Raw genomic sequence first — 48,668 nt, 5'->3', positions numbered from 1 at the left:
TAGCGCCCCGCCGCTGCGGTGACACCCATCTAGGCGGCGACAGACAAAGCGTCAAACGGTTTTTGCAGAAAAGTTGCGGGCGACGCGAAAAAAGTGTCCAGACCGCTCCTGAGAGGCTGAGGGGACACGCGTTTACCCGAAGGTAGCTCTGCGTGAGGCAGACGTGCCTCATGTCGCTTGCCTCATCTGCCCCAACACACAGTCGCACGCCGCTGGTGCGTCAGATTCGTAGCGCGGTGGTGTGGCGCTCGGGCAGCCAGATCCTGTCGCAATTGGTGCAATGGACCGCGACCTTTCTGGTCATCCGCATCCTCTCGCCGAGCGACTATGGCCTGTTCGCGATGAGTGCGGTGGTGCTCGCCTTCACCAACATGCTCGACGGCTATGGTCTGGCGAGCGCGCTGATTCGCCAGCCCGAGGTGACGCCGCGCGACGTCCGGCAGCTGTTCGGGTTGCTGCTACTGCTCAACGGGACGCTGGCGGTTGTGCAGGTGATCGTCGCACCGCTGCTCGCGGCTTATTACCGTCAGCCGATCGTTGCCGACATGCTGCGCGTGCAATCGCTGCTGTACCTGACCACGCCGTTCATCGCGCTGCCCTCGGCGCTGCTCAGCCGCCAGCTCGATTTCAGTCGTCAGGCGAAGGTCAATATCGTCGCCTCGCTGATGTCGGCGTCGACCGCGCTGATCGGTGCCTTGTCAGGGTGGGGCGTGTGGACGTTGGTCGCGGCACCCGGTGCGCTGTACCTGACGCGGGCGGTGGGCCTGACCTGGGCAGCGCGCGCATTGGTGTGGCCATTGTTCCGGTTCGATGGCGCGGGCCAGTTGATGCGCTTCGGCGGGTTGATGGCGCTCGGCCAGCTCTTCTGGTTCCTGCAGAGCCAGAGCGACGTGTTCATCGCCGGGCGCACGCTGTCGCCGCACCTGCTCGGCATCTACACCACCAGCCTGTTCCTCGCGCAGATTTTTGTGTCGAAATTCGTGCCGCCGCTCAACGAGGTCGCATTCAGCGCCTACGCCCGTATCCAGCACGACCACGCGGCGCGCGCCACCGCGTTCCTGAAGGCGGTGCAATTGGTAATGCTCGCCGCACTCCCTTTCTACGTCGGGCTTGCCACCACTGCCGAGCCGCTGGTCCACGCCGTGTTGGGAGAGAAATGGGGTGAGGTCGTGGCCGTCGTCCGCCTGCTCGCCTTCGCGATGCCGGTCATGACGCTGCAGGTGCTCTACTCGCCGGCGTGCGACGCGGTCGGGCGTCCCGACGTTGGCGTGGTCAACGGGGCGATCGGTGCCGGCTTGCTGACGGTCGCCTTCCTGATCGGGGTTCGCGGCGGGGTAACGGGACTCGCGACCGCGTGGGTCGTCGCCTATCCGCTCTACCTCACAATCGGGGGCCGCCGCGCGATGCCGGTCATCGGCGTGACATGGGGCTCAGTCGCCCGCGCCATCGCGCCCGCAGCCTTATGCGCCGGCGCCATGGCACTGGTGGTGCTCGGGCTCGATCGCCTGTTGCCCCCGCTGGGCGCAGTGCCGCGACTCGTGTTCCTCGTAGCGGCGGGCGCGGTCAGCTACGTCGGGCTGTTGCTCGCGCTGGCGCGCGGCACCATGCGCGAAGTGGTGGCGCTGATCCGCGCCTGAGCCCGCCACGCCTGCCCAAGCACGTTACGCCTGCTGGATATAGTCGCGCATCGCGCGCGCTTCCGCCTCGATCCGATCGATGCGGTATTTGACGAGGTCGCCGATCGAGACGATCCCGACCACCGCACCTGCCTCCACAACCGGCAGGTGGCGGATGCGTCGCCTGGTCATCAGCGACAGCGCGCCGAGCACCGAATCCTCGCCGCCGACAGTGACCGCAGGCGTCGTCATCTCCGCCGAGACCGGATGATCCAGCGCCGCCGCGCCGTGTTCGCGCAAGCAGCGGATGACGTCGCGCTCGGAAAAGACCCCCGCGGCCATGCCGCTGTCGTCGAGCACCGGCACTGCGCCGATCCGCCGTTCGGCGAGCAGCGCAACAGCGTCGGCTACGGTTCGTTCGGGGGAGATGGACACAAGGTCGGCGCCCTTGTCGCCGAGGATCGTCGCGATGGTCATCGCCTTCTCTCCTTTATGGTCTCGCGCCTATAGACTGGCGATCGGCACCATTTCACGTTCGCGCGCCTGTTGCAAAGCGTTGCCGCGCCGCGCTTGATCCAGGAAAGGAAGCATTGTGCAAGGCTTGGACGATCCCGCGCAGGCTCGACATGCGTGGCGGCGCTTTCGTTGCATCCTGGGCGTGATGACCGTTGTCGGCATCGTTGCCGCGCTCATTGCGGTGTGGCTGGTCGGGCGAGCCTATGGCGCGCTCGGTTGGATCGCGACGCTGGCGACGTTCGGCGGCGTGGTCGGGTCGATCGCGATGGCGGGGGCGCTGATGGGACTCGCGTTCATGAGTTCGGGCACCGGCCACGACGAGGCCGCCGACGCGGCCGGGCTGGATACGAGAACGGGCCGAGCGCCCCGCAAGGACGTCGGCCCGTGATCATCGCAGTCCAAGCGGCGCGGCAGAACCGCGCGCTCGGCTAGTTCCGGTTACTCGGCAGGCGTCGCTTCACCGCTGGCGGCGCGCACGATACGGCGACGACGCGGCTTGGGCGCTTCGGCAGCGGCATCGTCCGTGGCGGAGGTCGGCGCATTGCTCTCCTCACCTGCCGCTGACTCGTTGCGCAAAGGCACGAGGCCGAGCGCGGGCGGCAACCGATCGGCGCCGAGCGCCTCGACGGGCGCAGCCTCCGCTGCATCCTCGCGCGGCTTGCGCGTGCGGGTGCGGCGGCGCGGTGCCTCCTCCACCTGCGCGTCGCTCACCGGCGGCACGTCCTGCGCGAGTGCGGCGTTCAACGCGGGCACGTCGGCTAGGTCGGACGGCGGCGTGTCGACGTCGTTGGCGACGGGAGCCTGGGTCGGGCGCTGTAAACGACGCTCGTCGTCGCGCGCCTCGACCGGACGGCGGTCACGCTCGAAACGGGGACGCTCCTCGCGCGGCTGGCGCTGCTGACGATCCTCGCGGCCCTCACGCGGGCGATCGTCGCGGTCGTAGCGGGGACGCTCGTCGCGGTCGCTGCGCTGACGATCGTCGCGGGCGGATCGCTCGCCCTGCTGCCGCTCGCCGTACTGGCGGTCGCCATATTGACGGTCGCCCTGTTGACGATCGCTCTGTTGCCGCTCTGCCTGTTGGCGATCGTTCTGCTGCTGACGGTCGCTTTCCTGGGCGCGCTGCACCTCGTCGGCGCGGACCGGCTCGCCCTCGTCACCGAAGTCGTCGAACGGATCGAACTGGTCGAAATCGTCGCGCTGCTGACGGCGCTGCTGTCCCTGATCCTCGTTGCGACCGCGCTGGTCGGCGAGCACGCGGAAATAATGGTCGGCGAACTGCAGGTAATATTCGGTGTTGACCCGGTCGCCCGACATCTGCGCGTCGCGCGCCATGTTCTTGTACTTCTCGAGCAACTGCGCGGCGTTGCCACGTGCGCGGCTGTCGATCCGGTTGCCGCTGTCGCGCTGCCCCTGGCCACCGCCGCCGGGACGCTGCGGCCCATTGCCACGACCGCGACGGCGGCCTTGCTGACGATTGTTGATCAAAAGTGTGTCCTCGTCCTCGAACCTAAAACGGCACTGCTCCCGAACGGCACCGACCTCGGTGCACGGGCGATCATTCCCAAGGACGGCTGCGCACGGGCGAACCGGACCTGCCATGGCCACCGGACTGCAGCGGCTGATGACGAAGGGAGGGCTCAACGCCCCATAACAACGACGCGGTAAACAGCGCTGTCTGTGCGGGCCCCTACGGGCGCTCTAGCGGTTCGCCGCTCGTTCTCAAAGCGAAATATGAGCGCGCGGTCACCCACATTCAAGGCGTGACCACAAGGCAACGGTCGAGCCCCGCCAGGTCGCGGCGCACCGCGACGCCGAGCCCGGCCGCGCGGAACAACGCCGCCGCGCGCTCGCCCTGCGCCGATCCGATCTCGATACAGGCGACGCCACCGGGCGCGATCTGCGCCGGCAGCAAGGGGGCGAGCCGGCGATAATCGTCGAGCCCGTCGGCGCCCGCGAACAGCGCCGACGCCGGCTCCCAATCGCGCACCTCCGCGGGCAAGGCCGCGTCCGCCTCGATATAAGGGGGGTTGCACAGCACGAGGTCGAACGCCGCGCCGGTGCCGTGCCAGCCGCCCGCGATCACCTGCGCGCGGTCCGCCATGCCGAGCCGTTCGGCATTGACGCGCGCGATCGTGAGTGCCGCCGCCGAGGCATCGACGCCGACCCCGCTCGCCTTGGGCCATTGATCAAGCGCGGCGAGCAGCAGCGCGCCCGAGCCGGTGCCGAGGTCGAGCACGCGGCGCGGTCCCGACGAGCCGGCGAAATGCGCCACCGCCGCTTCGATCAGCGTCTCGCTGTCGGCGCGCGGCACCAGAACGCCGGGCGCGACATGCAGGTCGATCGTCCAGAAGGCGCGCGTGCCGGTGAGATAGGCGACGGGTTCGTGCGCGGCGCGGCGCTCGACGAGCGCGTCGAACGCGGCCGGCACCGACCAGTCGTTGAGCGACAGCAACAGCCGCTCGCGCGTGATGCAGAGCGCGTGGGCGAGCAGCAGCTCGGCGTCGAGCCGCGGGGTGGCGGAGAAGGTGAAGCGCTGTGCCGCGGCGGCCAGTGCGGCGCGGGGGGTAGAGGGAGGCATCAAGCTAGTAAGGGGCGCCGCGGCAAAGCCGCGCCGTCGAACAGGAGCGGTGCTCCTGCCGGCCGTGCTTGGTCGAGTCCTGCTGCGGCATGCAGCAGGCCGACCTACGCATCCAGACTGGCCAACCGCTCCGCCTCATCTTCCGCGATCAGCGCGCCGACCAGTTCGCCGAGTTCACCCTGCAGGATTTCGGGCAGGCGGTGCAGCGTCAGGTTGATGCGGTGGTCGGTTACGCGGCCCTGCGGGAAATTGTAGGTGCGGATGCGCTCGGAGCGGTCGCCCGAGCCGACCATCGCACGGCGGGTGCCCGATCGCTCCGCCGCCAGCCGCTCGCGCTCGGCCTCGTACAGGCGGGTGCGCAGGACCTTGAGCGCCTTGGCCTTGTTCTTGTGCTGCGACTTCTCGTCCTGCTGGATCACGACTAGCCCGGTCGGCAGATGCGTGATGCGGACTGCGGAATCGGTCGTGTTGACCGACTGCCCGCCCGGCCCCGAGGAACGATAGACGTCGATCCGCAGGTCCTTCGCCTCGTCGATCTGAACGTCGACCTCCTCCGCCTCGGGCAGCACCGCCACTGTCGCCGCGGAGGTGTGGATGCGCCCGCCGCTCTCGGTCACGGGTACGCGCTGGACGCGGTGTACGCCGCTCTCGAACTTCAGCTTCGCGAACACCCCCGATCCGGTGATCGACGCGACGACCTCCTTGAACCCGCCCGCGTCGCTGTCCGACGCCGAGATCAGCTCGACGCGCCAGCCCTGCTCCTCGGCAAAGCGCTGGTACATGCGGAACAGGTCGCCCGCGAACAGCGCCGCCTCGTCGCCGCCGGTCCCGGCGCGCACCTCGAGCATCGCCGAGCGTTGATCGGCGGCATCGCGCGGCAAGAGCGCGAGCGCGAGGCGGCGGTCGGCCTCGGCGAGTGCGGCCTTGTTCTCGCGCAGTTCCTCCTCGGCCATCGCGCGCAGCTCGGCGTCGGCGTCGTCGGTCATGTACTGGAGGCTCTCCGCCTCGGCGCGCAGCCGGCGCACCTCGCCCGCCGCCTGCGCGACCGGCTCGAGCTCGGCATATTCCTTCGATACCGCGACGAAGCGGTCGCCGTCGAGGTTGCCCGTCGCCATCAATGCGGAAAGCTCGTCGCGCCGCGCCTCGATCTGACGAATGCGGTCGGGGGAGATGGTGGTCATGGGAGCCATGGTTCGATGACGGCATCAAACTGCGAACCAACTGGCTTACTGAGGTGTGATGACAACGGGAACGCTTGACCAAGCACATGTACGACACGGGCTATCTGGTCATTGCCACCCTCGTGCTCGTGGTTTGCGCGAATTGAGAGCCCCACATTAGCTTGTTGAGTCGTGCCAGGCCGAGGCGCTGTCACGATCAGCCTGCTCGCCGACAAGCTTTTACTTGCAAGTTCAAATCGACGTTTGGTGTTGCCTCTAAACGCCATTTCGGCGGACAATCCTCCTACACGAAGCACTTTCATCAGGCGTAGCGCTACTCGCTCGGCTTCGACACCTTCCGGTATGATTGTCACATCTGGAACCGAAGTCGCTCCTCCCTCCAGCAGCATCGCCAGCCGCTCGATCCCCGCGGCCCAGCCCACGCCGGCCGTAGTAGGCCCGCCCAGGCTTTCGACCAAACCGTCGTAGCGCCCACCCGCGAGCACGGTGCCCTGCGCGCCCAGCCGATCGGTGACGAACTCGAACGCGGTGTGGCGATAGTAATCGAGCCCGCGCACCAGCCGTGCATTGCGCGTCCACGCGACGCCGGCGGCGTCGAGCCCGGCGGTCACCGCGTCGAAGAACGCGCGCGCCTCAGGCGTCAGATAGGCGTCGATGTCGGGCGCGCTGTCGGCGATCGGACGATCGCGCGGGTCCTTCGAATCAAGGATGCGCAGCGGGTTCTTGTCGAGCCGCGCCAGGCTGTCCTCCGACAGCTCGGCCCGGTGCACCTCGAAATGCGCCACCAGCGCGGCGCGCCACGCGTCGCGCGTCTCCGCGTCGCCCAGCGTGTTCAACTGCAGCGTCACGCCGTCAGCGATGCCGAGTTCGTGGAGCAGTTGGTCGGCGAGGCACAAGAGTTCGACGTCGGCCGCCGGCTCGGGTGCACCAAGGATCTCGGCGTCGATCTGGTGGAACTGGCGATAGCGACCCTTCTGCGGGCGCTCGTAGCGGAACACCGCGCCGCTCGTGACGAGCTTCAGCGGCGCATATTGCTGCCACCCGCCGGTGATGTAAGCGCGCGCGATCCCGGCGGTGAACTCGGGGCGCAGCGTCAGGCTGTCGTTGCCGCGATCGGGAAAGGTGTACATTTCCTTCGACACGACGTCGGTTGTCTCGCCGATCGAGCGTGCGAACACCTGCGTGTCCTCGAACACCGGCACCTCGACGCGCTCGAAACAATAGAGCCGGCGGACACGGTCGAAGGTCGATTGCACGTGCGCGAAGCGGCGCTCGTCGTCGCGAAAGATGTCCTGCGTGCCGCGCACGCGATTGGGGGTCTGGATACGGGCCATAGAAGCGCGCGTATCTAGGCGAGCCGCCGCGCTCGCGCTAGCGCTTGCTCGATGAACGATACGGCGGGCCGGTGGGCCGGGATCAAGCGGATGCTGGGACAGAACGTGGCGCCGCCGCGTTTCGTGCTGTTCGTGGTCGTGTGCCTCGCCGGCGCGGGCCTGTTGTGGCCGGCCGTGGGCAAGGGCCGCGCGGTGATGGGCGGGTTCGATCTCGGCGCGCTGGCGTTCCTGTTGTCGCTCGCCTCGCTGTTCCGCAAATCCTCGGCGGCGGCGATGCGGCAGGCGACGCGTGCCAACGACGCCAACCGCGCGCTGCTGCTGGCGATCACTGCGGGAACCACCTTCGTCATTCTGGTCGCGGTCAACGGCGAGTTGAAGGGCAAGAACGACGCCTTGGCGATCGCCCTGGTCATCGTGACGCTCGCGCTCGCCTGGCTGTTCTCGAACATGGTCTACGCGCTCCACTACGCGCACCTGTTCTACGGCGAGGACAACGACGGCGCAGGGGACGCGGGCGGGCTCGACTTTCCCGGCACGAAGGAGCCCGATTATTGGGATTTCCTGTATTTCAGCTACACGCTCGGCATGACGTTCCAGACCTCGGACGTGACGCTGTTGAGCGGGCGGATGCGGCGGGTGGCGCTGGGGCAATGCCTGGCGGCGTTCGTGTTCAACCTCGGCATCCTCGCCTTCACCATCAACACGATCGGCGGTGCAGGAGGCTAGACGCGGGCGGTCTGCGAACGGTAAGCCCCTCTGACATAGACGATAACATCATCCAGGGGACCGCGCCGCGCATGATCCGTTCTTTCCTGACCGCCACCTTGCTCGCCACCAGCGCGCTCGCCGCCCTGCCCGCTGCCGCGCAGGTGCCCCCGGGCAATTCCGCGCCGCAGCCGGTGCCGATCGTCGACACGGTCCCCGAGGCAAAGGACGTGCGCTTCCCCGGCACGCTCCAGGTCAACGTCGACGCGACTGACACGCAGCGCGGCATCTTCCGCGTGACTGAGACGATCCCCGTTCCCGCAGCCGGGCACATGGTGCTGTTGTTCCCGAAATGGTTGCCGGGCGCGCACAGCCCGCGTGGTGAGATCGAGAAGCTCGCCGGGCTGGTCATCAAGGGCAACGGACAGGTGATCCCGTGGACGCGCGACACCGTCGACGTGTTCGCTTTCCATGTCGACGTACCCGCGGGCGTGACCGCGCTGGAGGCATCGTTCCAGTTCATCTCCGCGACCAAGGGCGACCAGGGCCGGATCGTCGCGACGCCGACGATGATCAGCATGGAGCCGAACTCGGTCAGCCTGTACCCGGCCGGCTATTTCACCCGGCAGATCCCGGTGCAGATGACGGTGAAATATCCCGATGGCTGGACCGCCGCGGGTGCGCTCAAGGCGCAGGTGACGGGTTCGACCTACGCCTACGAGCCGACCAATTACGAGGTGCTGGTCGACTCGCCGATGCTGGCGGGCAAGTACGGCCGCGTCGTGCCGCTGTCGTCGCGCGTCAACCTGAACCTGTTCGCCGACGATCCCGCCGAGCTCGCCGCCACCCCGGCGCAGATCGACGCGCACAAGCGACTGGTCGAGCAGGCGGTGAAGACCTTCGGCGCGCAGCATTACGACCGTTACGAGTTCCTGCTGTCGATCACCGATCAACTGGGCGGCATCGGGCTGGAGCATCACCGTTCGAGCGAGAACGGCGCGACGCCGGGTTACTTCACGAAGTGGGACGACGGCCCCGGCCGCCGCAACCTGCTGCCGCACGAGTTCACCCATTCGTGGGACGGCAAGTTCCGCCGCGGCGCGGACCTGTGGACGCCCGATTTCCGCATGCCGATGCGCGACTCGCTGTTGTGGGTGTATGAAGGGCAGACGCAATTCTGGGGCTATATCCTCCAGGCGCGCTCGGGCATGGTCAGCAAGCAGGACACGCTCGACCAGCTCGCGGCGATCGCGGCGAGCTACGATTCACAGCGCGCGCGCGACTGGCGCGACCTGCTCGACACCACCAACGATCCCATCATCTCGGCGCGCCGACCCAAGGGTTGGACGAGCTGGCAGCGGTCGGAGGATTATTACAACGAAGGGCTGCTCGTCTGGATGGAGGTCGATTCGCGGCTGCGCGAGCTGTCGGGCGGCAAGAAGTCGATCGACGACTTCGCGCGTGCCTTCTTCGGGGTGCGCGACGGCGATTGGGGTGAGCTGACCTACACGTTCGAGGACGTGGCGGCGACGCTCAACAAGATACAGCCGTATGACTGGGCGACGCTGCTGCGCCAGCGGCTGACCGAGCACGCGCCCGGCGCGCCGATCTCCGGGTTCGAGCGCAACGGCTATCGCCTGACCTACGCCGATACGCCGACGCCGTCGTTCAAGAGCGGTGAGTCGTCGCGCAAGATCACCGACCTGACCTATTCGGGCGGGATGATCGTCAGCGAGACCGAGAGCAAGGGCGCGATCACCGGCGTGAGTTGGGGCTCGCCCGCCTTCAACGCCGGGCTGACGATCGGCAGCACGATCGTGTCGGTCAACGGCCAGCCTTACTCCGGCGACGCGCTGAAGAAGGCGATCCGCGCCGCGCAGACTACCACCGGTCAGGCGGGCGGCACGCCGGTGCAGTTGATCGTCCGGCAGCAGGACGCGTACCGCACGGTTGCGCTCGACTGGCATGGGGGCTTGCGCTACCCGCGCCTCGAGAAAATCGGCAAGGGCGATTCCGGGCTCGACCGCCTGCTCGCACCGCGCTGAGCCACGGGGCGTGATCCAAGTAACAAGGGAATTCGATGCGTATTGATCTTATCCCGGTCGGCAAGAGCCCGCCCGACGACCTGAATGTCATCATCGAGGTGCCGACCGGCGGCGAGCCGGTGAAGTACGAGTTCGACAAGGCGTCGGGCGCGCTGTTCGTCGATCGCATCCTGCACACGCCGATGCGCTACCCGGCCAACTACGGTTTCGTGCCGCACACGCTGTCGCCCGACGGCGATCCGCTCGACGCATTGGTTGTCGCGCGCTCGCCGTTCATCCCGGGCTGCGTCGTGCGTGCGCGCCCGATCGCGGTGCTCAATCTGGAAGACGAGGCCGGCGGCGACGAGAAGCTGGTGTGCGTGCCGGTCGATTCGACCTTCCCGTACTACACCAAAGTCGACGGTCGCGAGGATCTGCCCGAGATCGTGTTCGAGCAGATCGAGCACTTCTTCACCCACTACAAGGACCTGGAAAAGAAGAAGTGGGTGCGCGTCGGCACCTGGGGTGACCGCGACGAGGCACGTCGGATCACGCTGGAAGCGATCGAGCGTTACGACGCGGCCAAGGCGCAGGGCGAAGAGCCGCACGACCACGACGTTCCGGGTCGCGACTGAGTAATCATCGGCGCGGTTGCTTTCGGGCGCCGCGCAGACCGGCGTCGACGCCGAGGAGCGCGCATCTGGCGAGCTCCTCGGCGTCGTCGTATGTGGCGTCGGGGGCGCGGCGATCGTTCATCGTCGCTGATTTGCCGTCCTGGTCGTAGCCGAAGCGCTCACAGCCTGCTGCGTCCCAAGCGGGGTCGCTGACCGCATCGCTCTTGAACCACAGCCCTCCGTCTCGGTCGATCAAGGCGAAGATCACCGCGTCGAGGTAGAGCGTCCACCCGCCCATCATGCGGCGATGCGAGACGTGGCCGTGCGGCGCCAGCGCCTCGGCGACCCAGGCAAGCGTTGCTTCTCCGCTCACGCACCTGCCCCGGCCGTCAGTTTCAGCCCGGCGATGCAGGCGACAACGCCCAGGATCAGCAGCAATCGCGGCAGGCTGGCGGGTTCGCCGAACCAGATGATGCCGACGATCACGGTGCCGAGCGCACCAATCCCGCCCCATACCGCATAGGCGGTTCCCATCGCGATGCTGCGCGAGGCGACTTCGAGCAAGGTCATCGAGCATCCGACGCTGACGAGGAAGCCGAGCGTCCAGGGTATGTTGCGGAAGTTGTCGACGTGGCGCAGGCAGGTGGTGAAGCCGATCTCGAACAAGCCACCGACGATCAGCAGCACCCACGCCATCAGCCGAGACCCGCCAGCGTGACGAGCGCGTCGCCGGTCACGCGCTGGATCGTCCATTCCTCCATCGGCACCGCCCCGATCTTGCGATAGAAGTCGATCGCCGGCGTGTTCCAGTCGAGCACCGACCATTCGAACCGTCCGCAGCCACGGTCGAGCGCGAGGCGCGCGAGATGGGCGAGCAAGGCACGCCCCGCCCCCTGCCCGCGCGCGTCCGGCGTGACGTACAGATCCTCGAGATAGAGCCCGCGGCGCCCGGTCCAGGTCGAGAAATTGTGGAAGAACAGCGCGAAGCCGATCGCTTCGCCAGCCTCCTGGGCGATCACCGCCTCGGCAGCGGGATGTTCGCCGAACAGCGCGAGCGCGAGGCTCGCCTCGGTCGCCTCGACCGCATCGGGTTCGCGTTCATAGGCGGCGAGTTCGCGGATGAAGCGCAGGATCGTCGCGACGTCGGCGTGGGTGGCGGGTCGGATGTCGGTCATGCCGCCTGCTCTACCGCGGATTGTGCAATATCGCGACGGCGCGCGGCGTAGAGGCACGCCCCCACGATGATCGCGGCACCGGCGAGCGTGGTCGGCTGCACCCGCTCGCCGAAGACGAGCCAGCCGAGTGCGGCGGCATAGACGAACGAGGTATATTCGGTGGTGGCGAGATAGCCCGTCTCGCCGTGCGCATAGGCCCATGCGAGCAGGAACAAGGACGAGGTACCGAGCGCGGCGGCGATCGCGATCTTCCACCATTCGGCGGCGGGCGGCAGATGCGCGAGCCACGGCGCGGCGCAGGCGAGGATCGCGGTGACGATCGCGGATTGGAGGAAGGCGATCTCGGCTGGGCGGGCAGCTTGGCTTTGCAGGCGCGCGACGACCAAGTTGACCGCGTAGAGCACGGCCGAGGCGAGGATCGCGACCGCGCCCTCGAACGCGCCCGGCCCTATCGCGGCGCTTCGCTGTCCGGCGAGGATCACGCCGACACCGAGGATCGCGACGAACGAGGCGATGACAACGCGGCGGCCCACACGCTCCTTCAAGAACAATGCGCCGAGCAGCAGCGCGAGCAGCGGGGCGATGTAGGCGAGCGAGATCGCCTGTGCCATCGGCACGCGCGCCAGCCCCCAGAAGAACAGCAACGCCATGACCGCAGTGATCCCGCCGCGAAGTCCGTGAAGGCGGAGCGCGCGCGCGGTCGGGCGTGGTCGGCCGGCCGCGATCCACGCAGCCCCGCCGAACAGCGTCGACAGACCGGTGCGCCAGACCATCGCATTGTAGACGCCCAAGCCCAGCACCAGCGACTTCATGAACGCGTCCATGATCGAGAACAGCCCGATCCCGGCCGCGGCAACCGCGAAGGCGAGCGCGGGCGAGAGGTGGCGCCCGCTCATGCCATGTCCCGATATGGGACGAAGTGGAGGAAGTGGAGGTTCAAACGCGTTTTTGCGGCACGCCTCCACTTCGCCTGTCGGGTGGGGTTGCGCGGGAGTGGGAGCGAAGGAGCGGACACGCGGCGGCTATGGCCGATCGCGCGCGGGTAGGACAGCGCGGTTGGACCGCTCACCTCGTCACCCCGGACCTGCTCCGGGGTTCCACTTCGCTGTTCGCGGGTGAGAAGAAGCAGGATTCCAGCCTACGGCCGGGATGACGGAGGTACGCCTGCTCAGTGCGGCGCGAGGCCGAGTTCGACGCCGGTCTTGTCGTGGAGCGCGAAGCGGTCGACCAAATCGGCGCTGGCGCGGTCGTAGCCGACGACCTCGACGTCGCTGCCCCCTTGGCGCAGCCGCACGACGATCTTGTCGAGCGCGCCGACGCCGGAAATGTCCCAGAAATGCGCGGCGGTGACGTCGATCAGCACGGTGGCGGCACGCTCGCCTGCGAAAGCACGGGTGAAGCGGTCGACCGAGGCGAAGAAGATCTCGCCCGAGACGCGGTAGGTCGCGCTCACGTCGTCGGCGGACGCCTCACGGTGAACCGCGAACATCCGCTGCACCTTGGCCGAGAAGAAGATGCCCGACAGCAGCACGCCCGCGAGCACGCCGAGCGACAGGTCGCGCGTGGCGACGACCACCGCGACCGTGACCAGCATCACCGCCGAGGAGGTCGGCGGATGGCGGCGCAGGTTCGCGATCGAATTCCAGCTGAAGGTGCCGATCGACACCATGATCATAATCGCCACCAGCGCCGGCATCGGCACGCGCCCGACCCAGGGGCCGAGCACCGCGAGCAGGAACAGCAGGAATGCGCCCGCGACGAAGGTCGACAGCCGCCCGCGCCCGCCCGAAGTAACGTTGATCACCGACTGGCCGATCATCGCGCAGCCGCCCATGCCGCCGACCAGCGCGGCGACGATGTTGGCGCCGCCTTGGCCGGCGCATTCGACGCGCTTGTCGCTGTCGGTATCGGTCATGTCGTCGACGATTCTAGCGGTCAGCAGCGATTCGAGCAGCCCAACCGCGGCCATCGTCAGCGAATAAGGCAGGATGATCCGTAAGCTGTCGAGGCTGAGCGGCACCTGCGGCCAAGCGAACGACGGCAGCCCTTCGGGCAGGCGCCCCATGTCGCCGACGGTGTTGACCGGCACGCCGAGCCCGATCGCGAGCGCGCTGAGCACGAGGATGGCGACGAGCGGCGAGGGGATCGCGCGCGTGATCCGCGGAAAGCCGTAGATGATCGCGAGGCCGCCCGCGACCATGGCGTAAGTCTGCCACCCGACGCCGACGAGCTGCGGCAGTTGCGCCATGAAGATCAGGATCGCGAGCGCGTTGACGAAACCGGTGATGACCGAGCGCGACACGAACTGCATCACGAGGTCGAGCCGAAGCGCGCCGGCGACGATCTGGATCACTCCCATCAGGATCGTCGCGGCGAAGAGATATTCGACGCCGTGGTCGCGCACCAGCGGACCGACCAGCACCGCGACCGCCGCGGTGGCGGCCGAGATCATGCCGGGGCGGCCGCCGATCAGCGACACGGTGATCGCGATCGCGACCGAGGCGTAGAGGCCGACGCGCGGATCGACGCCCGCGATGATCGAGAATCCGATCGCTTCCGGGATCAGCGCCAGCGCGACGACGATCCCTGCGAGCAGGTCGCGGCGGGCGGCGGCGGCGTCAGTGAACCTCTGGCGCCTGTAGGCGGAAAAGGTGAACGTCATTGAAAAATCCACAACAGGGCACGGCACGCCGCATCGGCGTGTCAAAGGAATGGTGCGTGTTGTTGTCCGGCGGGTCGGCGGCCGGAATAGCCACCCGGGATTTCACCGGGTCCTTGCGAATGGCAGGCGTATAGCCGCGTTGAAGCGGAAAAGGCAATTGTGGCCGCGGGATGGGGTGCGCCAATGCCCGCTTTGCGGTGGAAAGCGGCCGTTTGCTCCGACCTGCCGGCGCACGCTAATGCGCGCCGCAGAGGAGTTTTCTGATGAAATCAGCGTCGGTCGCCATTCTCTACCAAGCCCTGCCGCCGCCGCTGATCAACGGGTTGCGGAAGGACGCGAAGCCGGGCGGATATTCTGACGGCGGGGCTGACATTGCGTTCGCGTTGCAGACGGCCGGTGTCGACGTTGTCACGCCTTCTTCGTCGCCGGCGCCCGACATTGCCCTCGACTGGGTGTTTCCGGACACCGCGGACGGTATTCGACGCGCGGGGGCTGGTGGTGCAACCGTGTTGTGGGCGAACACCGTGTTGTTCGAGGGGCACCCGCTCGAGCAGGTACTTGGCGACTATGACATCGTGGGGCAGCTTCCTGCCGCCATGCAGGCGTACGACGACAAGTTCGAAACCAACCAGCTCCTGGCCAACGCTGGTCTGCCCGTTGCTCGGTCGTTCCTGTTGTCGGGCGCGGCGAGGGATGAAGTCTGCGCCTTGGACAACGTCGAGCGAGCCTTGTCAGACAACGGCATGTCTTTCCCGATGATCGTGAAACCGGTGCGCGGACGCGGCAGCCAGGGCGTCACCCTGGTCGAGAACCTCGACGCCTTGCGTTGGGCCGCCGCCGCACTGATCGAGGCTGCCAGGTTCGGCGACATCCTGATGGTGGAAGAGTTTCTGGGCGGCGACGAGATGACGATCACGATCATGCCTCCCGCTTCCCCGCGGCCTGACGGGTCACGAGCGCCGACGCACTGGGCCTTGCGACCGGTCTATCGGTTCGATCAGCGCGGCGGTGTGGCTCCTTACAACGGCGACGTACCGGTCACCGCCAACAGCGCCGCGATCGATGCCGACCGCCTCCACGATCCAAAGGTAGCGGCGATGATCGACGCTTGTGTCGCGGCAGCAGCGCTGGTCGACGCGCGCACTGCCATCCGGATTGACTGCCGTGCCGATCGTCATGGCACGTTCAAGCTGTTCGACCTCAACATGAAGCCGAATATGACCGGGCCGGGCCGCCCGGGCCGAGAAAATCAGGATTGCTTGTCGGCGATCAGCGCTCGCGCTGATGGTTGGAGCTACGTCGATTTGCTGCAAGCCATGCTTGCCGCCACCTGGAGACTTCGTTCGCCGGTAGCGGCCTAGCTACAAAGTAGTCAGCCGCCGAATGTCGGGTAGTGGCGGAAAGAGAGTCCTGCGCTCGCGTAGCGTCAGGCGCTTCCTGAACGTTCCGCATCAAGCCGTACACGCCAGGGTAAATGTACGTTGAATAGAGATCCCTCGCGGCTTGCGTAACATGGCCGCGCGTAGAGGAGGTAGGATGGCTCTTCCCCTAGCGGGGCCGTCCTACCTCCTTTTGTAACCGACGGTGATTTACAACCACGTCGGCTGGCGTTCTCAGCCTTCCATCGAATGCTTCAGATCGCGCATCTGATCGTGGCCGGTCTTTACCGACGTCCACGCTTGGTTGACCGCATGCTTGACGTTCGGCGACAGCTCGTTGTCCTGCAACGCATCTTCGAACTTCGCCTTGATATGATCCTCGCCGCGCTCGACTTCGTTGATGATCGCTTTGTCATCGCGACCGGTCACGGCGGCCTTCAAATCCAGGAACACGCGGTGAGCACCGGCCAGCACGGTGCCGTCGTCCTCGGGATTGCCGCCGAGGCGCGTCACCTCTGCCTGCAGCATGCGCGCGACCTCTTGCCGCTCGTTGGCGCGCGACGTGAACATCTGTGCAAAGCGAGGATTTTCGGCCTCTTTCGCCGACTCGTTGTAGCCGTTGACGCTGTCGATCGTCGTGGCGATCAGGCTGTTGAGCGTGCGGATATCGTGATCGGTGTCGGCCACAGATGTTACTCCTTACATAGGTTGGGTCAGTCAAACGCGGCATTCCGCGCTTGGCTCCGCGCCCGCCCTGCTGCTGCCTCACGAACCCGCATGTACCGCCACCACGTTCGACCGCTGAGCGCACAACGAGGTCGACTAGGAAGGAGTATCGTTCGCGCTTTGCTCGGAAGTGGGATCGACCAGCGGCGTGTTCGCTGGGCGTGCAGAACCGCCGGCCTGGTCGTCTGACCATGTGGATGGCTGGGTGGTCACGGTTTCCAGGCTCGCACGGAGTTCTGCCTCCCTGGCTCGGTCCTCTTTGTCTCTGGCGCGATCCTCTGCCTTCCACTGCGCCTCTAATCTGGCGAGATCGTCTTCCAGGCGGTGGTCATCGACATAGTGGCGGTCGTCGGGCGTGCTGAGGAACGGTGCGGCCCAAGTGGTTCGAGGCACCGCGTCATAGGCGGCAACAGGGTCGCCGGGTTCGGTCCGCAGCCGGTGCCGCGAAAGGGCGGATCGCGGCTCGCCGTGGTAGGTTCGGACATCTGCCTGGCCGACGGCGAACTCCGCGATCAACGAGCCGCTCAACGTGCTCGCGACGAGGGCCGCTCCAACCACGGCCAGGAGCATCTTCGCGTCGTACCGCTGGCGTCCTTTCACCCTGCTACCCCTGAAGTCCGAGCGGCCTCTGAGTAGCCACACGAGGCATGCCCGCTTACTCCGCCGCGAGTTTCGCTGCGGCGGCGTGTGCCTCGATCTCGGCGGCCTTTGCCTCGACCAGGCGGACGATGTGGTCGATCATGCCGGCATCCTGGACGTGGTGGTCGGTGACGCCCGACAGATAGACCATGTGCTTGCCGTTGCCGCCGCCGGTGATCCCGATGTCGGTCTCGCGCGCCTCGCCGGGGCCGTTCACCACGCAGCCGAGCACGGAGAGCGACATCGGGGTGCGGATGTGCTGCAACCGTTCCTCCAGTGCCTGCACGGTGCGGATCACGTCGAAGCCCTGACGCGCGCAGCTGGGGCACGAGACGACACGGACGCCGCGGTTGCGGATGCCGAGGCTCTTAAGGATCTCGAAGCCGACGCGGACCTCGTCCTCGGGCTCGGCCGACAAGGACACGCGGATCGTGTCGCCGATGCCGAACCACAGCAGCGAGCCGATGCCGATCGAGGATTTAACGGTGCCGCCGACGAAGCCGCCCGCCTCGGTGATGCCGAGGTGCAGCGGGCAGTCGACCACGCTGGCGAGCTGTTGATAGGCGGCGACCGCGAGGAAGAAGTCCGACGCCTTTACCGCAACCTTATATTCGTGGAAGTCGTGGTCCTGGAGCAGCTTGATGTGATCCATCGCCGACTCGACCAGCGCGTCGGGGCACGGCTCGCCATATTTCTCAAGCAGGTGGCGCTCCAGACTCCCGCCGTTGACACCGATGCGGATCGCGCAACCGTTCGCCTTGGCAGCGCGCACCACCTCGGCGACCTTCGCCGCCGAACCGATGTTGCCGGGGTTGATGCGCAGGCAGGCGGCGCCCGCGTCGGCGGCCTCTAACGCGCGTTTGTAGTGGAAATGGATGTCGGCGATGATCGGCACGTTCGACGCGCGAACGATCGCGCCCAATGCCGCGGTCGATTCGACGTCGGGGCACGAGACGCGGATCAGGTCGACGCCCACGTCCTCGCAGCGACGGATCTGGTCAATCGTCGCACCGACGTTATCGGTCGGCGTGTTGGTCATCGTCTGCACGGTAACGGGCGCGCCGCCGCCGACGGGGACGTTGCCGACCATGATCTGGCGGCTCTCTCGGCGGACGATGTCGCGCCACGGACGAATGGACATGATGCTCTATATACGCGCGAGCGGGCCGGGCCGGAAGCCCGCGCGGGTTCGCGCCGACGATCGCGGGTGCACACAGGATCGGGCACGGGTCGCACGCGACGCGCGAAGCTGCTAGGCGCGCGGCCATGCAACGCCATTACGGGCTCGACTGGCTCCGCATCGGTGCCTTCGCGCTCTTGATCCTCTACCATGTCGGCATGGTGTTCGTGCCGTGGGACTATCACGTGAAGCTCGCGGGCCCAGGCTGGGCGACGGTGCCGATGATGGCGACCAACCCGTGGCGGCTGTCGCTGCTGTTCATCGTCTCGGGATACGCCAGCCGCGCGCTGCTCAAGCGGCATTCGAGCCGCTGGCGCTTCGCGCGCAACCGCACCGCGCGGTTGCTGGTGCCGCTCGTCTTCGGCATGGCGGTGATCGTGCCGCCACAGGCGTGGGTCGAGCTGGTGACGAAGCGCGGTTACCCGCACGGCTTCGCGTGGTTCTGGTGGCACGATTATTTCCGTTTCGACGCGAGCCTGGGACTGCCGCTGCCGACATGGAACCACCTGTGGTTCGTGGCGTACCTGTGGATCTACACGCTGACGATCACGCTGGCGGTGGCGGTGACGTCGAAGTCCGCGCGCGAGCGGGCGCAGCGCGGGTTCGAGGCGCTGTTTCGCGGACCAGTCTTGATGCTGCTGCCGCTCGTTTGGATGGTGCTGGTCAATCTGGTGCTGTTTCCTGGCGGGCGCGAGACGCACGCGGTACTGGGCGACTGGGTGGCGCACGCGACCTATTTCCCCGCTTTCCTGTTCGGTTTCGCGCTGGCACGCGCCGACGGCACGCTCGCCAGCTTCGTGCGCTGGTGGAAGGTCGCCGCAGGCGTGGCGCTCGTGTCCTACGCGCTGGTCGCGGGGATCGAGCTGACCTGGCCGGGCGTGGCGCGCGCGCCGCACGGCGTGGGCGAAGTATTCTCGATCGCGCGCGCGGTCGAGGGATGGTTCGCGATCGCGGCGCTGATCGGGTTCGCCGACAGCCACTGGAACCGCGACCACCGTTGGCGCCCGATGCTGACCGAAGCGGTGTTCCCGTTCTACATCATCCACCAGACGGTGATCGTGGTGGTGGCGTGGTGGCTGCGCGGCGCAGGGCTGTCGATGCTCGCCGATTTCCTGATCCTGGTCGCGGCGACCGTGGCGGGATGCTGGGCCTTCTACCTCGTCGGGCGCAAGATACCGTTGGTCCGGCCGCTGATCGGGCTGAGGCGGCACGCGTCGAAGCGCACCCACGTCGATCCGCGCCCCGCGATCGCCTGAGCATCACATGGAGCTATCGATGACGACCGAGCATCCGCCGCGCTCGACGCTTACGCATCCGCCGCGCTGGACGCTGGTGATCCACGGCGGCGCCGGAATCATCAACCGCGGCGTGCTGACGCCGGAACAGGACGCGGGCGCGCGCGCCGGCCTCTCGCGCGCGCTGGCGGCGGGGGCGGCGGTGCTGGCGAGCGGCGGCGCGGCGGTGGACGCGGTCGAGGCGGCGGTGCGCGTGCTGGAGGATGACGCGCACTTCAATTCTGCGCGGGGCGCGGTGCTGACGTTCGAGGGCCGGGTCGAACTCGACGCCGCGATCATGGACGGGCGCGACCGATCGGCCGGCGCGGTCGCTGGGGTGAGTCATGCGCGCAATCCGGTCAGCCTCGCGCGGGCGGTGAAGGACCACAGCCCGCACGTGCTGCTGACTGGCGCGGGTGCCGACACGTTCGCACGCGAGCAGGGCGTCGAGCAGGCGGATGAGGACTGGTTCGTCATTCCCGAACGGCGCGCGCAGCTTGCCGCCATGAAGGCAAGCGAGGACTGGTTCGACGTCGACATGAAATACGGCACCGTCGGCGCGGTGGCGTGCGACGTGGACGGCCATGTCGCGGTCGCAACCTCGACTGGGGGCGTGACGGGCAAGCGCTGGGGCCGGGTCGGCGATTCGCCGCTGATCGGCGCGGGTACCTACGCCGATGATCGCGCCTGCGCGGTGTCGGCGACCGGGTCGGGCGAATATTTCATCCGCGAAAGCGTCGGGCATGAGATCGGCGCGCGCGTGCGGATGCTGGGCGAGCCGTTGCAGGTCGCCGCCGACGCGGTGATGGCGGGCGTCAAGGCGCTGGGCGGCAGCGGCGGGGTGATCGTGACCGGGCCGGACGGACAGCCGGTGTGGAGCTTCACCACACAGGGCATGTACCGCGGGCAGGTATCGGCAGGCGTCGAGGCAAAGGTCGCGATCTACGCCGACGAAGGCTGAAGATGAGGGGTGAATGAACACTCACGCCCATTGAGCGGACGCGCGGCGCAAGCTACGGCGAACACATGGCTGTTTATTTCCACGAGGAAGACCTTCCCGGCGACGTGTTCGCGCCCGGTGCCGCGATCGCGGTCGATACCGAGACGATGGGGCTGATCACGCCGCGTGACCGGTTGTGCGTGGTGCAATTGTCCGATGGGCAAGGCGACGAGCATCTGGTGCGCTTCAATCCCGGCAGCGATTATGCCGCGCCGAACCTGAAGCGCGTGCTGGCCGATCCCGACCGGTTGAAGCTGTACCATTTCGGCCGCTTCGATATCGCCGCGCTCAGCTATTATCTCGGCGTCGTGGCCGCGCCGGTTTATTGCACCAAGATCGCGTCGCGGCTGGTGCGCACCTATACCGACCGCCACGGATTGAAGGAACTGGTCAAGGAACTGCTCGGCCAGGATATCTCCAAGCAGCAGCAATCGTCCGACTGGGGCGGGCCGGAGCTGTCCGACGCGCAGCGTGATTATGCCGCGTCCGACGTGCGTTACCTGCACCGGATGAAGGAGGAGCTCGACAAGCGGCTGGTGCGCGAGGGGCGCATGGCGCTGGCGCAGGCGTGTTTCGACTTCCTGCCCGCGCGCGCCGAGCTCGACATCGCCGGCTGGCCCGAGATCGACATCTTCGCGCATGCGTGACGCGGGCACGGCGCTGGCGATGAGAAGCGCGCGATGAGCGCGAGCGCGCGCGGTGTGCGCTCGCCGCGGCAGCAATGGGCGCGTCCGGGCGGGCGGCACGACCGGCTGATCCGCACGTCGAACTGGCTGATCCCGGCGTCGATCGGCGTGCTGACCGCGTTTCTGGTCATGGCGCCGTTGACGATGGCGGGCGACGTGTCCTTCGTGCTCGACAAGAACAAGGTCGAGGTCGCCAAGGAACGGATGAAGCTGCAATCGGCGACCTACCGCGGCACCGATGCCAAGGGGCAGCCGTTCGAGCTCGACGCAGGGTCGGCGGTGCAGAAGAGCTCGGCCGAGGCGGTGGTGCGCATTCAGCAGATGGCGGCGGCGATCCAGTTGCAGGACGGGCCGGCACGGCTGACCGCGCCGACCGCGCGCTACGACATGGATGCCGAGAAGGTGCGCGTCGACGGACCAATCGCGGTGCGCGCGCCCAACAATTATTCGCTCGACACCTCCAGTGCCGACGTCGATCTGAAAACGCGGCAATTGACCTCGACCGCGCCGGTGACGGGTACGGTCAGGCAGGGCAATTTCAGCGCGAACAGCATGTCGGCCGATCTGGAATCGCGCACCGTCCGATTGAACGGCAACGCGCGCTTGCGCATCGTGCCGAGACAAACGAAATGAGCGCCATGCGTGGCTCGCTCCCTCTCCTGTCGCTTCTGCTCGTCGCCGCCCCCGCGGCCGCGCAGGGCAAGCACAACACCAACGCGCCGATCGATTTTGGCGCGGACCAGATCGAGTTGCAGGACAAGGCGAACCGCGCGGTGCTGACCGGCAATGTAGCGGTGAAACAGGCCGAGATGACGCTCAACGCTCAGCGGCTGAACGTCGCCTATACCGGCGAGATCGTCGACGGGAACCCGCAGGTGTCCAGGCTCGACGCGTCGGGCGGGGTGACGGTGCGCCGCCCGGATCAGACCGCGCGCGGGCAATATGCGGTGTACGACCTTAACCGCCGCGTCATCACCATGCTGGGCGCGGTGCGGCTGATGCAGGGGCCGAACACGGTCAACGGCGCGCGGCTGACGATCAACCTCGATACCGGACGCGCGGTGATCGACGGATCGGCGGTGGCGGGCGGCAACGGCAGCGGAACCGCCGGCAACGTGCAGCGCGCGCCGACCGGCCGCGTGACGGGAACGTTCTCGGTTCCGAAGCGGAACTAACACACGGCTTTCGTTATCCCGGGCTTGGTCCGGGCTCCTGCTTTCTCATGCCGCCAGCAATAGTGGGGCGTCGGATCGGATCCGAACGCGGCAGACCGCGGATCAGCGCGCCGGTGCGGACAGCAGGCGCGCGATCTTGGCCTTCAACCCGCGCAGTGTGTCGCCCGACACCGTCTGTACGCTCGACAGCGAGATCGAGCGCGGGTTCACCGGCACGCCGTTCTTCCACACCTCCCAGTGCAGGTGCGGCCCCGTCGACATGCCGGTCGACCCGACATAGCCGATCACCTGGCCGCGCGCGACGCGTGTGCCGGTGGAGACGGCGAAGCGGCTCAGATGACCGTAGCCTGAGGCGTAGCCGCCGGGATGCGCGAGCTTGATGAAATTGCCGTAACCGCCGCTGCGTCCCGCGAACGACACGACGCCGTCGATCGCGGCGTAGATCGGGCTGCCGTAGGGCGCGCCGATGTCCATGCCACGGTGCATGCGCATGAAGCCGAGCAGCGGGTGCATGCGCATCCCGAAGGTCGACGTGACGCGACCCGCGACGGGCATCCCCATGAAGCCGCGGCGCTCGACCTGACCCGTCGGGTCCATGAAGCTGCCGCCTTCACCCTGTTGGTCGCCCCAGCGGACGAGTTGCAGCCGGCGGCGGCCGGCAGCGTCGGCGAGCCCGGCGTACTGGAGCTGCCCCACCTCGACCTCGCCGGTGGCGGCGCGCGCCTGGTCGGCGACGATGTCGAACGTGTCGGCGGCCCCGACGTCGCCGATCGGCATCCGCGCGGCGACCGCCTTGATGTACGATTCGACCACGCGTGCGGGGACGCCCGCGGCGCGCATCGAGCGATAGAGGCTGGCGCCGACCAGCCCGCGTACGTGCAACGGTGCGCGGTCGATCGAGATCGGGCGACGGTCGAGCAGCAGGTCATTTCCGGCGCGGTTTACCGCGAGGTCGAGGTCAAACCCGGCGCGGAAGCTGAGCTTCTCGAGTGGGCGCGGTTGCAGCCGTGACGGGCGACGGCCCATCGTCAGCGACAGGATCGTGCCCGGCTTCAACTGATCGAGCGACACCGCGCCGCCGACCAGGGTGGCGACGCGCGCGGCCTCGTTCATGCCGACGCCGGCGCGCTGGAGCGCGTTGGACAAGGTGTCGCCACCGCCGAGCGTCACGGTCAGGTCGATCTGCGGGCGCTCGGGCGTCTGGCTCAGGCGACGGACGAGGCCGGAGGCGGCGGCACGGCGCCCGGTGGTGGAACCGAGGGCGAGTGGCGCGATCCCCTGCGTGCGGGTTTCCTCATAGGCCGCGCCGGTCGCGACCGGGGGCGCGTAGCCGAGGATCGGCGGAAAGCCCGGGCGCGTCATCCACGCCGCCGCGATCAGCGCCGCGCAGGTCGCGGCACCGCGCCACCAGGTGCGACTGCCGATATCCTGGCCGAGATCGGGCGCCCAATCGGTGTGGACGGCCACGTCGCGCACGCGGTCGAGCAGCGACGGCTCGGCGAGCGGAACGCTCGGCGTGGCGGCAGCGGGCACGAGCGCGCGCATCCGCACCGACGAACCCGCCGCGCCTGCCAGCTCCAGACCTTGTTGTTCACGCAGAAACAATGCGGCGTCTCGTTCAAATATGCTCGGGTGTCCGGCGGCGCGTTGTGGACCCGAGACCCTAAAGTCAAATTAACCGCGCCGCGCCTGAGCCGGGATGACCGGTGCGCGCGGGGAAGCGATCGGATCGCGTCGGCCGCGAGGAAGTGATTGCATCCCCCTGCCCCGCACCCGATGTAGGGCGAACCATGAGTGCGCGTGACAACGCCCGGGTGAAGGCGGTGCTGGGTCCCACCAACACCGGCAAGACCCATCTCGCGATCGAGCGGATGTGCGCGCATTCGAGCGGCTGCATCGGCTTTCCGCTGCGCCTGCTGGCGCGCGAAGTGTACGACCGCGTTGTCGCGATCAAGGGCGCGGACCGCGTCGCGCTGGTGACGGGCGAGGAGCGGATCGTTCCCAAGGACGCGCGCTGGTTCCTGTGCACCGCGGAAAGCATGCCGCTGCCGCGGTCGGGCCAGAGCAGCCGCTCGACCGACCAGCTCGACCGCGATTTCGCGTTCGTCGCGATCGACGAGGCGCAACTGGGGGCCGATCCCGAGCGCGGGCACGTCTTCACCGACCGACTGCTGCGCGCACGCGGGCGCGAGGAGACGATGATCCTCGGCTCGGAAGCGCTGCGCCCGGTGCTGCGCAACCTGATCCCCGGCATTGAGATCGTCGAGCGGCCGCGCTTCTCGACGCTCTCCTACGGCGCCGCGAAGAAGCTCTCACGCCTGCCCCGGCGGTCGGCGGTGGTCGCCTTTTCCGCGGAGGAAGTGTACGCGACCGCGGAGATGCTCCGGCGCCTGCGCGGCGGGGCGGCGGTGGTGATGGGCGCGCTGTCCCCGCGCACCCGCAACGCGCAAGTGCAGATGTTCCAGGCGGGCGAGGTCGATTACCTGGTTGCGACCGACGCGATCGGCATGGGGTTGAACCTCGACGTCGGGCACGTCGCGTTCGCGGGTCTGCACAAGTTCGACGGGCGTAGGCGGCGTCGGCTGACGGTCGCGGAAATGGCGCAGATCGCGGGGCGCGCGGGCCGGCACCAGCGCGACGGCACGTTCGGCGCATTGACCGAGGAAGGCGACGAAGCGTTCCTGCCGGAGGAAGTGCAGGCGATCGAAGGGCATCGTTTCCCGAAGCTCGACTGGCTCTACTGGCGCGAGGGCGAGCCCGACCTGCGCAGCATCGACGCGCTGATCGCCAGCCTGTCGAAGAAGCCCGAGATGCCCGGCGGCACCGTCACGATGCTGCGCCCAGCGCCCGAGGCGCTCGATCTGAAAGTGCTGAAGCGGCTGGCCGACGATCCGGCGGTGCGCGCCGCGGTGGACGGGCGTTCGGGTGAAGGTCGGGGGCGCGGCAACGTCGCGCGGCTGTGGGCGGCGTGCGGTATACCCGATTTCGCCAAACTGGGGCTCGATCCGCACGCGCGCTTCGTCGGGCGCGTGTTCAACTATCTGGCGCAAGGATACATCCCGCACCAATGGTTCGCCGACGAGGTCGCGCGGCTCGACCGCACCGACGGCGATGTTGAGACGATCGCGGGTCGAATCGCGGCGATCCGCAGCTGGACCTATATCGCGCAGCGCCCCGACTGGCTCGCTGACCCGCAGACCTGGGCGCAGCGCGCGCTGGAAGTCGAGGAGCGGCTGTCGGACGCGCTGCACGCGAGCCTGACGCAGCGGTTCGTCGACAAGCGTACCACGGCGCTGATGCGCAAGATCGGCGCGGGTGCGGGCGAGCTGCCGGTCGAGATCGCCGGCGACGGAGAAGTGACGATCGACGCGCACGCGATCGGGCGATTGGACGGCTTCCGCTTCACCGTCGCCCCCGAGGCGCGCGCCGCGGACAAGCGCCTGCTGCTCGCCACCGCGGAGAAAAGACTCGGCACCGAGCGGCGGCGGCGCGCCGAGGCGCTGATCACAGGGAACGACGACGCGTTCGCGCTGGGCGAGGATGGTGCGATCACCGCGAACGGCGTCGAACTGGCGCGGCTCGCTCGCGGGGCGTCGCTGGCGCGGCCGGCGGTGGTGCTCGACCCTGCGCTCGCCTGCCTAGACACGGCTTTGCGCGAGCGGGTGGCGGCACGGGTGCGCGACTGGGTGACGGCGAACATCGCGCGCCGGCTGCCCGCGCTCGCCAAGCTGGCGGAGGCAACGCGCGCGGCGGAAGCCGGGCCGGCCTTGCGCAGCATCGCGGGCGCGCTGGAGGCGGGCGCAGGGGTCGCCGCGCGTGCGCCGCTGACCGCTTCGCTCGACGCGCTCGACGGCGGCGCGCGGCACTGGCTCAGGCGCGCTGGCGTCACGATCGGCGCGCTCGACCTGTTTGATCCGCGCTTGCTCAAGCCCAACGCGCGCGCGTGGCGGCAGGCGTTGATTGCGGCGGCGCACGGCGCGGCGCCCCCGGCCCCGCCCGCGGGCGCGACCGTGTTGCCGCGCGCGACACCGGGCGCGATGCTGGGGATGGGATACCGGCCGCTGGGTGCGCAGGCGGTGCGGATCGACCTGGTCGAGCGGATCGCGCGGGCGGCGCACGACGCGCGTGCGGCGAGCGAGGGCGGCGCGCGTGGGGCGTTCGCGCCCGACCCGGCGCTCGCGACTTCGATGGGATTGGAGCCCGAGACGCTGGCACGCTTGATGGCGGAACTCGGCTTTCGTACTGCGAGCCGTGAAGGCGAGGAAAGCGCGCCGCGCTACGTCTGGCGCGGGCGACCGCGGCCCAAGGCGGTGCCGAGCACGCCGGCGCGGCCCGGCAATGCCTTCGCCGATCTCCATGACCTCATGCGGGCGCATTGATGCCCGGCGTCGTTGCCCCGGACGATGTAACGATGCGGCTCGATCGCTTTCTGTGGTTCACGCGGCTCACCAAGACACGCAGCGTGGCGCAGGTGTTGGCGGCGGCGGGGCGGTTGCGGATCGACGGGCGCGTGATCGACCGTGCGCATGCAGCGGTGCGGGTGGGCAATATCCTGACCTTCGCGCACCACGACCGCGTGCTGGTGGTGCGTGTCGAGGCGCTGCCGCACCGGCGCGGCCCCGCGCCCGAGGCGCGGGCGTGTTATCAGGAACTGACCGCGGGCGCTGGCACACCGGCAGGTGCGAACAACTCGCAGGAAAGCCACGAAGATTGACGGTGTCGCGCGCCCGGCATAGCAGCGGCCCAAATAGCGAACACGCGCGTTGATCACGCGAACGAGTTTTCGAGGAACGCTTACATGACCTACGTCGTCACCGACGCCTGCATCCGCTGCAAGTACATGGACTGCGTCGAGGTGTGCCCGGTGGATTGCTTCTACGAGGGCGAGAACATGCTCGTCATCAATCCGAGCGAGTGCATCGACTGCGGCGTGTGCGAGCCAGAATGCCCGGCCGAGGCGATCCTGCCCGATACCGAGAACGGGCTGGAGCAGTGGCTGGAGATGAACACCACCTTCTCCGCGCAATGGCCCAACGTCACGCGCAAGCTCGATCAGACCCCGCCCGACGCCGACGAGCACAAGGGCGAAGAGGGCAAGTACGACAAGTATTTCTCGGCCGAGCCCGGCAAGGGCGACTGAGCGGCTGTTCGTCACCCCGGACCTGATCCGGGGTCCCGCTCCGATCCACGCGGGCCAAGAAGCGGTATCCCGGGTCAAGCCCGGGATGACGTAGCAGGTAACACCAGAACGTTCTCGGGCGCGCGGCCCGGCGTCGACGGCCGGTGCCGCACGTCAGCAGCGCTGACGTAAGCAGGCTGGAAACAAACAAATAATCATGCTATATACTGCCGGGACGGGCGCTTTCCTGCCGCGCCCGACGGAGATCAACCTACCCCCGCCCCATGCCGTTCGACCGATGCCAGGTGTTTCCGCACCGGACCGGCGAGGCGTGGGTAGCAGGCGGGGCATAGATTTGGAAAGATCGTCAATGGCTGCCAAGGCTCTGCACTTCGACGTCGGCGATTACGTCGTTTATCCCAAGCACGGCGTGGGTCGTGTGATCGAGCTGCAGAAATCGGAGATCGCGGGCATCGCGCTCGAACTCTACGTGCTGCGGTTCGAGAAGGAGCGCATGACGCTGCGCGTACCGACCAACAAGGCCGAGAGCGTCGGCATGCGCAAGCTGTCGAGCGACAAGACCATGCGCGAGGCGATGGAAACGCTGAAGGGCAAGCCCAAGGTCAAGCGCACCATGTGGTCGCGCCGCGCGCAGGAATATGAGGCGAAGATCAACTCGGGCGACCTCGCCTCGATCGCCGAGGTGGTCCGCGACCTGTTCCGCGCCGAAGACCAGCCCGAGCAGAGCTATTCCGAGCGGCAGATCTTCGAGGGCGCGTGCAGCCGCCTCGCGCGCGAGCTCGCCGCGATGGAGCAGATCGACGAACCGGCGGCGCAGGAGAAGATCCTCGACATCCTGCGCAAGGCCGCGGCGATCTACAACAAGGACAAGCAGCCCGCCTGAGCTGTTCAACTACAGCTGTAAACATTAGCTGTTTACAGGCGTAATCTAGAGAGCGTATCGCTAAACTCCGGTTCAACGGAGTTACCTGCGATGCGCTCTTTGTCGTTTCTGACCCTGCCCGTCCTCGCCGCGCTGATTCTGACGCTTCCGGCCGAACGTGCCGGGGCAGTCGGAAGCGGCTTCGCGGTCGATTACGCGATCCGTGACTTCTCGCGCCTGGCGCTCGGCACCGGCGCGCAGATGCAGGTGCGGGTCGGCCCGACCTGGTCGGTGCATGCGGACGGCCCCGCCGCGGTGCTCGCTACGATGCGCATCGAGCGCGAAGGTGACACGCTGAAGATCGCGCGACGCGATCCGCGGGCGAAGGGCAACCCCGCACTCGAGCGGCAGGTGCGCTTCACCGTCACGATACCCGCCCTGTCGGCCGCGGCATTGGGCGGTACGGGCAATATGCGGATCGACCGGGTCGCGGGTGCGCACTTCAACGCCGCAGTGGGTGGACAAGGTGCGATCACGATCGATGCGCTCAGCGCGAACGAGGCCGAGGTGTCGATCGGCGGCGCGGGCAGCGTCGCGGCGGGCGGCCGCGTTCGCGCGCTCAAGGTATCGGTCGGCGGATCGGGGTCGCTGGGCGCGCCCGCCCTCCACGCCGCGCAGGCCGACGTGTCGGTCGCGGGCGCGGGCAGCGTCGTCGCGCAGGTCGAGGGCGACGCGCGCGTGTCGAGCGTCGGCAGCGGCACGATCGACCTCGGTGCACGGGCGCACTGCGCGGTGTCGAAGATGGGTTCGGCGCGCATCCGCTGCGGGGCTTGATCGTACCTTCCTTGTGTATTAACACAGCAATACAGTTGGAGGATATGTCATGCGCTATCTCGCTCTCGCCTTGCTGATCCCGGTCGCCGCCTGCGGCATGGCGGCTACTTACGCCGCGGACAGTCAGGACGGCATCGCGCCTGAAGGCACGGGCGCGAGCCGCAGCTACGCCGCGCGCGACTTCACGCGCGTGACGATCGCGGGGCCGGACGACGTCGAGGTACGCGTCGGCGCCTTCGCGGTCCGCGCGGAGGGTGACCCGGCGCTGCTCGACCGATTGGTCATCCGGCGCGACGGCAACGCACTGCGCGTCGGACGGCGCAATGGCGTGAGCTGGAACAAGGGCAAGGCACGCGTGATCGTCACCCTGCCGGCGATCGAGGAAGCCGCGATCTCCGGCTCAGGCAGCTTCCGCATCGCCAGCGTCGAGGGCCCGCGCTTCCGCGGTGCGATCAGCGGGTCGGGCGACATTTCGGTCGATACGATGCGCGCGGGCGAGGTTGAGTTCGGTATCTCGGGATCGGGCACCGTGACCGCCGCCGGGCAGGCGCAGGCGCTGACCGTGCGGATCGCCGGGTCGGGCGACGTGCAGGCACGCGGGCTGACCGCGACGCGCGCGCTGGTGTCGGTGGCGGGCTCGGGCAACGTCAACGCCACCGTGCGCGGCCCGGCCGACGTGCGGCTGGCGGGATCGGGCGACATCGACCTGGGGCCGGACGCGCGCTGCACCACGCGCAAGGGCGGATCGGGCACGGTACGCTGCGGCGGGTAAGGCGGCTTGCCTGCGCGGCGGGCTAGTGCGAGGTCTGCGCGATGATCCGGCTTCGCGCGCTCGCCCCGTTGTTCCTGCTCGTCGCCGCGCCTGCGCAGGCGGCGGAGCGGGTGTGGAACATCGCCAGCTTCGACCGCGTCCGCGTCGACGGACCGTTCGAGGTGCGGATCGCGACCGGAACCAGCCCGCGCGCGCGGGCGAGCGCCGACGCGGCGCTGCTCGAACGGCTGCGCTTGGAGGTTCAAGGCAGCACGCTGTCGCTGCGGCTCGACCGCGGTACCGGCGATTACGCGCAGCGTGGCTCGGACGCGGTGCCGGTGTTCACCTTGTCGACCAATGCGCTGCGCGGCGTGACCTTGTTGTCGGGCGCCAAGGTGGCGGTGACGCGGATGGCGGGCACGCGGCTCGACCTGGGCGTCACCGGTACCGGCGCGCTGTCGGTCGCGGAGGCAAGCGCGGATCAGCTCAACGCGACGGTGATCGGTAGCGGCACGATCCGCGTCGGCGGCCGCGCGGGCAAGGCGCGGCTGGTGACCAACGGTCCCGGCACGATCGACGCCGCCGCACTGTCGGCGGGTGAGTTGTTCGTCTCGCTCGACGGCACCGGCGAGACGCGCGCGGCGGCACGCTATGGGGCGGAGATTGCCTCCACCGGCATGGGGCGCGTCAGCGTGAGCGGCAATCCCAAATGCACGGTGCGCGCGGCGGCGGGTGGGCCGGTCACGTGCGGCGCGTTGCCGGCACGCTGAGGTTCAGTCCTCGCTCGGCCCCAGCTCGGGATCGAGGTCGCGCGGGCGGATGAAGCGGGTGAGCGTGCCCGCGCCTTCCGCCACCTGCGCCCACGCATCCACCTCGAATGTCAGTTCGGCGAGTGTGGCGGTGGGATATTTCTCCTCCACGTCGTCGCGCAGGGTGCCGGGCTCGTCGGGGGCGAGCATCAGGACCAGATCCTCCAGCCCCGGATTGTGCCCGATCAGCAGCAGGCGGGCATAATCGTCGCTCGTCTCGCGCACCACGTCGAGCAGCGAGCCGGCCGAGGCGAGATAGATGCGGCGATCGTAAGCGGGCGACAGCGCGCGGCCGTAGCCCGATTCGACGCCGTCGATCGTCTGCTCGACGCGCACCGCGGGCGAGGCGACGACGTGATCGAAGGCGAGTCCGAGCCGGCGCAGCTCGCGCCCGACGGTCTGCGCGGCGCGGCGGCCCTTGGGGTTGAGCGGCCGGTCGAAATCGCGCGCGACCGGATCGTCCCAGCCCGACTTGGCGTGGCGCAGCAGCGTCAGCGTCTTCACCGGGCTCATCTCCATCAGGCGGGCAGGTGCGCTCCATGCCCTATTCGCGCCCGCGTGGATAGCCGCTCGGCAACGCGCGCGGCGGCCTCGTCTAGGGTCAGGCGGCGGATCGGCACGCCGGGCGGAAAGGCGTCGAGCAGGCGCGACGGCATCGCGGCGGACAAGAGCACGAACGCGCCCGCATCGTCCTGCCGCCGGATCAGCCGCCCGAACGCCTGCGCCAATCGCGCACGCACGATGCGGTCGTCGTAGGCGCTGCCGCCGCCTGCCAGTCGCCTGGCAGCATGAAGCACGGTCGGCTTGGGCCAGGGCACGCCCTCCATCACCACCAGCCGGAGCGAGTCGCCGGGCACGTCGACGCCGTCGCGCAGCGCGTCGGTGCCGAGCAGCGAGGCGTGCGGATCGTCGCGGAAGATGTCGACCAGTGTGCCGGTGTCGATCGGGTCGACGTGCTGCGCGTGAAGCGGCAGCCCCTCGCGCGCCAGGCGATCGGCGACGCGCGCGTGGACCGCGCGCAGCCGGCGGATCGCGGTGAACAGCCCCAGCGTGCCGCCGCCCGCCGCCTCGATCAGCCGCGCATAGGCATTGGCGAGTTGCGGCACGTCGCCGCGCTTCACGTCGGTGACGATCAGCACCTCAGCGTGCGACGCGTAATCGAACGGGCTCGCGACCTCGAAGCGGTCGGCGGGGCGGAGCAGGTGGGTCGCGCCGACGCGCGCCTCCGCGGTCGCCCAGTCCCCGCCCGCGGTCAGCGTGGCGGAGGTGACGAGCGCGCCGTGCGCGGGCTTGAGCACCGTTTCGGCGAACGGCTTGGTCGGATCGAGCCAGCGGCGGTGGAGACCGATGTCGTACTCGCGCCCCTCGGCGCGGTCGACCGCGAGCCAGTCGACGAAGGCGGGGTCGGCCGGGCCGCCGATTCGCGAGAGCAAGGCGAGCCACGCCGCGACCGTCTCGGCACGCCAGCCGAGCGAGGCGATCGCGCCCTCGATCCGCGCGCGCGCCGGTGCGTCCATCCAGTCGGGTGCGTCGGCGAGCACCGTCTCCAGCCGCTTGCCGAGCGCAACCATCGGGCGGACCAGCGCGTCGAGTGCCGCGGCGGCGGGTGCGGCGGCCTCGATCAGTTCGGGGCTAGGCTCGGCGAGTTCGGTTTCCAGCGCGTAGCCGGCGTCACCGGGCTGCTCGGCGCGCGCGTAGGTGAGGCCGCGCACCGCCGCGAGCAGCTTCTCTACGGGTCCGAACGGCGCACCCTCCCCCAGCCGCCCGAGCCAGCCATCGGCGGCGAGCGCGCCTGCCGCGGCGACGATGTCGGCGACCGCGGCACCGCCTTGCTCGTCGTAGCTGGCGAGGTCGGACAGGCGCGCCTGCAACCCGCGACGTCGCCCGCGGCTGGTGCCCTCGGGACCGACGATCCAGCGGCGCAGCTCGATCGTCTCCGCACCGGTCAGCGCGACGCCGAACATCGCGTCGGCGGCGTCGAACAGATGGTGCCCCTCGTCGAAGACGTAGCGTGTGGGGCGCGTCGCGGTTTCGCGCCCGCGCGCGGCGTTGACCATGACGAACGCGTGGTTGGCGATCACCAGATCGGCTTCGGCCGAGGCGCGCGCGGCGCGCTCGATGAAGCATTTGCGATAATGCGGGCAGCCGGCATAGACGCACTCGCCACGGCGGTCGGTCAGCGCGGTCGAGCCGTTACGCCGGAACAAGGTAGGCAGCCAGCCGGGCAGGTCGCCGCCGACCATGTCGCCGTCGGCGCTATACGCCGCCCAGCGCGCGACGAGTTGCGCCAGCACCGCGGCACGCCCGGCAAACCCGCCTTGCAGCGCGTCCTCCAGGTTCAGGAGGCAGAGATAGTTCTCGCGTCCCTTGCGCGTCACCACCCGCTCGCGCCGGACCGCCTCGTCGGGGTAGACGCGGCGCGTCTCGGCACCGAGCTGCCGCTGCAGCGCCTTGGTATAGGTCGAGATCCACACCGCGCCGCCCGCCGCCTCGGCCCACAGACTCGCGGGGGCAAGATAGCCGAGCGTCTTGCCGATGCCGGTGCCCGCCTCCGCCAGCATCAGATTGGGCGAGTCGCGCAGCGTACGCGGCGCGAAGGCGGCGCTCGCGGCGGCGGCGAAGCGTTGCTGGCCTGCGCGCGGCTCGGCGCCCTCGCCGGTCAGCTCCTCCAGCCGGTCGAGCACCGCACCCTCCGGCATCGTCACCGTGCGCGGGGCGGGACGCGGCGGCGCCTCGCTCCACTCGGGCAGGCGGGTGAACAGCCAGCGCTCCTGCGACGAGGGCTTGGCGACGCGCGAGCCGAGCGGCGGCGCCCAGGCCCAGCGCAGCCGGGTGAGCGACTGGAGCGCGGTCCACGCGCCGTCGCGCTCGCGCCAGTCACCCGCAGGAACATCGAGCAACCGCTCGGCGGCAGCGAGCAGGAACGGCGCGACGTGTGCGTCGTCAGCGGGCATGTCGAGCCCGGTCACCGCGGCGAGCCCCTTGGGGGTCGGCACCATGAAGCGCGCCGGATGGAGAAAGGCGAACAGTTCGAGCAGATCGAGCCCCGACAGGTCGGCATAGCCGAGCCGCTGCCCGACCAGCGCGGCGTTCAGCAGGATCACCGGCGTATCGGCGGCGAGCCGGATCGCCTCACCGCGCGACACCTCGCGCGTGACGCCGCGTTCCGACACCCAGATGCCCGAGTGGCTGGCGTGCAGGGCGGGATAATGGAGCGCGCTCACCAAGATGCAGGTGCGCATTGGCGAACAGAATGGCAACCCGGTTTCGCCGGTGGGTTTGAAGCATTCTGCATGCCCCTCCCCTTCCCCCGGGTGAAAACCACGATCTGCAATCGGTTCGCAATAGCATCAGCGTACAAGAACCTGCCGCGCGGGGTGGATTCTCGCGCCTCGCTGTGCTTAGGAGCAGCGCAAAGCGTTCCCACCCGCCACCATCTGGAGAGGCGTTCCCATGAACATCCACGAATATCAGGCCAAGGAATTGCTCGCGAAATACGGCGTCGCCGTGCCGCAGGGCTTCGCTGCGATGAGCGTGGAGGAAGCGGTTGAGGCATCGAAGAAGCTGCCCGGGCCGCTCTATGTCGTGAAGGCGCAGATCCACGCCGGCGGTCGCGGCAAGGGCAAGTTCAAGGAGCTCGGCCCGGACGCGAAGGGCGGCGTTCGTCTTGCCAAGACCGAGGACGAAGTGCGTCACGCCGCGACCGAGATGCTGGGCAACACGCTGGTGACGATCCAGACCGGGGACGCCGGCAAGCAGGTCAACCGCCTGTACGTGACCGACGGCGTCGACATCGCCAAGGAATTCTACCTCGCGCTGGTCGTCGACCGCGCCACGGGGCGCATCGGCTACGTCGTGTCGACTGAGGGCGGCATGGATATCGAAACGGTCGCGCATGATAGCCCTGAGAAGATCCACAGCTTCTCCGTCGATCCGGCGTCGGGGTTCCAGCCGCACCACGGCCGCGCGGTCGCCAACGCGCTGGGGCTGACCGGCGATCTCGCCAAGCAGGCCCAGACCGTCGCCGCGAAACTCTACGACGCGTTCCTCGGCACCGATGCCGAGCAGATCGAGATCAACCCGCTGGCGGTGACGGACGACGGCAAGCTGATGGTGCTCGACGCCAAGGTCGGCTTCGACGGTAACGCGATGTTCCGCCACAAGGATCTGATGGAGCTGCGCGACGAGACCGAAGAGGACCCGGCCGAGCTGGAAGCCTCCAAGTACGACCTCGCTTATATCAAGCTCGACGGCGACATCGGCTGCATGGTGAACGGCGCCGGTCTGGCGATGGCGACAATGGACATCATCAAGCTGAACGGCATGTTCCCCGCCAACTTCCTCGACGTCGGCGGCGGCGCATCGAAGGAAAAGGTGACCGCGGCGTTCAAGATCATCCTCGCCGATCCGGCCGTGAAGGGCATCCTGGTCAACATCTTCGGCGGCATCATGAAGTGCGACATCATCGCCGAGGGTATCGTCGCGGCCGCCAAGGAAGTGAATCTGTCGGTGCCGCTGGTCGTCCGCCTGGAGGGCACCAACGTCGACAAGGGCAAGGAAATCCTCAGCCAGTCGGGTCTGGCGATCGTGCCCGCGAACGACCTGGGCGATGCGGCGCGCAAGATCGTTGCCGAGGTGCAGAAGGCGGCGTGATCCGACGTCACCATTGATCGATTCGGAAGGGGTCGGGCGGAAACGTCCGGCCCCTTCTTCGTTGAAGGGTGAGATGCCGCTACGGCACGGCGTGATTGCGGGCTGATCACCATACCGCACTTGCGAAAACGACCGAAAATCGCCAATTGGATCGCCGACACAGGCGCGCAAAGTATGGAAGAGGAGCTCCGATGAAGGTGCTGGTGCCGGTCAAGCGCGTGCTTGACTATAACGTGAAGCCCCGCGTGAAGGCGGACGGGTCGGGCGTCGATCTGGCCAACGTCAAGATGAGCATGAACCCGTTCGACGAGATCGCGGTCGAGGAAGCCATTCGTCTGAAGGAAAAGGGCGTGGTGACCGAGATCGTCGCGGTGTCGATCGGCGAGCAGAAGGCGCAGGAAACGCTGCGCACCGCGCTGGCGATGGGTGCCGACCGCGCGGTGCTGGTCGTCGCCGAGGGCAAGGTCGAGCCGCTGGGCGTCGCCAAGCTGCTCGCCAAGATCGTCGAGGAGGAGCAGCCAAGCCTCGTTATCCTCGGCAAGCAGGCGATCGACGACGACAACAACCAGACGGGTCAGATGCTCGCAGGGCTGCTTGGCTGGGGTCAGGCGACTGCGGCGTCGAAAGTCGAGCTGTCCGCCGACACCGCCAAGGTCGTCCGCGAGGTCGACGGCGGGTTGGAAACCGACACCTACAAGCTGCCCGCGATCGTCACCACCGACCTGCGGCTGAACGAGCCGCGCTACGCGTCGCTGCCCAACATCATGAAGGCCAAGTCGAAGCCGATGGCGCAGAAGACGCCGGCCGATTACGGCGTCGATGTCGCCCCCCGCATCACCACGTTGAAGGTGGTCGAGCCCGCGAAGCGTCAGGCCGGCGTCAAGGTCGCCGACGTCGACGCACTGGTCGACAAGCTCAAGTCGATGGGCATCGCCAACTAATCCGAGAGGACCTGTTATCATGAAGACTCTGGTTTGGGTCGAGCACGACGGGCAGACCGTCAAGGATGCGACGCTGTCGGCGGTGACCGCGGCGTCGAAACTGGGTGAGGTTCACCTCCTCGTCGCCGGGCAAGGCGTCGACAGCGCGGCGCAGGCGGCGGCTAGAATCGCGGGCGTCGGCAAGGTTCACGTCGCCGACGACGCGGCCTTTGCGCACGCGCTGGCGGAGAATGTTGCGCCGCTCGTCGTCGAGCTGATGGGGCATCACGACGCGTTCGTCGTCCCCGCGACCTCGAGCGGTAAGGCGATCGCGCCGCGTGTCGCCGCGCTGCTCGACGTCATGCAGATCAGCGATATCCTGTCGGTCGAGGGCGAGGACACGTTCACGCGTCCGATCTACGCCGGCAACGCGATCGCGACCGTGCAGACGACCGACGCGAAGAAGGTCATCACCGTGCGCGGCACCGCCTTCGAGAAGGCCGCGACCGAGGGTGGTTCGGGCACGATCGAGGCAGTCGCGTCGACCGGTGACAAGGGTCTGGCGACGTTCGAGACGCAGGAACTCGCCAAGTCCGAGCGGCCTGAGCTGACCAGCGCGAAGATCATCGTCTCGGGCGGGCGCGCGCTCGGCTCGGGCGAGAAGTTCCACGAGCTGATCGAGCCGCTCGCCGACAAGCTGCACGCCGGCGTCGGCGCGAGCCGCGCGGCGGTGGACGCAGGCTTCGTGCCAAATGATTATCAGGTCGGGCAGACTGGCAAGATCGTTGCACCCGAAGTCTATGTCGCGGTCGGCATCTCGGGCGCGATCCAGCATCTCGCCGGCATGAAGGACTCGAAGACGATCATCGCGATCAACAAGGACGAGGACGCGCCGATCTTCCAGGTGGCGGACATCGGCCTGGTCGGCGACCTGTTCAAGCTGGTCCCGGAACTGACCGAGAAGCTGTAAAGAATGGAAGGCGGGGCATCAGCCCCGCCAGTGCCGCCGCGCGAAGCGCAGGCGGCATCCATCCGCCCGGCCGGCGCGGCTACAGCCGCAACCGACGACGCGGGACTTGCTCCCGCGGCGTGGCGGCTACGCGACCGTCGCGCGCTGCGGCACGGCCACCTGCCTAGCTGCGGCCGGCGACGTGTGGGCTATGCGACGCTGATCCTCCACGCCTCCGCGGCGAGCGTGGGTGCCGCGCATCGTCGCGTGTTGCAGGTGAATTATGCTGCGGCCGACCCGCCGGGCGGCTTGGCGTACCTCGCAATTTGAGCCGCACAGTCCAGGTTGATCACCTGCCGAGCCAGCGTGCTTCGCCTTGATCGTTCAGCCACTGGACGAGGCCACCAAGGACAGGTCCCCTCACCCGTCGGCGTCGAGCCCCTCGCGCAGGTAGTCGCGGATTAGACGGATCGCGTCGATTGTGTCGGGCAGGATGGTGGCGACCGCGTCCGGTGCTGGCGTAGGCGATGGCGCGGCGGTGGCCTCGCCCGGCTTGCGCTCACCCGCCAGCAGTTGCTGCACACCGCGCACGGTATAGCCCTCGTGGTTGAGGAGCCGGTCTATGCGCTGCACCAGCGCAACGTCGGCGGGGCGATAGTAGCGGCGGTTGCCGGCGCGGGTGACGGGTTTCAGCTGGGGAAAGCGCCCTTCCCAATAGCGCAGGATGTGCGGCGCGATCCCGGTTGCCTGCGTCACCTCGCCGATGGTGCGGAACGCGGCGTCGGCCTTGGCCGCGCGTGCCGGCTCGCTCGCGGTGTCGGCACCGGCCGCGCACACGGGCGGGTCGCTCGGCAGGTGCCGGCTCAGTCGGCGGCCATGATGCGTTCGCGCATCATCTGGCTGGCGCGGAAGGTGAGCACGCGGCGCGGCGCAATCGGCACCTCGACACCGGTTTTCGGGTTGCGGCCGATCCGCTCGCCCTTGTCGCGCAGCACGAAGGTGCCGAAGCCCGAAATCTTGACGTTCTCGCCGTGCGACAGCGCTTCGCACATCTTGCCGAGAATCTGCTCGACCACGCGGGAGGAATCGGCGCGCGAGAGCCCGATCTGCTTGTGCAACGCTTCGGCCAGGTCGGCCCGTGTCAGCGTGCCCGCGTCCGTCATGCTATTCCCCCCAAAACACCTGCAATCGCCGCAGGATGGATAGAAAGCCGCGCGCGCTTTGTCGACTCGGCAGACGCGCCCGAAACGGCACGCCGCACCTCAGTAGCGCAGCACCGCCGCGCCCCAGGTAAAGCCGCCGCCCATCGCTTCCAGCACCAGCAGATCGCCGCGCTTGATCCGCCCGTCGCGCACCGCGGTGTCGAGCGCGAGCGGGACCGAGGCGGCGGAGGTGTTGGCGTGTTGATCGACCGTCACGATCACGCGCTCGGCCGGCAACGACAATTTGCGCGCGGTGGCGTCGAGAATGCGCGCGTTCGCCTGATGCGGCACGACCCAGTCGATGTCGTCAGGCGTCAGGTCGATGCCCTTCAGCGCCTCCGCCATTACCGCCGCCAGGTTGGTGACGGCGTGGCGGAACACCTCGCGCCCCTTCATGCGCAGCTTGCCAACGGTGCCGGTGGTCGAGGGTCCGCCGTCGACGTAGAGCAATTCGTTGTGGCGGCCGTCGGCGTGGAGCTTCGCCGCCAGGATCCCGCGCGCGTCGGGGCTGGCGGGATCGTCGGCGCTTTCCTGCGCTTCCAGCACGATCGCGCCCGCGCCGTCGCCGAACAGCACGCAGGTGGTGCGATCCTCCCAGTCGAGGATGCGGGTGAACGTCTCCGAGCCGATCACCAGTGCACGGCGGTGCGCGCCGGCGCGGATCATGCTGTCGGCGACCTGTACGGCGTAGAGAAAGCCCGAGCAGACCGCCGCCACATCGAACGCGACGCAATCGTCGATGCCGAGCAGCGCCTGCACCTTGGTCGCGGTCGACGGGAACGTCTGGTCCGGGGTGGCGGTGGCGAGGACGATCAGGTCGATGTCCTGTGCGGCCAGCCCGGCGGCGGCAAGCGCCGCCTTGGCCGCGTCATAGGCGAGCGTGCCCGTCGTCTCGTCGAGGGCCGCGATGTGGCGGAAGCGGATACCGGTACGCTCGACGATCCACTCGTCGCTGGTATCGACCTGTTCGGCCAGTTCGGCGTTGGAAACGCGACGCGCGGGCAGCGCGGAGCCGGTACCGAGCAGGACCGAGCGGATCATGCGGCAGCCTTTGCGTCGATGTTACCCAGATCCTCGGCAATCCGCCGCGCGAGATCCGAGCGGACCATCTTGGCGGCGTTGCCGATCGCGGTCGCGACGCCGATTTCATTGGCGCTGCCGTGGCTTTTCAACACCAAGCCGTTCAGCCCCAGGAAGACTGCGCCATTGTGGTTGTTGGGATCGAGATGGTTGCGCAACAGATCGGTCGCCGGGCGCGAGATCAGGAAACCGATCTTCGATCGCGCCGAGCTGGAGAAGGCGCGGCGCAGCAGATCGGCGACGAAGCGCGCGGTGCCTTCCGCGGTCTTGAGTGCGATGTTGCCCGAGAAGCCGTCGGTGACGATCACGTCATGCTCGCCGCGCGACAGGCGATCACCCTCGACGAAGCCGGTGAAATCCATCGGCAGGTGGGTCGCGTCGCGCAGCAACTGCGCCGCGTCCTTGATCTCGCCGGTGCCCTTCTGATCCTCGCTACCAATGTTGAGCAAGGCGACGCGGGGACGGTCGAGTTCGAGCACGATGCGCGCATAGGCCGCACCCATCACCGCGAATTGCGTCAGGTTGCGCGCGTCGCACTCGGTATTCGCGCCAAGGTCGAGCATCACGACGTCATTGTCGCCGAGCGTCGGCAGCAGCGCGGCGAGCGCGGGACGGTCGATGCCGGGCATGGTGCGCAGCGAGAGCTTCGCCATTGCCATCAGCGCGCCGGTGTTGCCCGACGACACCGCGGCGCCGGCGCGACCCTTTTTCACGCAATCGATCGCAACGCCCATCGACGAGGTCTTCGCGCGGCGCAGTGCCTGGCTCGGTTTCTCCTCGCCCGCGATCACGTCGGCGGCGTGGATCACCTCGGAATGTTGCGACAGGTTCGGGTGGCTGGCGAGCCCGGCGCGAATCGCGGGCTCGTCACCGACCAGCAGGAAACGCAGGCCATCGTGCAGACGTCGCGCACGCGCGACCCCTGCCAGCATGACCTCCAGCCCCTTGTCACCGCCCATCGCATCGATGGCGATCACGGAACTGTCGGACATGGACCCAGGCACTCCGTTGAAACGCAGGCGCGGACGATAAGGGTCCGCGTAGGTGTTTACGCCTCGACCGAGACGATCTCGCGGCCGTTATAGTGACCGCAGGCGGTGCACAGATTGTGCGGGCGACGCAGCTCGCCGCAGTTCGGGCATTCCTGGAACGCCGCAACGGTCAGCGCGTCGTGCGAGCGACGCATGCCGCGACGTGAAGGGGTGGTCTTTCGCTTAGGGACGGCCATTTCGGCACCTTGATCAAAGTGTTACGTGTTGAACGATTCGCGCCGTGCCAGTCGCCCGTACGACCGGCACGAAGGCGGCCGCGGCAGGCAGCCGCACATCGGCACGCATCGCGAAGTGACGCGCCTATAGCGAATTCTGCCCGCGTTGCAACCGGGTGGCGGCCTGTGCGACGAGGTTCAACGACGAACAGGGAGATAATCGATGCTGTTGCCGATGACGCTGACGATCGCCGCCGCCTGCGCGGTGCTCAACATCTGGCTGGCGTTGCGCGTGTCGCAGCGGCGGATCAAGGGCAAGGTGATGATCGGCGACGGCGGCTCGGGTCCGTTGCAGGCGGCGGTGCGCGCGCACGCCAATTTCGTCGAGTACGCGCCGTTCGTGCTGATCCTGCTCGCGGCGATCGAATTGGCGGGCGGTTCGTCCACATGGTTGTGGATCGCGGGCATCGTGTTCGTCGTCGGGCGGATCGCGCATGGCCTGGGGATGGACCGCGCGGCGCCCAATCCGTTGCGCGCGGGCGGTATCGCCGCAACGTGGCTGGTGCTCGCCGGCCTGGCGGCATGGGCGCTGGTGCTCGTCTACGCGAGCGACCGGGGCACGAGCGATGCGATCACCACCGTGCCGGTCGACGCGACGCGCGGGTAAGCAGGCGCGCGACTCGGACGCCGAGTCGCGCGCGTCCTCAGGCAGCGAGTGCCGCGTCGCTGACGAACATATTGTGCTGCCGCTCGTGCGCGAAGGTGCTCGGCTTGCCGTGGCCGGGGATGAAATGCGTATCGCCGAGCGGCCACAGCTTGGTGACGATCGTCTCAATCAACTGCTTGTGATTGCCCTGCGGCAGGTCGGTGCGCCCGACCGAGCCCTGGAACAGCACGTCGCCGACCTGCGCGAAGCGCGAGGGCGCGTGGTGGAAGATGACGTGGCCGGCAGTGTGGCCCGGCGTGTGATAAACGTCGAGCGTCAACTCACCCACGGTCACGGTGTCGCCGTCGACCAGCCAGCGGTCCGATTCGGTGTTGACGCCGCGAATGCCCCATTGCCGCCCGTCGTCTTCCAGCCGCGCGAGCCAGAACCGGTCGTCCTCGTGCGGACCTTCGATCTTCACCCCCAGATCGTCGGCGAGCGGGCGCGCCTCGCCCGCGTGATCGATGTGGCCGTGGGTGAGCAGCACCTTCTCGACCGTGACGCCCGCCTGCGCGATCGCCGCCTTGATCCGCGGCAGGTCGCCGCCGGGATCGATCACCGCGGCGCGCATCGTCTTCGTGCACCAGATCAGCGTGCAATTCTGCTCGATCGCGGTCACCGGGATGATGGCGGCGCGTAGCGGGGGCGTGTCGGTCATGCATCGTCTCTCACGTCGTTCGCGCAGCGTTGTGACAGAAACGGGGGCAAGGGGACACGGCAACAATCGCGGTTAATCCGGGCTCGGCCGCGCGAAACACGCGCCGGTGCGCTTGCCGGGTGCGAAGCGGGCGGGCATCACGCGAGTCGGATGCGGATAAAGCCCCCTTACGTCCTGCTGGACGACGCGCGCGATGGTGGTGCGCCGGCGCGGCTGTACCGGCACCCGCGCGCGGTGGTGGAGGCGCGCAGTACCGCCGAACTCGCGCCGATGCTGGCGGCGGTGCGCGGGCATGACGGCGAAGTGGCGGGGCTCCTGTCCTACGAAGCGGCGGGCGCGTTCGAGCCGGCGGTTGCGGGCGCACGGACATCTGACGTGCCGCTCGGCTGGTTCGGGCTGTTCGACGCCTACGAGACGGTCGACGTGCCCGCGCTGCTGCCCGACCCGGCGGGCGCGTGGATCGGCGCGCTCGAACCGCGGGTCTCACGCGCCGATTACGACCGAATGTTCGCGCGCGTGCAGGCGTTGATCGCGGCGGGCGACCTGTACCAGGCGAATCTGACGTTTTGCGCCGACGTGCGCGTGCTGGGCGATCCGCTCGCGCTCTATGCGCGGCTGCGCGCGGCGACGCGGGGCGGATGGGGTGCGATCGTCGACACGGGCGAGACGATTTTCCTGTCCTTCTCGCCCGAACTCTTCTTCGCGCTGGAGCGTGACCGGCTCACCTGTCGCCCGATGAAGGGCACCGCGCCGCGTCAGGTCGACGCGCGCGCGGACGCGGACGCTGCCGCCGCGCTGGCGCAGGATCCGAAACAGCGCGCCGAGAATCTGATGATCGTCGACCTGATGCGCAACGATTTGTCGCGCGTCGCGGTGGCGGGCAGCGTCGCGGTGCCCGAGTTGTTCGCGTTGGAACGTTATCCGACGGTGCACCAGATGACTTCCACCGTCACTGCGACGCGGCTGCCCGGCATCGACGCGGTTGACGTGCTCGACGCCCTGTTCCCGTGCGGGTCGATCACCGGCGCGCCCAAGGTGCGCGCTATTCAGGCGCTGGAGGAAATCGAGCGTGATACGCGCGGGCTCTACACCGGCGCGATCGGGCGGATCGACGCGAGCGGGGACGCCATGTTCAACGTCGCGATCCGCACGCTGGCGCTGCCCGCGGGCGCGAACCAAGCGACGATCGGGCTGGGCGGCGGCATTGTCGCCGACTCAACCGCTTGCGCCGAGTGGGACGAGGCGCTGGCGAAGGGCGCGTTCCTTAGCCGCGATGCGCGCAGCTTCGACCTGATCGAGACGATGGCGTTCGACCCGATGGAGGGCATCGTCCTGATCGAGCGGCATTTGGAGCGGATGAAGAACAGCGCCGCTGCACTCGGCTTCGCGTTCAACCGTCACGACGCGCGCAACGAATTGCAAGCCGCGACCTTCCGGTTGCGCAAGGCGTCGCGCATCCGGATGCTGCTGGCGAACAGCGGCGCGGTGGCGATCCAGGTGTCGCCGCTGCCGCGCCTGCGCGACACGCCGCTGTCGGTCGCGTTGGTCCCGCTGCCGGTCGCGCCCGCCGACTGGCGGTTGCGCTATAAGACCAGCGACCGCGCCTTCTACGATGCGGCTCGGCGGGAGAGCGGCTGCGACGAGGTGGTGTTCGTGGCGCCCGACGGCTCGCTGACCGAGGGGAGCTACACCTCGTTGTTCGTGGAACGCGACGGCGTGCTGCTGACGCCGCCCGCGGGCGCGCTGCTGCCGGGCGTGCTGCGCGCCGAGTTGCTAGAAACGGGCCGCGCGCGCGAGGCGGTGCTGCGGCCTGGGGATCTCGCCGGCGGGTTCCTGCTCGGCAATGCGTTGCGTGGATTGATGTCGGCGACGCTCGCGTCCGACCATCGCGTGGTTGCGTAACAAGCGTGCGCGTTCCATAGGCGCACGCGCATTTTCCGAACCCGAAGGGTGAAGCCCGTGAAGACCTCCGCCGCGCTCGACCGCATCTCGCCCTCGCCGACGCTCGCGATCACGAGCCGCGTGATGGAGCTGAAGCGCGCCGGGGTCGACGTGATCGGCCTGGGTGCGGGCGAGCCCGACTTCGACACGCCCGAGTTCGTGAAGGAAGCCGCGATCCAGGCGATCCGCGACGGCAAGACGAAGTACACCAACGTCGACGGAACGCCCGAGCTAAAGGACGCGATCGTCGCCAAATTCGCGCGCGACAACAACCTTGCCTACACGCCGCAGCAGATCAGCGTGAATGTTGGCGGCAAGCATACCTTGTTCAACGCACTGGTCGCGACGGTCGAGGCGGGCGACCAGGTCATCGTGCCCGCGCCCTACTGGGTCAGCTATCCCGATGTCGTCCAGTTCGCGGGCGGCACCCCGGTGATCGTGCCCGCGGGCGCGGAATATGGCTACAAGCTGACCCCCGAGATGCTGGAAGGCGCGATCACGCCGCGGACCAAGTGGGTGATCCTCAACTCGCCGTCGAACCCGACGGGTGCGGCCTATACGGTCAGCGAGTTGAAGGCGCTGGGCGAGGTGCTCGAGCGGCACCCGCATGTCTGGGTATTCGCCGACGATATGTACGAGCACATCGTCTACGACGATTTCCGCTTCGCGACGATCGCCGAGGTTTGCCCCTCGCTCTACGAGCGGACGCTGACGGTGAACGGCTGTTCCAAGGCCTATGCGATGACCGGCTGGCGGATCGGCTTCGCGGGCGGTGCGCCGTGGCTGATCAAGGCGATGGCGAAGCTCCAATCGCAGTCGACCAGCAACCCGTGCTCGATCGCGCAGGCCGCCGCGGTCGCAGCCTTGACCGGCGATCAGTCGTTCCTGGGCGAGCGCGCGCGCGCGTTCCAGGCGCGGCGCGACCTGGTGGTCGGCATGCTCAACCAGGCCGAGGGCATCACCTGCCCGACGCCCGAGGGCGCGTTCTACGTTTATCCAAGCATTGCGGGCACGATCGGCAAGACGACGCCGAAGGGTGTACAGATCGAGAGCGACAGCGATTTCGTCGGCTATCTGCTCGACGACGCGCGTGTGGCGGCAGTTCAGGGTGTCGCGTTCGGACTCTCGCCCGCGATGCGGATCAGCTACGCCACGTCGGAAGCGCTGCTGACCGAGGCTTGCTCGCGTATCCAGCAGGCGTGCGCCGCACTGCGCTGAGCGCGTCAACTATCCGGCTAAGGAAACGATCTCTTTCGATCGTTGAAATATGCTCGCGCGCTGGTGTGCCGTATATCGCTGGCAGATGAATGGATGAACCAGCGTCGGTTCATCCTGGCTCGCCTAATCGATGTCACGGAAACCATTTCCGCATTGCGCGTTCGGCACGGACGGGTGGGCGGTTCGCAGCAGGATACACGACCAATGCTTCGCCTGTTCAAGACCAGCTTCTTCTGGCAGTTCGCCGGCGGCTTCGCGATCGGGGCGGTTGGTCTGTTCGCGCTGCAGCCGGCGGCGCAGGCCGATCCGACGCACCATCACGCGGTGTACGCGCAGCGCTGACCTCTGGAAGCGCGTAAGCCACTGACCTATATCAGTTTCATGAACCTTCGCCCTCTCCTCGCCGCCGCGCTGATGCTCAGTGCCTGTGGGACCGCCCAGGCTGAGCGCGCGGTGCCAATCCCGGCCGCGGCGATCGACGTGCCCGCGACCAACGGCATGCAGACCGCGGTGCTCGCGGGCGGCTGCTTCTGGGGAATGGAAGCGGTGTTCGAGCATGTGCGCGGGGTGAAGTCGGTGACCGCGGGCTATGCCGGCGGCACGCGCGCGACCGCTAACTATTCGGCGGTGAGCAGCGAAACGACGCGCCACGCCGAGGCGATCCGCATCAGCTACGACCCGCGTCAGGTCAGCTACGCGACGCTGCTGCGCGTGTATTTCTCGATCGCGCATGATCCGACGCAGGTGAACCGGCAGGGTCCCGACAGCGGCACCAGCTATCGCTCGGCGATTTTTCCGCAGACGCCCGATCAAGCACGTGTCGCGGCGGCGTACATCCGTCAGTTGAGCAGCGCGCACGCCTTCCCGCGCGCGATCGCGACCAAGGTCGAGCGCGGCGAGTTCTTCCCAGCGGAGGCGTACCACCAAGACTTCTTCGACCGGAACCCGACGCACCCGTATATCGTGACGTGGGACAAGCCGAAGGTGGCGGCATTCCGCGCGGGGTTCCCGAAGCTGGCGGTCTGAACTGCTCTACCGTCATCCCGGACTTGATCCGAGACTCCGTCCTGTTCCCGTCGGCTCCAACGAAAACGGGACCCTGGATCAAGTCCGGGGTGACGAGATGATTAGAGCTGCCGCGCTTCCTCGATCAGCATGATCGGCACACCGTCGCGGATCGGATAGGCCACTCCGGCGGCGTCCGACACCAGCTCACCCGCTTCGCGGTCGTAGCGCAGCGGCGTGCGCGTCAACGGGCAGACGAGCTTCTCCAACAGCCACGGATCGAGCGCGGGCGACTCGTCCTCGGTCACTGAAGCGTCACCCGCTCGTCGCCGTCGTGCCGACCGAAGAACTGCATCAACTGCACCAGCAACTCGCAGCGTGCCGAGATGCCCTTGCTCTCCAGCAGCGCCTGTTTCGCCGCGACGTCGAACGGTGCGATCTGCGCCACGCCGTTGACCAGCGCAGCGTCGTCGAGTCGCCCGACCGAGTCCCAGTCGACCGCGTAACCCAGCGCCTCGGCGAAGCGTTTCGACTCGAGTTCGAGCGACGAGCGTTCGCCGAGCGCGAGCGTCTGGTCTTCCTCGACCGGCAGCAACTCGGCCTCGACCTGGCGAAACGCGGTCGAGACGTCGAGCTCGTTCACCACGCGGAACAGCGCCACGCCTTCGAGGATGAGGTTGTAGCGCCCGTCCTCCATCGCCTCGAACTCGGCGATACGGCCGACGCAACCGATGTCGAACAATTCGGGATCGTCCGGGTCGCCGTCGGGGCGCGGCTGGATCATCCCGATGCGGCGGTCGCGCGCCATCGCGTCCGACATCATCGCGCGGTAGCGCGGCTCGAAGATGTGGAGCGGCAGGTGCATGCCCGGAAACAGCAGCGCACCCGGCAGCGGGAAGATCGAGAGCCGCGTGCGCGTCATCCGAACAGGATTGCCGACAGCCGGCGACGCTGCGCCGATACCCACGGGTCCTCGAGCCCGACGACCTCGAACAGCTTGAGCAGTTGCGCCCTCGCCGCGCCCTCGTTCCACGCACGATCGGCGGCGGTGATGTGGAGGAAGCCATCGGCGGCGGCGTCGCGGTTGCCCGCCGCCATCTGCGCATTGGCGAGGTCGAAGCGCGCCTGGTGATCCTCCGGGTTCGCCGCCACCGCGGCCTCCAGCGGGGCGAGATCGTCGACCGCGGGGGCGGAGCGCGCCAGCGCGAGCGCGGCGCGCGCGCGCTCGATATCGGGCAGGCGAGCGAGATCGTCGGGCAGCGCGGCGATCATCGCCTCGGCCTCATCGGTCGCGCCGAGCGCCACGAGCGCGCGGACGCGGCCCGAGACGACCGCGTGATGCTCGGGCGCCATCTCGGCCAGTTGGTCGAAGATCGACAGCGCACGCTCGGCGTCGCCAGAGGCGAGCACGTCCTCACCCATCTGGACCAGCGGCTCGAGCTCCGCCTCCTGCGACTGCGCCTCGCCCGTGATCGGCAACTGGCGCAGCAACTGGTCGAGCATCGTGCGCAATTGCGACTCGGTCCGCGCGGGCGTCAGGTCGGCGACGAGCTGCCCCTGGAACATCGCGTAGACAGTCGGGATCGACTTGATCTGGAATTGCGCGGCGATGAACTGGTTCTTGTCAGTATCGACCTTGGCCAGCACCACGCCCTTGTCGGCGTAGGCCGCGGCGACCTTTTCGAGCACCGGGGTCAGCGCCTTGCACGGCCCGCACCATTCGGCCCAGAAATCGATGATGACCAGCTTGGTCATCGACGGCTCGACGACCTCACTGCGGAAAGTCTGAATGGCCTCTTTCTCGGCCGGTGACATGCCTAACGTCGCCAAGGGCTGCTCCTGTTCGTGCGCGCCCTTATGTGGGAACGGGGACGGGGATACAAACCCCCCTCCCGGGAGGGAATACAAACCCCGCCCCGTGCCTTTACGCGTCAGAAGGCCGCGGTCAGCGAGAAGACGACCTGCGATCCCGCAATGTTGCCGGTGCCGTCCTGCCCTTTGCTGAAACTCGGGCGCAGATAGGCCGCCTCGCGGTTGGAGATGTCGGTATCGGTATAAGCGACACCAAGCGTCAGCGGCGTGCCCGGCACCGCGTAATCCAGGCCCGCCATCCAGTCGATATACTCGCCGGTCGGCGCGACGCTGGTGGCGAACGGCCCCAGCCCCTTGTTCCCCTTGGAAAAGCCGACGTGCGCCTTGGCGGTCAGCCCGGTGTTGGGCACGCCGACGCTGGCGTCGGTCCACAGATAGAGGTTGTCGTTCTTGTCGC

The 48,668-nt window shown here is 68.1% G+C and carries 53 protein-coding genes and 1 other annotated feature (1 of these 54 cut by a window edge); of the genes, 27 read left to right on the top strand and 26 right to left on the bottom strand.

The features are described from left to right. The first annotated feature begins 170 nt into the window (after positions 1-170). Positions 171-1,637, top strand: coding sequence for a lipopolysaccharide biosynthesis protein (locus HRV97_RS13415; RefSeq protein WP_174194766.1), 1,467 nt, complete (start codon positions 171-173; stop codon positions 1,635-1,637). A 24-nt stretch (positions 1,638-1,661) separates the two neighbouring features. Here HRV97_RS13415 and HRV97_RS13410 read toward each other — a convergent pair whose 3' ends face one another. Then, on the bottom strand, positions 1,662-2,093 hold the full coding sequence (locus HRV97_RS13410) for a CBS domain-containing protein (RefSeq protein WP_174194765.1): 432 nt from the start codon (positions 2,091-2,093) through the stop codon (positions 1,662-1,664). 115 nt (positions 2,094-2,208) lie between these two features. Here HRV97_RS13410 and HRV97_RS13405 point away from each other — a divergent pair, with 115 nt between their 5' ends. Next, on the top strand, positions 2,209-2,520 hold the full coding sequence (locus HRV97_RS13405) for a hypothetical protein (RefSeq protein WP_343044510.1): 312 nt from the start codon (positions 2,209-2,211) through the stop codon (positions 2,518-2,520). A gap of 50 nt (positions 2,521-2,570) precedes the next feature. Here the strand turns inward: HRV97_RS13405 and HRV97_RS13400 are convergent, their stop codons facing one another. The 4 genes from HRV97_RS13400 to hisS all read right to left on the bottom strand — a co-directional run bounded on the left by HRV97_RS13400 (position 2,571) and on the right by hisS (position 7,225). Next, positions 2,571-3,617: a DUF4167 domain-containing protein gene (locus tag HRV97_RS13400; RefSeq protein ID WP_174194764.1), complete on the bottom strand. Its 1,047-nt coding sequence runs from the start codon at positions 3,615-3,617 to the stop codon at positions 2,571-2,573. Positions 3,618-3,885: 268 nt separating this feature from the next. After that, positions 3,886-4,710 carry a peptide chain release factor N(5)-glutamine methyltransferase gene (gene prmC, locus HRV97_RS13395; protein ID WP_174194763.1) on the bottom strand — a complete coding sequence of 275 codons (825 nt, stop codon included), beginning with the start codon at positions 4,708-4,710 and terminating at the stop codon, positions 3,886-3,888. A gap of 104 nt (positions 4,711-4,814) precedes the next feature. Beyond that, positions 4,815-5,891, bottom strand: a complete 1,077-nt coding sequence (prfA, locus tag HRV97_RS13390; protein ID WP_174194762.1) for a peptide chain release factor 1 — start codon at positions 5,889-5,891, stop codon at positions 4,815-4,817. Beyond that, positions 5,888-7,225: a histidine--tRNA ligase gene (gene hisS / locus HRV97_RS13385; protein WP_174194761.1), complete on the bottom strand. Its 1,338-nt coding sequence runs from the start codon at positions 7,223-7,225 to the stop codon at positions 5,888-5,890. Before hisS ends, prfA begins: the two co-directional genes overlap by 4 nt. 51 nt (positions 7,226-7,276) lie before the next feature. Between hisS and HRV97_RS13380 the strand changes: the two genes are divergently transcribed. The 3 genes from HRV97_RS13380 to ppa all read left to right on the top strand — a co-directional run bounded on the left by HRV97_RS13380 (position 7,277) and on the right by ppa (position 10,589). Continuing rightward, entirely contained in the window at positions 7,277-7,951 is a 675-nt protein-coding gene (locus tag HRV97_RS13380) for a DUF1345 domain-containing protein (protein WP_174194760.1), read from the top strand. Between the two features lie 71 nt (positions 7,952-8,022). Beyond that, positions 8,023-9,975, top strand: a complete 1,953-nt coding sequence (locus HRV97_RS13375; protein ID WP_174194759.1) for a M61 family metallopeptidase — start codon at positions 8,023-8,025, stop codon at positions 9,973-9,975. A 35-nt stretch (positions 9,976-10,010) separates the two neighbouring features. Next, positions 10,011-10,589, top strand: a complete 579-nt coding sequence (ppa, locus tag HRV97_RS13370) for an inorganic diphosphatase (RefSeq protein ID WP_174194758.1) — start codon at positions 10,011-10,013, stop codon at positions 10,587-10,589. A gap of 4 nt (positions 10,590-10,593) precedes the next feature. Here ppa and HRV97_RS13365 read toward each other — a convergent pair whose 3' ends face one another. From HRV97_RS13365 to HRV97_RS13345, 5 genes are all read right to left on the bottom strand, one after another. Beyond that, entirely contained in the window at positions 10,594-10,941 is a 348-nt protein-coding gene (locus HRV97_RS13365) for a TfoX/Sxy family protein (RefSeq protein ID WP_343044509.1), read from the bottom strand. Then, complete coding sequence (locus HRV97_RS13360; protein ID WP_174194757.1) at positions 10,938-11,264, bottom strand: DMT family transporter; 327 nt, start codon at positions 11,262-11,264, stop codon at positions 10,938-10,940. Before HRV97_RS13360 ends, HRV97_RS13365 begins: the two co-directional genes overlap by 4 nt. Then, complete coding sequence (locus HRV97_RS13355; RefSeq protein ID WP_174194756.1) at positions 11,264-11,743, bottom strand: GNAT family N-acetyltransferase; 480 nt, start codon at positions 11,741-11,743, stop codon at positions 11,264-11,266. The genes HRV97_RS13360 and HRV97_RS13355 overlap by 1 nt, the downstream gene beginning before the upstream one ends. Then, the gene (locus tag HRV97_RS13350) at positions 11,740-12,639 is read right to left on the bottom strand and encodes a DMT family transporter (protein WP_174194755.1); all 900 of its coding nucleotides are present in this window, start codon (positions 12,637-12,639) and stop codon (positions 11,740-11,742) included. The genes HRV97_RS13355 and HRV97_RS13350 overlap by 4 nt, the downstream gene beginning before the upstream one ends. A 272-nt stretch (positions 12,640-12,911) precedes the next feature. After that, positions 12,912-14,405 (bottom strand): SulP family inorganic anion transporter, encoded by a 1,494-nt coding sequence (locus HRV97_RS13345; RefSeq protein WP_174194754.1) that lies wholly within the window; start codon positions 14,403-14,405, stop codon positions 12,912-12,914. 60 nt (positions 14,406-14,465) lie between these two features. Further along, positions 14,466-14,521, bottom strand: a sequence feature (sul1 is cis-regulatory element that is thought to sense ions involved in sulfur or methionine metabolism; They are found in Alphaproteobacteria). Positions 14,522-14,668: 147 nt separating this feature from the next. Between HRV97_RS13345 and HRV97_RS13340 the strand changes: the two genes are divergently transcribed. Next, positions 14,669-15,766 (top strand): biotin carboxylase, encoded by a 1,098-nt coding sequence (locus HRV97_RS13340; protein ID WP_174194753.1) that lies wholly within the window; start codon positions 14,669-14,671, stop codon positions 15,764-15,766. Positions 15,767-16,018: 252 nt separating this feature from the next. On the opposite strand, the gene HRV97_RS13335 is transcribed toward HRV97_RS13340, so the two are convergent. The 3 genes from HRV97_RS13335 to ispG all read right to left on the bottom strand — a co-directional run bounded on the left by HRV97_RS13335 (position 16,019) and on the right by ispG (position 18,290). After that, positions 16,019-16,471, bottom strand: coding sequence for a PA2169 family four-helix-bundle protein (locus tag HRV97_RS13335; RefSeq protein WP_174194752.1), 453 nt, complete (start codon positions 16,469-16,471; stop codon positions 16,019-16,021). A 135-nt stretch (positions 16,472-16,606) separates the two neighbouring features. After that, complete coding sequence (locus HRV97_RS13330; protein WP_174194751.1) at positions 16,607-17,110, bottom strand: hypothetical protein; 504 nt, start codon at positions 17,108-17,110, stop codon at positions 16,607-16,609. Positions 17,111-17,165: 55 nt separating this feature from the next. Beyond that, positions 17,166-18,290 (bottom strand): flavodoxin-dependent (E)-4-hydroxy-3-methylbut-2-enyl-diphosphate synthase, encoded by a 1,125-nt coding sequence (gene ispG, locus HRV97_RS13325; protein ID WP_174194750.1) that lies wholly within the window; start codon positions 18,288-18,290, stop codon positions 17,166-17,168. 125 nt (positions 18,291-18,415) lie between these two features. On the opposite strand from ispG, the gene HRV97_RS13320 reads away from it, so the two are divergent. From HRV97_RS13320 to HRV97_RS13300, 5 genes are all read left to right on the top strand, one after another. Next, positions 18,416-19,585 (top strand): acyltransferase family protein, encoded by a 1,170-nt coding sequence (locus HRV97_RS13320; protein WP_174194749.1) that lies wholly within the window; start codon positions 18,416-18,418, stop codon positions 19,583-19,585. Positions 19,586-19,604: 19 nt separating this feature from the next. Then, on the top strand, positions 19,605-20,564 hold the full coding sequence (locus HRV97_RS13315) for an isoaspartyl peptidase/L-asparaginase family protein (protein WP_174194748.1): 960 nt from the start codon (positions 19,605-19,607) through the stop codon (positions 20,562-20,564). A 65-nt stretch (positions 20,565-20,629) separates the two neighbouring features. Then, positions 20,630-21,250, top strand: a complete 621-nt coding sequence (locus tag HRV97_RS13310; protein ID WP_174194747.1) for a ribonuclease D — start codon at positions 20,630-20,632, stop codon at positions 21,248-21,250. Between the two features lie 33 nt (positions 21,251-21,283). Further along, complete coding sequence (lptC, locus tag HRV97_RS13305; protein WP_174194746.1) at positions 21,284-21,922, top strand: LPS export ABC transporter periplasmic protein LptC; 639 nt, start codon at positions 21,284-21,286, stop codon at positions 21,920-21,922. A 5-nt stretch (positions 21,923-21,927) separates the two neighbouring features. Beyond that, positions 21,928-22,464: an LptA/OstA family protein gene (locus HRV97_RS13300; protein WP_174194745.1), complete on the top strand. Its 537-nt coding sequence runs from the start codon at positions 21,928-21,930 to the stop codon at positions 22,462-22,464. Between the two features lie 102 nt (positions 22,465-22,566). Here HRV97_RS13300 and HRV97_RS13295 read toward each other — a convergent pair whose 3' ends face one another. Beyond that, positions 22,567-24,069 (bottom strand): M23 family metallopeptidase, encoded by a 1,503-nt coding sequence (locus HRV97_RS13295; RefSeq protein WP_174194744.1) that lies wholly within the window; start codon positions 24,067-24,069, stop codon positions 22,567-22,569. Positions 24,070-24,254: 185 nt separating this feature from the next. On the opposite strand from HRV97_RS13295, the gene HRV97_RS13290 reads away from it, so the two are divergent. The 7 genes from HRV97_RS13290 to HRV97_RS13260 all read left to right on the top strand — a co-directional run bounded on the left by HRV97_RS13290 (position 24,255) and on the right by HRV97_RS13260 (position 30,821). After that, complete coding sequence (locus tag HRV97_RS13290; protein ID WP_174194743.1) at positions 24,255-26,843, top strand: helicase-related protein; 2,589 nt, start codon at positions 24,255-24,257, stop codon at positions 26,841-26,843. Beyond that, positions 26,843-27,178 (top strand): RNA-binding S4 domain-containing protein, encoded by a 336-nt coding sequence (locus HRV97_RS13285; RefSeq protein ID WP_174194742.1) that lies wholly within the window; start codon positions 26,843-26,845, stop codon positions 27,176-27,178. The genes HRV97_RS13290 and HRV97_RS13285 overlap by 1 nt, the downstream gene beginning before the upstream one ends. Positions 27,179-27,262: 84 nt before the next feature. Beyond that, the gene (gene fdxA, locus HRV97_RS13280; protein ID WP_174194741.1) at positions 27,263-27,604 is read left to right on the top strand and encodes a ferredoxin FdxA; all 342 of its coding nucleotides are present in this window, start codon (positions 27,263-27,265) and stop codon (positions 27,602-27,604) included. Between the two features lie 349 nt (positions 27,605-27,953). Next, positions 27,954-28,487, top strand: coding sequence for a CarD family transcriptional regulator (locus HRV97_RS13275; protein ID WP_174194740.1), 534 nt, complete (start codon positions 27,954-27,956; stop codon positions 28,485-28,487). A 90-nt stretch (positions 28,488-28,577) separates the two neighbouring features. Next, positions 28,578-29,300: a GIN domain-containing protein gene (locus HRV97_RS13270; protein WP_174194739.1), complete on the top strand. Its 723-nt coding sequence runs from the start codon at positions 28,578-28,580 to the stop codon at positions 29,298-29,300. Positions 29,301-29,349: 49 nt separating this feature from the next. Then, on the top strand, positions 29,350-30,072 hold the full coding sequence (locus HRV97_RS13265) for a head GIN domain-containing protein (protein ID WP_174194738.1): 723 nt from the start codon (positions 29,350-29,352) through the stop codon (positions 30,070-30,072). A 41-nt stretch (positions 30,073-30,113) separates the two neighbouring features. Further along, positions 30,114-30,821 (top strand): GIN domain-containing protein, encoded by a 708-nt coding sequence (locus HRV97_RS13260; RefSeq protein ID WP_174194737.1) that lies wholly within the window; start codon positions 30,114-30,116, stop codon positions 30,819-30,821. A 3-nt stretch (positions 30,822-30,824) separates the two neighbouring features. On the opposite strand, the gene HRV97_RS13255 is transcribed toward HRV97_RS13260, so the two are convergent. Together HRV97_RS13255 and HRV97_RS13250 are read right to left on the bottom strand one after the other, a co-directional pair. Next, entirely contained in the window at positions 30,825-31,364 is a 540-nt protein-coding gene (locus tag HRV97_RS13255) for a SixA phosphatase family protein (protein WP_343044508.1), read from the bottom strand. A gap of 14 nt (positions 31,365-31,378) precedes the next feature. Further along, the gene (locus tag HRV97_RS13250; RefSeq protein ID WP_174194735.1) at positions 31,379-34,102 is read right to left on the bottom strand and encodes an ATP-dependent DNA helicase; all 2,724 of its coding nucleotides are present in this window, start codon (positions 34,100-34,102) and stop codon (positions 31,379-31,381) included. 211 nt (positions 34,103-34,313) lie between these two features. Here HRV97_RS13250 and sucC point away from each other — a divergent pair, with 211 nt between their 5' ends. From sucC to HRV97_RS17800, 4 genes are all read left to right on the top strand, one after another. Beyond that, on the top strand, positions 34,314-35,513 hold the full coding sequence (gene sucC, locus HRV97_RS13245; protein ID WP_174194734.1) for an ADP-forming succinate--CoA ligase subunit beta: 1,200 nt from the start codon (positions 34,314-34,316) through the stop codon (positions 35,511-35,513). A 191-nt stretch (positions 35,514-35,704) separates the two neighbouring features. After that, positions 35,705-36,454, top strand: a complete 750-nt coding sequence (locus tag HRV97_RS13240) for an electron transfer flavoprotein subunit beta/FixA family protein (protein WP_174194733.1) — start codon at positions 35,705-35,707, stop codon at positions 36,452-36,454. Positions 36,455-36,473: 19 nt separating this feature from the next. Continuing rightward, the gene (locus tag HRV97_RS13235; RefSeq protein ID WP_174194732.1) at positions 36,474-37,403 is read left to right on the top strand and encodes an electron transfer flavoprotein subunit alpha/FixB family protein; all 930 of its coding nucleotides are present in this window, start codon (positions 36,474-36,476) and stop codon (positions 37,401-37,403) included. A gap of 3 nt (positions 37,404-37,406) precedes the next feature. After that, complete coding sequence (locus HRV97_RS17800) at positions 37,407-37,712, top strand: hypothetical protein (protein WP_174194731.1); 306 nt, start codon at positions 37,407-37,409, stop codon at positions 37,710-37,712. Positions 37,713-37,802: 90 nt separating this feature from the next. On the opposite strand, the gene HRV97_RS13225 is transcribed toward HRV97_RS17800, so the two are convergent. The 5 genes from HRV97_RS13225 to rpmF form a co-directional block, all read right to left on the bottom strand. Next, entirely contained in the window at positions 37,803-38,219 is a 417-nt protein-coding gene (locus HRV97_RS13225) for a MerR family transcriptional regulator (protein WP_174194730.1), read from the bottom strand. Positions 38,220-38,245: 26 nt separating this feature from the next. Further along, positions 38,246-38,545: an integration host factor subunit alpha gene (locus HRV97_RS13220; protein ID WP_174194729.1), complete on the bottom strand. Its 300-nt coding sequence runs from the start codon at positions 38,543-38,545 to the stop codon at positions 38,246-38,248. Positions 38,546-38,644: 99 nt separating this feature from the next. Next, positions 38,645-39,625, bottom strand: coding sequence for a beta-ketoacyl-ACP synthase III (locus tag HRV97_RS13215; RefSeq protein ID WP_174194728.1), 981 nt, complete (start codon positions 39,623-39,625; stop codon positions 38,645-38,647). Next, entirely contained in the window at positions 39,622-40,656 is a 1,035-nt protein-coding gene (gene plsX / locus HRV97_RS13210) for a phosphate acyltransferase PlsX (RefSeq protein WP_174194727.1), read from the bottom strand. Before plsX ends, HRV97_RS13215 begins: the two co-directional genes overlap by 4 nt. A 56-nt stretch (positions 40,657-40,712) precedes the next feature. After that, positions 40,713-40,892 (bottom strand): 50S ribosomal protein L32, encoded by a 180-nt coding sequence (gene rpmF / locus HRV97_RS13205; RefSeq protein ID WP_174194726.1) that lies wholly within the window; start codon positions 40,890-40,892, stop codon positions 40,713-40,715. A 202-nt stretch (positions 40,893-41,094) separates the two neighbouring features. Between rpmF and HRV97_RS13200 the strand changes: the two genes are divergently transcribed. Beyond that, positions 41,095-41,538: an MAPEG family protein gene (locus tag HRV97_RS13200; RefSeq protein WP_174194725.1), complete on the top strand. Its 444-nt coding sequence runs from the start codon at positions 41,095-41,097 to the stop codon at positions 41,536-41,538. Between the two features lie 37 nt (positions 41,539-41,575). On the opposite strand, the gene HRV97_RS13195 is transcribed toward HRV97_RS13200, so the two are convergent. Further along, on the bottom strand, positions 41,576-42,235 hold the full coding sequence (locus HRV97_RS13195) for an MBL fold metallo-hydrolase (protein ID WP_174194724.1): 660 nt from the start codon (positions 42,233-42,235) through the stop codon (positions 41,576-41,578). A gap of 150 nt (positions 42,236-42,385) precedes the next feature. On the opposite strand from HRV97_RS13195, the gene pabB reads away from it, so the two are divergent. The 4 genes from pabB to msrA all read left to right on the top strand — a co-directional run bounded on the left by pabB (position 42,386) and on the right by msrA (position 46,420). Then, positions 42,386-44,137, top strand: a complete 1,752-nt coding sequence (gene pabB / locus HRV97_RS13190; RefSeq protein WP_174194723.1) for an aminodeoxychorismate synthase component I — start codon at positions 42,386-42,388, stop codon at positions 44,135-44,137. A 57-nt stretch (positions 44,138-44,194) separates the two neighbouring features. Further along, positions 44,195-45,394: an aminotransferase class I/II-fold pyridoxal phosphate-dependent enzyme gene (locus HRV97_RS13185; RefSeq protein WP_174194722.1), complete on the top strand. Its 1,200-nt coding sequence runs from the start codon at positions 44,195-44,197 to the stop codon at positions 45,392-45,394. Positions 45,395-45,598: 204 nt separating this feature from the next. Next, positions 45,599-45,736 carry a hypothetical protein gene (locus HRV97_RS13180; protein ID WP_174194721.1) on the top strand — a complete coding sequence of 46 codons (138 nt, stop codon included), beginning with the start codon at positions 45,599-45,601 and terminating at the stop codon, positions 45,734-45,736. 39 nt (positions 45,737-45,775) lie between these two features. Continuing rightward, positions 45,776-46,420 carry a peptide-methionine (S)-S-oxide reductase MsrA gene (msrA, locus tag HRV97_RS13175; protein ID WP_246248713.1) on the top strand — a complete coding sequence of 215 codons (645 nt, stop codon included), beginning with the start codon at positions 45,776-45,778 and terminating at the stop codon, positions 46,418-46,420. Between the two features lie 101 nt (positions 46,421-46,521). Here msrA and HRV97_RS17450 read toward each other — a convergent pair whose 3' ends face one another. The 4 genes from HRV97_RS17450 to HRV97_RS13155 form a co-directional block, all read right to left on the bottom strand. After that, positions 46,522-46,707, bottom strand: coding sequence for a Trm112 family protein (locus HRV97_RS17450; protein WP_174194720.1), 186 nt, complete (start codon positions 46,705-46,707; stop codon positions 46,522-46,524). Next, entirely contained in the window at positions 46,704-47,321 is a 618-nt protein-coding gene (locus HRV97_RS13165) for an LON peptidase substrate-binding domain-containing protein (protein WP_174194719.1), read from the bottom strand. Before HRV97_RS13165 ends, HRV97_RS17450 begins: the two co-directional genes overlap by 4 nt. Beyond that, on the bottom strand, positions 47,318-48,214 hold the full coding sequence (locus HRV97_RS13160; protein ID WP_174194796.1) for a tetratricopeptide repeat protein: 897 nt from the start codon (positions 48,212-48,214) through the stop codon (positions 47,318-47,320). Before HRV97_RS13160 ends, HRV97_RS13165 begins: the two co-directional genes overlap by 4 nt. A 116-nt stretch (positions 48,215-48,330) precedes the next feature. Continuing rightward, a protein-coding gene (locus tag HRV97_RS13155; protein ID WP_174194718.1) for a TorF family putative porin crosses the window boundary here: on the bottom strand, positions 48,331-48,668 show its end. The gene runs 514 nt beyond the window's last position; only the last 338 of its 852 coding nucleotides appear in the window; its start codon lies off the right edge, out of view; the stop codon is at positions 48,331-48,333.

Source organism: Sphingomonas hominis, assembly GCF_013328205.1.
Taxonomy (GTDB): domain Bacteria; phylum Pseudomonadota; class Alphaproteobacteria; order Sphingomonadales; family Sphingomonadaceae; genus Sphingomonas; species Sphingomonas hominis.
The sequence above is the reverse complement of the archived record's forward strand: the minus strand, read 5'-3'. Positions and strand labels throughout refer to the sequence as shown.

Coding starts and splice junctions, on each gene's coding strand:
- HRV97_RS13415 (WP_174194766.1), top strand. CDS start 171: ATGTCGCTTGCCTCATCTGCCCCAACACACAGTCGCACGCCGCTGGTG.
- HRV97_RS13410 (WP_174194765.1), bottom strand. CDS start 2,093: ATGACCATCGCGACGATCCTCGGCGACAAGGGCGCCGACCTTGTGTCC.
- prmC (WP_174194763.1), bottom strand. CDS start 4,710: ATGCCTCCCTCTACCCCCCGCGCCGCACTGGCCGCCGCGGCACAGCGC.
- prfA (WP_174194762.1), bottom strand. CDS start 5,891: ATGACCACCATCTCCCCCGACCGCATTCGTCAGATCGAGGCGCGGCGC.
- hisS (WP_174194761.1), bottom strand. CDS start 7,225: ATGGCCCGTATCCAGACCCCCAATCGCGTGCGCGGCACGCAGGACATC.
- HRV97_RS13380 (WP_174194760.1), top strand. CDS start 7,277: ATGAACGATACGGCGGGCCGGTGGGCCGGGATCAAGCGGATGCTGGGA.
- HRV97_RS13375 (WP_174194759.1), top strand. CDS start 8,023: ATGATCCGTTCTTTCCTGACCGCCACCTTGCTCGCCACCAGCGCGCTC.
- ppa (WP_174194758.1), top strand. CDS start 10,011: ATGCGTATTGATCTTATCCCGGTCGGCAAGAGCCCGCCCGACGACCTG.
- HRV97_RS13360 (WP_174194757.1), bottom strand. CDS start 11,264: ATGGCGTGGGTGCTGCTGATCGTCGGTGGCTTGTTCGAGATCGGCTTC.
- HRV97_RS13355 (WP_174194756.1), bottom strand. CDS start 11,743: ATGACCGACATCCGACCCGCCACCCACGCCGACGTCGCGACGATCCTG.
- HRV97_RS13350 (WP_174194755.1), bottom strand. CDS start 12,639: ATGAGCGGGCGCCACCTCTCGCCCGCGCTCGCCTTCGCGGTTGCCGCG.
- HRV97_RS13345 (WP_174194754.1), bottom strand. CDS start 14,405: ATGACGTTCACCTTTTCCGCCTACAGGCGCCAGAGGTTCACTGACGCC.
- HRV97_RS13340 (WP_174194753.1), top strand. CDS start 14,669: ATGAAATCAGCGTCGGTCGCCATTCTCTACCAAGCCCTGCCGCCGCCG.
- ispG (WP_174194750.1), bottom strand. CDS start 18,290: ATGTCCATTCGTCCGTGGCGCGACATCGTCCGCCGAGAGAGCCGCCAG.
- HRV97_RS13320 (WP_174194749.1), top strand. CDS start 18,416: ATGCAACGCCATTACGGGCTCGACTGGCTCCGCATCGGTGCCTTCGCG.
- HRV97_RS13315 (WP_174194748.1), top strand. CDS start 19,605: ATGACGACCGAGCATCCGCCGCGCTCGACGCTTACGCATCCGCCGCGC.
- HRV97_RS13310 (WP_174194747.1), top strand. CDS start 20,630: ATGGCTGTTTATTTCCACGAGGAAGACCTTCCCGGCGACGTGTTCGCG.
- lptC (WP_174194746.1), top strand. CDS start 21,284: ATGAGCGCGAGCGCGCGCGGTGTGCGCTCGCCGCGGCAGCAATGGGCG.
- HRV97_RS13300 (WP_174194745.1), top strand. CDS start 21,928: ATGCGTGGCTCGCTCCCTCTCCTGTCGCTTCTGCTCGTCGCCGCCCCC.
- HRV97_RS13290 (WP_174194743.1), top strand. CDS start 24,255: ATGAGTGCGCGTGACAACGCCCGGGTGAAGGCGGTGCTGGGTCCCACC.
- HRV97_RS13285 (WP_174194742.1), top strand. CDS start 26,843: ATGCCCGGCGTCGTTGCCCCGGACGATGTAACGATGCGGCTCGATCGC.
- fdxA (WP_174194741.1), top strand. CDS start 27,263: ATGACCTACGTCGTCACCGACGCCTGCATCCGCTGCAAGTACATGGAC.
- HRV97_RS13275 (WP_174194740.1), top strand. CDS start 27,954: ATGGCTGCCAAGGCTCTGCACTTCGACGTCGGCGATTACGTCGTTTAT.
- HRV97_RS13270 (WP_174194739.1), top strand. CDS start 28,578: ATGCGCTCTTTGTCGTTTCTGACCCTGCCCGTCCTCGCCGCGCTGATT.
- HRV97_RS13265 (WP_174194738.1), top strand. CDS start 29,350: ATGCGCTATCTCGCTCTCGCCTTGCTGATCCCGGTCGCCGCCTGCGGC.
- HRV97_RS13260 (WP_174194737.1), top strand. CDS start 30,114: ATGATCCGGCTTCGCGCGCTCGCCCCGTTGTTCCTGCTCGTCGCCGCG.
- HRV97_RS13250 (WP_174194735.1), bottom strand. CDS start 34,102: ATGCGCACCTGCATCTTGGTGAGCGCGCTCCATTATCCCGCCCTGCAC.
- sucC (WP_174194734.1), top strand. CDS start 34,314: ATGAACATCCACGAATATCAGGCCAAGGAATTGCTCGCGAAATACGGC.
- HRV97_RS13240 (WP_174194733.1), top strand. CDS start 35,705: ATGAAGGTGCTGGTGCCGGTCAAGCGCGTGCTTGACTATAACGTGAAG.
- HRV97_RS13235 (WP_174194732.1), top strand. CDS start 36,474: ATGAAGACTCTGGTTTGGGTCGAGCACGACGGGCAGACCGTCAAGGAT.
- HRV97_RS17800 (WP_174194731.1), top strand. CDS start 37,407: ATGGAAGGCGGGGCATCAGCCCCGCCAGTGCCGCCGCGCGAAGCGCAG.
- HRV97_RS13220 (WP_174194729.1), bottom strand. CDS start 38,545: ATGACGGACGCGGGCACGCTGACACGGGCCGACCTGGCCGAAGCGTTG.
- HRV97_RS13215 (WP_174194728.1), bottom strand. CDS start 39,625: ATGATCCGCTCGGTCCTGCTCGGTACCGGCTCCGCGCTGCCCGCGCGT.
- plsX (WP_174194727.1), bottom strand. CDS start 40,656: ATGTCCGACAGTTCCGTGATCGCCATCGATGCGATGGGCGGTGACAAG.
- rpmF (WP_174194726.1), bottom strand. CDS start 40,892: ATGGCCGTCCCTAAGCGAAAGACCACCCCTTCACGTCGCGGCATGCGT.
- HRV97_RS13200 (WP_174194725.1), top strand. CDS start 41,095: ATGCTGTTGCCGATGACGCTGACGATCGCCGCCGCCTGCGCGGTGCTC.
- HRV97_RS13195 (WP_174194724.1), bottom strand. CDS start 42,235: ATGACCGACACGCCCCCGCTACGCGCCGCCATCATCCCGGTGACCGCG.
- pabB (WP_174194723.1), top strand. CDS start 42,386: ATGCGGATAAAGCCCCCTTACGTCCTGCTGGACGACGCGCGCGATGGT.
- HRV97_RS13180 (WP_174194721.1), top strand. CDS start 45,599: ATGCTTCGCCTGTTCAAGACCAGCTTCTTCTGGCAGTTCGCCGGCGGC.
- msrA (WP_246248713.1), top strand. CDS start 45,776: ATGAACCTTCGCCCTCTCCTCGCCGCCGCGCTGATGCTCAGTGCCTGT.
- HRV97_RS13165 (WP_174194719.1), bottom strand. CDS start 47,321: ATGACGCGCACGCGGCTCTCGATCTTCCCGCTGCCGGGTGCGCTGCTG.
- HRV97_RS13160 (WP_174194796.1), bottom strand. CDS start 48,214: ATGTCACCGGCCGAGAAAGAGGCCATTCAGACTTTCCGCAGTGAGGTC.